Source organism: Pseudomonas sp. FP2300 (assembly GCF_030687595.1).
GTDB classification, from domain to species: Bacteria; Pseudomonadota; Gammaproteobacteria; order Pseudomonadales; family Pseudomonadaceae; genus Aquipseudomonas; species Aquipseudomonas bijieensis.
This window is the reverse complement of record NZ_CP117440.1, coordinates 5098545-5154894: the sequence shown is the minus strand read 5'-3', so window position 1 is coordinate 5154894 and position 56350 is coordinate 5098545. Positions and strand designations below refer to the sequence as shown.

At 60.0% G+C, this 56350-nt stretch carries 53 protein-coding genes and 1 pseudogene (2 of these 54 only partly in view); 20 read left to right on the top strand and 34 right to left on the bottom strand.

Annotated features, from left to right (window positions below):
* The 5 genes and pseudogenes from PSH86_RS22770 to PSH86_RS22750 form a co-directional block, all read left to right on the top strand.
* A protein-coding gene (locus PSH86_RS22770; RefSeq protein ID WP_305485100.1) for an RHS repeat-associated core domain-containing protein crosses the window boundary here: on the top strand, positions 1 to 4153 show its 3' portion. Its footprint begins 602 nt before the window's first position; the window shows 4153 of its 4755 coding nt (coding positions 603–4755); its start codon lies beyond the left edge, outside the window; its stop codon occupies positions 4151 to 4153.
* A gap of 11 nt (positions 4154 to 4164) precedes the next feature.
* Positions 4165 to 4587 carry a hypothetical protein gene (locus PSH86_RS22765; protein WP_176689272.1) on the top strand — a complete coding sequence of 141 codons (423 nt, stop codon included), beginning with the start codon at positions 4165 to 4167 and terminating at the stop codon, positions 4585 to 4587.
* A 179-nt stretch (positions 4588 to 4766) separates the two neighbouring features.
* A complete protein-coding gene (locus tag PSH86_RS22760) occupies positions 4767 to 5126 on the top strand; it encodes a hypothetical protein (RefSeq protein WP_305485098.1) in 360 nt (119 codons plus the stop codon).
* Between the two features lie 395 nt (positions 5127 to 5521).
* Complete coding sequence (locus PSH86_RS22755; protein WP_176689274.1) at positions 5522 to 5938, top strand: hypothetical protein; 417 nt, start codon at positions 5522 to 5524, stop codon at positions 5936 to 5938.
* A gap of 246 nt (positions 5939 to 6184) precedes the next feature.
* Positions 6185 to 6403 (top strand): annotated as a pseudogene (locus PSH86_RS22750) (hypothetical protein); the annotation flags it as partial.
* A gap of 222 nt (positions 6404 to 6625) precedes the next feature.
* Here PSH86_RS22750 and PSH86_RS22745 read toward each other — a convergent pair.
* Together PSH86_RS22745 and PSH86_RS22740 are read right to left on the bottom strand one after the other, a co-directional pair.
* Entirely contained in the window at positions 6626 to 8413 is a 1788-nt protein-coding gene (locus tag PSH86_RS22745) for a bifunctional diguanylate cyclase/phosphodiesterase (RefSeq protein WP_305485093.1), read from the bottom strand.
* A gap of 118 nt (positions 8414 to 8531) precedes the next feature.
* Entirely contained in the window at positions 8532 to 10610 is a 2079-nt protein-coding gene (locus PSH86_RS22740) for a carboxy terminal-processing peptidase (protein ID WP_162893917.1), read from the bottom strand.
* Positions 10611 to 10749: 139 nt separating this feature from the next.
* On the opposite strand from PSH86_RS22740, the gene PSH86_RS22735 reads away from it, so the two are divergent.
* The 5 genes from PSH86_RS22735 (at position 10750) to PSH86_RS22715 (ending at position 14612) form a co-directional block, all read left to right on the top strand.
* Positions 10750 to 11712 (top strand): zinc-binding dehydrogenase, encoded by a 963-nt coding sequence (locus PSH86_RS22735; protein ID WP_109754518.1) that lies wholly within the window; start codon positions 10750 to 10752, stop codon positions 11710 to 11712.
* Between the two features lie 278 nt (positions 11713 to 11990).
* Positions 11991 to 12233, top strand: coding sequence for a hypothetical protein (locus PSH86_RS22730; protein ID WP_109754517.1), 243 nt, complete (start codon positions 11991 to 11993; stop codon positions 12231 to 12233).
* Between the two features lie 9 nt (positions 12234 to 12242).
* Entirely contained in the window at positions 12243 to 12845 is a 603-nt protein-coding gene (locus PSH86_RS22725) for a hypothetical protein (RefSeq protein ID WP_116833211.1), read from the top strand.
* Between the two features lie 340 nt (positions 12846 to 13185).
* Positions 13186 to 13821, top strand: a complete 636-nt coding sequence (locus PSH86_RS22720) for a DUF1326 domain-containing protein (protein ID WP_116833210.1) — start codon at positions 13186 to 13188, stop codon at positions 13819 to 13821.
* A 2-nt stretch (positions 13822 to 13823) separates the two neighbouring features.
* Positions 13824 to 14612 carry a DUF2182 domain-containing protein gene (locus PSH86_RS22715; RefSeq protein ID WP_305485083.1) on the top strand — a complete coding sequence of 263 codons (789 nt, stop codon included), beginning with the start codon at positions 13824 to 13826 and terminating at the stop codon, positions 14610 to 14612.
* 110 nt (positions 14613 to 14722) lie between these two features.
* Here the strand turns inward: PSH86_RS22715 and PSH86_RS22710 are convergent, their stop codons facing one another.
* From PSH86_RS22710 to PSH86_RS22685, 6 genes are all read right to left on the bottom strand, one after another.
* Positions 14723 to 15376, bottom strand: coding sequence for an HAD family phosphatase (locus PSH86_RS22710; protein ID WP_109754513.1), 654 nt, complete (start codon positions 15374 to 15376; stop codon positions 14723 to 14725).
* 34 nt (positions 15377 to 15410) lie between these two features.
* Positions 15411 to 16400, bottom strand: a complete 990-nt coding sequence (locus PSH86_RS22705; protein WP_109754512.1) for an ABC transporter ATP-binding protein — start codon at positions 16398 to 16400, stop codon at positions 15411 to 15413.
* Complete coding sequence (locus PSH86_RS22700; protein WP_116833208.1) at positions 16397 to 17197, bottom strand: ABC transporter permease; 801 nt, start codon at positions 17195 to 17197, stop codon at positions 16397 to 16399. The genes PSH86_RS22705 and PSH86_RS22700 overlap by 4 nt, the downstream gene beginning before the upstream one ends.
* Positions 17184 to 18020 (bottom strand): ABC transporter permease subunit, encoded by an 837-nt coding sequence (locus PSH86_RS22695; protein ID WP_162893916.1) that lies wholly within the window; start codon positions 18018 to 18020, stop codon positions 17184 to 17186. The genes PSH86_RS22700 and PSH86_RS22695 overlap by 14 nt, the downstream gene beginning before the upstream one ends.
* A gap of 5 nt (positions 18021 to 18025) precedes the next feature.
* On the bottom strand, positions 18026 to 18832 hold the full coding sequence (locus PSH86_RS22690; RefSeq protein WP_176689278.1) for an alkaline phosphatase family protein: 807 nt from the start codon (positions 18830 to 18832) through the stop codon (positions 18026 to 18028).
* Between the two features lie 211 nt (positions 18833 to 19043).
* Complete coding sequence (locus PSH86_RS22685) at positions 19044 to 20111, bottom strand: ABC transporter substrate-binding protein (protein WP_109754508.1); 1068 nt, start codon at positions 20109 to 20111, stop codon at positions 19044 to 19046.
* Between the two features lie 349 nt (positions 20112 to 20460).
* Between PSH86_RS22685 and PSH86_RS22680 the strand changes: the two genes are divergently transcribed.
* Positions 20461 to 21207 carry a UTRA domain-containing protein gene (locus PSH86_RS22680; RefSeq protein ID WP_109754507.1) on the top strand — a complete coding sequence of 249 codons (747 nt, stop codon included), beginning with the start codon at positions 20461 to 20463 and terminating at the stop codon, positions 21205 to 21207.
* 7 nt (positions 21208 to 21214) lie between these two features.
* Here PSH86_RS22680 and PSH86_RS22675 read toward each other — a convergent pair whose 3' ends face one another.
* From PSH86_RS22675 to minC, 7 genes are all read right to left on the bottom strand, one after another.
* A complete protein-coding gene (locus PSH86_RS22675) occupies positions 21215 to 21397 on the bottom strand; it encodes a hypothetical protein (protein WP_057452462.1) in 183 nt (60 codons plus the stop codon).
* Positions 21398 to 21634: 237 nt separating this feature from the next.
* A complete protein-coding gene (locus PSH86_RS22670; protein ID WP_109754506.1) occupies positions 21635 to 22924 on the bottom strand; it encodes a M18 family aminopeptidase in 1290 nt (429 codons plus the stop codon).
* 100 nt (positions 22925 to 23024) lie between these two features.
* Positions 23025 to 24128, bottom strand: a complete 1104-nt coding sequence (locus tag PSH86_RS22665) for a hypothetical protein (RefSeq protein WP_305485068.1) — start codon at positions 24126 to 24128, stop codon at positions 23025 to 23027.
* An 18-nt stretch (positions 24129 to 24146) separates the two neighbouring features.
* Complete coding sequence (locus PSH86_RS22660) at positions 24147 to 24782, bottom strand: RluA family pseudouridine synthase (RefSeq protein ID WP_109754504.1); 636 nt, start codon at positions 24780 to 24782, stop codon at positions 24147 to 24149.
* 183 nt (positions 24783 to 24965) lie between these two features.
* Positions 24966 to 25220 carry a cell division topological specificity factor MinE gene (gene minE, locus PSH86_RS22655; RefSeq protein ID WP_003179111.1) on the bottom strand — a complete coding sequence of 85 codons (255 nt, stop codon included), beginning with the start codon at positions 25218 to 25220 and terminating at the stop codon, positions 24966 to 24968.
* A complete protein-coding gene (gene minD, locus PSH86_RS22650; protein ID WP_003179114.1) occupies positions 25220 to 26032 on the bottom strand; it encodes a septum site-determining protein MinD in 813 nt (270 codons plus the stop codon). The genes minE and minD overlap by 1 nt, the downstream gene beginning before the upstream one ends.
* Positions 26033 to 26232: 200 nt before the next feature.
* Entirely contained in the window at positions 26233 to 26970 is a 738-nt protein-coding gene (gene minC / locus PSH86_RS22645; RefSeq protein WP_109754502.1) for a septum site-determining protein MinC, read from the bottom strand.
* 118 nt (positions 26971 to 27088) lie between these two features.
* Between minC and PSH86_RS22640 the strand changes: the two genes are divergently transcribed.
* Both PSH86_RS22640 and PSH86_RS22635 read left to right on the top strand, forming a co-directional pair.
* Positions 27089 to 28021: a lipid A biosynthesis lauroyl acyltransferase gene (locus PSH86_RS22640; protein ID WP_109754501.1), complete on the top strand. Its 933-nt coding sequence runs from the start codon at positions 27089 to 27091 to the stop codon at positions 28019 to 28021.
* A 49-nt stretch (positions 28022 to 28070) separates the two neighbouring features.
* Positions 28071 to 29225 carry a patatin-like phospholipase family protein gene (locus tag PSH86_RS22635; RefSeq protein ID WP_109754500.1) on the top strand — a complete coding sequence of 385 codons (1155 nt, stop codon included), beginning with the start codon at positions 28071 to 28073 and terminating at the stop codon, positions 29223 to 29225.
* Between the two features lie 221 nt (positions 29226 to 29446).
* On the opposite strand, the gene PSH86_RS22630 is transcribed toward PSH86_RS22635, so the two are convergent.
* The 6 genes from PSH86_RS22630 to puuE all read right to left on the bottom strand — a co-directional run bounded on the left by PSH86_RS22630 (position 29447) and on the right by puuE (position 35082).
* Entirely contained in the window at positions 29447 to 30232 is a 786-nt protein-coding gene (locus tag PSH86_RS22630) for an outer membrane protein OmpK (RefSeq protein WP_109754499.1), read from the bottom strand.
* Positions 30233 to 30590: 358 nt separating this feature from the next.
* Positions 30591 to 31892, bottom strand: coding sequence for a urate hydroxylase PuuD (locus tag PSH86_RS22625; RefSeq protein ID WP_109754498.1), 1302 nt, complete (start codon positions 31890 to 31892; stop codon positions 30591 to 30593).
* Between the two features lie 51 nt (positions 31893 to 31943).
* Complete coding sequence (locus tag PSH86_RS22620; protein WP_018612495.1) at positions 31944 to 32447, bottom strand: ureidoglycolate lyase; 504 nt, start codon at positions 32445 to 32447, stop codon at positions 31944 to 31946.
* A 120-nt stretch (positions 32448 to 32567) separates the two neighbouring features.
* Positions 32568 to 33563, bottom strand: a complete 996-nt coding sequence (alc, locus tag PSH86_RS22615; protein WP_003204527.1) for an allantoicase — start codon at positions 33561 to 33563, stop codon at positions 32568 to 32570.
* Between the two features lie 65 nt (positions 33564 to 33628).
* Positions 33629 to 34144, bottom strand: a complete 516-nt coding sequence (gene uraD / locus PSH86_RS22610; protein ID WP_116833203.1) for a 2-oxo-4-hydroxy-4-carboxy-5-ureidoimidazoline decarboxylase — start codon at positions 34142 to 34144, stop codon at positions 33629 to 33631.
* Complete coding sequence (gene puuE / locus PSH86_RS22605; RefSeq protein ID WP_109754495.1) at positions 34141 to 35082, bottom strand: allantoinase PuuE; 942 nt, start codon at positions 35080 to 35082, stop codon at positions 34141 to 34143. The genes uraD and puuE overlap by 4 nt, the downstream gene beginning before the upstream one ends.
* A 414-nt stretch (positions 35083 to 35496) precedes the next feature.
* Between puuE and uraH the strand changes: the two genes are divergently transcribed.
* Positions 35497 to 35850: a hydroxyisourate hydrolase gene (gene uraH / locus PSH86_RS22600; protein WP_109754493.1), complete on the top strand. Its 354-nt coding sequence runs from the start codon at positions 35497 to 35499 to the stop codon at positions 35848 to 35850.
* Positions 35851 to 35943: 93 nt separating this feature from the next.
* On the opposite strand, the gene PSH86_RS22595 is transcribed toward uraH, so the two are convergent.
* The 5 genes from PSH86_RS22595 to PSH86_RS22575 all read right to left on the bottom strand — a co-directional run bounded on the left by PSH86_RS22595 (position 35944) and on the right by PSH86_RS22575 (position 44341).
* Positions 35944 to 37551, bottom strand: a complete 1608-nt coding sequence (locus PSH86_RS22595; protein ID WP_146206865.1) for a hypothetical protein — start codon at positions 37549 to 37551, stop codon at positions 35944 to 35946.
* 49 nt (positions 37552 to 37600) lie between these two features.
* On the bottom strand, positions 37601 to 41377 hold the full coding sequence (locus tag PSH86_RS22590; protein ID WP_305485047.1) for a calcium-binding protein: 3777 nt from the start codon (positions 41375 to 41377) through the stop codon (positions 37601 to 37603).
* Between the two features lie 140 nt (positions 41378 to 41517).
* Positions 41518 to 42147, bottom strand: coding sequence for a LysE family translocator (locus tag PSH86_RS22585; protein WP_109754490.1), 630 nt, complete (start codon positions 42145 to 42147; stop codon positions 41518 to 41520).
* A gap of 61 nt (positions 42148 to 42208) precedes the next feature.
* A complete protein-coding gene (locus tag PSH86_RS22580; RefSeq protein ID WP_305485043.1) occupies positions 42209 to 43558 on the bottom strand; it encodes an NCS2 family permease in 1350 nt (449 codons plus the stop codon).
* Between the two features lie 336 nt (positions 43559 to 43894).
* Positions 43895 to 44341, bottom strand: a complete 447-nt coding sequence (locus PSH86_RS22575; RefSeq protein WP_109754488.1) for a MarR family winged helix-turn-helix transcriptional regulator — start codon at positions 44339 to 44341, stop codon at positions 43895 to 43897.
* Positions 44342 to 44422: 81 nt separating this feature from the next.
* Between PSH86_RS22575 and PSH86_RS22570 the strand changes: the two genes are divergently transcribed.
* Entirely contained in the window at positions 44423 to 45589 is a 1167-nt protein-coding gene (locus PSH86_RS22570) for a PLP-dependent aminotransferase family protein (RefSeq protein ID WP_305485040.1), read from the top strand.
* Positions 45590 to 45715: 126 nt separating this feature from the next.
* Here the strand turns inward: PSH86_RS22570 and PSH86_RS22565 are convergent, their stop codons facing one another.
* From PSH86_RS22565 to PSH86_RS22545, 5 genes are all read right to left on the bottom strand, one after another.
* Positions 45716 to 46087, bottom strand: coding sequence for a glutathione S-transferase N-terminal domain-containing protein (locus tag PSH86_RS22565; protein ID WP_109754533.1), 372 nt, complete (start codon positions 46085 to 46087; stop codon positions 45716 to 45718).
* 104 nt (positions 46088 to 46191) lie between these two features.
* Entirely contained in the window at positions 46192 to 46737 is a 546-nt protein-coding gene (folE, locus tag PSH86_RS22560) for a GTP cyclohydrolase I FolE (RefSeq protein WP_003204506.1), read from the bottom strand.
* A 77-nt stretch (positions 46738 to 46814) separates the two neighbouring features.
* Positions 46815 to 47372, bottom strand: coding sequence for a Smr/MutS family protein (locus tag PSH86_RS22555; protein WP_053146321.1), 558 nt, complete (start codon positions 47370 to 47372; stop codon positions 46815 to 46817).
* A gap of 74 nt (positions 47373 to 47446) precedes the next feature.
* Positions 47447 to 47767 carry a hypothetical protein gene (locus tag PSH86_RS22550; protein ID WP_109754486.1) on the bottom strand — a complete coding sequence of 107 codons (321 nt, stop codon included), beginning with the start codon at positions 47765 to 47767 and terminating at the stop codon, positions 47447 to 47449.
* Positions 47768 to 47897: 130 nt separating this feature from the next.
* Positions 47898 to 48488 carry a cysteine hydrolase family protein gene (locus tag PSH86_RS22545; RefSeq protein ID WP_014339619.1) on the bottom strand — a complete coding sequence of 197 codons (591 nt, stop codon included), beginning with the start codon at positions 48486 to 48488 and terminating at the stop codon, positions 47898 to 47900.
* Positions 48489 to 48742: 254 nt separating this feature from the next.
* On the opposite strand from PSH86_RS22545, the gene prmB reads away from it, so the two are divergent.
* Positions 48743 to 49651, top strand: a complete 909-nt coding sequence (gene prmB, locus PSH86_RS22540; protein WP_109754485.1) for a 50S ribosomal protein L3 N(5)-glutamine methyltransferase — start codon at positions 48743 to 48745, stop codon at positions 49649 to 49651.
* A 136-nt stretch (positions 49652 to 49787) separates the two neighbouring features.
* Here prmB and PSH86_RS22535 read toward each other — a convergent pair whose 3' ends face one another.
* Both PSH86_RS22535 and PSH86_RS22530 read right to left on the bottom strand, forming a co-directional pair.
* Positions 49788 to 50576 carry a hypothetical protein gene (locus PSH86_RS22535; RefSeq protein WP_109754484.1) on the bottom strand — a complete coding sequence of 263 codons (789 nt, stop codon included), beginning with the start codon at positions 50574 to 50576 and terminating at the stop codon, positions 49788 to 49790.
* Between the two features lie 109 nt (positions 50577 to 50685).
* Positions 50686 to 51651, bottom strand: coding sequence for an alpha/beta hydrolase (locus tag PSH86_RS22530; RefSeq protein ID WP_305485034.1), 966 nt, complete (start codon positions 51649 to 51651; stop codon positions 50686 to 50688).
* 143 nt (positions 51652 to 51794) lie between these two features.
* On the opposite strand from PSH86_RS22530, the gene aroC reads away from it, so the two are divergent.
* From aroC to PSH86_RS22515, 3 genes are read left to right on the top strand one after another with little or no spacing between them, the layout of a single operon-like run.
* The gene (gene aroC, locus PSH86_RS22525) at positions 51795 to 52886 is read left to right on the top strand and encodes a chorismate synthase (RefSeq protein WP_109754482.1); all 1092 of its coding nucleotides are present in this window, start codon (positions 51795 to 51797) and stop codon (positions 52884 to 52886) included.
* A gap of 34 nt (positions 52887 to 52920) precedes the next feature.
* Positions 52921 to 54066, top strand: a complete 1146-nt coding sequence (locus tag PSH86_RS22520; RefSeq protein WP_116834265.1) for an MFS transporter — start codon at positions 52921 to 52923, stop codon at positions 54064 to 54066.
* A gap of 34 nt (positions 54067 to 54100) precedes the next feature.
* A complete protein-coding gene (locus PSH86_RS22515; RefSeq protein WP_176689290.1) occupies positions 54101 to 54634 on the top strand; it encodes an acireductone dioxygenase in 534 nt (177 codons plus the stop codon).
* Between the two features lie 105 nt (positions 54635 to 54739).
* Here the strand turns inward: PSH86_RS22515 and PSH86_RS22510 are convergent, their stop codons facing one another.
* Positions 54740 to 55018: a DUF3509 domain-containing protein gene (locus tag PSH86_RS22510; protein ID WP_003204481.1), complete on the bottom strand. Its 279-nt coding sequence runs from the start codon at positions 55016 to 55018 to the stop codon at positions 54740 to 54742.
* Positions 55019 to 55373: 355 nt separating this feature from the next.
* Between PSH86_RS22510 and PSH86_RS22505 the strand changes: the two genes are divergently transcribed.
* Positions 55374 to 56350, top strand: the 5' portion of a protein-coding gene (locus PSH86_RS22505) for a long-chain-acyl-CoA synthetase (RefSeq protein ID WP_163857280.1). The gene runs 850 nt beyond the window's last position; the window shows 977 of its 1827 coding nt (coding positions 1–977); it begins with the start codon at positions 55374 to 55376; its stop codon lies off the right edge, out of view.

Here is a 56350-nt window from a genome sequence, read left to right as displayed (position 1 = left end):
GGACAGCATCAGCTTGCTCTCGGACATCCTCAAGGACCCTGGTCAGTTCGTTGAGCGGTTGGGCGAAAGCGCCAGGCAGCTAGAAGAGCTGGCGGAAAAAACGCCGCAGGTGATGGCCAAGCTGCAACTGCTGGCCAGCGACGAAGCGGCTTTATGCCTGTTGGTGCGTACCGCCAGTCTCTGGCTGGACATGCTGCCGCCCAGTGAGGTCGCGGGCGAAACGGCCGAAGCCTTGTCGAGGGTGACGGTGCAGTTGTTGATCGATCTGTTGATCGGCGTAGTCCTGACCTTCACCGGGGCGGGGGCTGGTATCGCTTATCTGTCGATGCGCCTGGGAAATGTGGGCGTGCACCTGCTGGGTGCCATGCAGCGTTTCATCCGTGGGATCTTCGCGGTGGTCAACGGCTTCATGACCTACGTGGATCGCTACAAAACGGTGGCGGCCCGAGGTATTGCGGCGGGGGTCAAGAAAGGTCGGATGCAGTTGCGCTGGGATGCACAACGCAACACCACTTTGAAAAAACACGAACCCCACGACGACGCCCCAACCCAATCGAAAAACCCCAATGGCGACAGCGCCGACACCGCGGCCCAGACCCAGACCAGCGGCTGCCCGGTGTCGATGGTCACCGGCGAAGAACTGCTGACCCTCGACGACGGCACCCTCGATGGCCGCTTGCCGTTTGTCTTCACCCGTTTGTACCGCACCAGCGCCGCCGACCTGGACGTCGGGCTCGGGCGTGGCTGGAGCCATGCCCTGGCCCATCGCCTGGAGCTCGACGGCGAGCAGGTCATCTGGGTCGACCAGGAGAACCGGCGCACCACCTTTCCACTGCCCAACGCCCAGCGTCCGGCGATCCACAACAGCCTGGCCCGGGCGGCGATCTACCTCGGTACCGAGTCGGACGAACTGATCGTTGCCCAAGCCGGTGCGGACGCCGCGTTCCTGCACTTTCGCGACGGCCACCTGGTGGCCCTCAGCGATCGCCACGACAACCGCCTGACGGTCCAGCGCAACATCCATGGCGACATCAGCCGCCTGGACAACGGCGCCGGCCGCGCCCTGCGCCTGCGCTACGAGCAGCGTCACCTGATCGCCGTCGACTACCAGAGCTTCCACCCGGCCATCACCCTCGACGAAGCCTGGCGGACCGAGCAGACGCTGGTGTCCTACCGCTACGACGGACGTTTCCGACTGATCGAAGCGACCAATGCCGCCGGCGAAAGCGAACGCTACGACTACGACGACCGACACGTCATCCTCCAGCGGCAATTGGCCGGCGGGGCGAGTTTCTACTGGGAATGGCAAGGCCTCGGGCCGGCCTCCCGCTGCGTCCGGCATTGGGCCTCGTTTGCGCAGATGGACAGCCGCTACACCTGGGGCAAGGACGGCAGCGTCACGGTCCGGCACCTGGATGGCAGCCAGGAAGTTTACGTCCACGACGACCGGGCGCGGCTGGTGCGCAAGGTCGAGCCCGACGGCGGCGAGCACCTCAAGGCCTATGACGAACAGGGCCGGCTGATCGCCGAGCAGGATCCGCTGGGAGCGGTCTGCGAGTACCGCTACGACGACGTCGGACGGCTGGTGGCGCTGATGCCAGCGGACGAAGCGCCGACGTCCTACGAATACCGCAACGGTTTCCTGCATACCCGTTCCCGTGGCCAGGCCGTGTGGACCTACCGGCGCAATGCCCGGGGCGATGTGATCGTGAGCATCGATCCGGATGGCCGGCGCACGGAATATGCCTACGACGGCCACGGGCAACTGCTGGCGAGGTATGACCCGGACGGCGGCGAACATCGGTTCGCCTGGAGTCGCCTGGGCCAACTGACCGAAGAGATCCTGCCCGATGGCGGGCGTCGGTGTTTTTCCTACGACGCCCTGGGGCGTTTGCTCAGCCGCAAGGACGAACACGGCGCCCTCACGCATTACCGATGGGACGCTGTCGGCCGACTGCTGCAAGTGACCTTGCCCAGCGGCGCCACCCGGACCTGGAGCTACAACGCCTACGGCAAGGTCACCGCCGAGCGCGATGAACAGGGCCGCCTCACTCGCTACGAATACGCCGACGACCTGCACCTGGTCAGCCGTCGCCTGAACCCCGATGGCAGCGAACTGAAATACCGCTACGACTCGGCGCGGCTGCTGCTGACCGAGATCGAAAACGAATCCGGCGAAAAATATCAGTTGGACTACACGCCCAACGGCTTGATCCGACAGCAAGTCGGCTTCGACGGCCAACGCACCACCTACACCTACGACCTCAACGGCCACTTGCGGGAGAAAACCGAACACGGCGAGGACGGTTCGCAATGGGTCACCCGCTACCAGCGTGACGCGGCCGGGCGGCTGCGGGTCAAGACCTTGCCCGACGGCCAGGCCATCGAGTACCGCTACGACGAACTGGGCCGGTTGGTCCACGTCAACGACGGCAGCGATCGTCCGCTGGCCTTCGAGTACGACGCCCAGGACCGGCTGGTCTGCGAGCATCAGGGCTGGGGCACCCTGCGTTATCGCTACGACGCCTGCGGGCGCCTCAACCACCTGCGCTTGCCGGACGACAGCCAGCTCGACTACCACCATGCCCCCGGTGGCGCGCTGACCGCCATCGACCTCAACGGTTCGCGCTTGACCGAACACCGATTTGACGGCGGTCGCGAACGGCAACGCCAGCAGGGCCGGCTGCTCAGCGACTACACGTACGACGAACAGGGCCGCCTCAAGGCCCAGACCGTGTGGCAGAGCCAACAGCAGCAACTGTTCTGGCGCGATTATGCCTACAGCCCCCGGGGCAACCTGCAGACCCTTTCCGACAACCGCAGCCGGCGCCGCTACCAGTACGACCCGCTGGATCGCCTGACCCGCATCGACTTTTCCCACAGCGAGCCGCCGGAACACTTCTGCCATGACCCGGCCGGCAACCTGATGATGCAGGACCGCCCCGGCCCGACCACCCTCAAGGGCAACCGCCTGCTCAAGGAGGGCGACCGCCACTACGACTACGACGCCTTCGGCAACCTGATTCGCGAGCGCCGCGGCCAGGCCCTGGTCAGCGCCTACCGCTACGACAGCCAACACCGCCTGATCGGCGTCACCACGGCGGACGGCCGCGAAACGTCCTACCGCTACGACGCCTTCGGCCGACGCATCAGCAAAACCGTGGACGGCCTGACCACGGAGTTTTTCTGGCAGGGCGATCAATTGGTCGCCGAAAACAGCCCGCGCCACCACCGCAGCTACGTCTACGAACCAGGCACCTTCCGCCCACTGGCGATGCTCGACGGCGAAGGCCTGAACGCCTGCCCGTTCTACTACCACCTCGACCACCTGGGCACGCCCCAGGAACTGACCAGTTACAGCGGACAGATCGTCTGGTCGGCGCGCTACAACGGCTACGGCAAACTCACCGAACTCAAGCACGGTGGCGGCGAACAGCTTGAGCAACCTTTGCGTTTCCAGGGCCAGTACTTCGACCCGGAAAGCGGCCTGCACTACAACCGCCACCGCTACTACAATCCCGAGACCGGCCGCTACCTCACACCCGACCCGAGCAAACTGGCGGGTGGGCTCAATGGGTATCGGTACACCCTGAACCCGACGGGGTGGGTGGATCCGTTGGGGTTGGTGGATTGTCCGGGGACGGGTGGGTGTCGGCCGACGGTTGGGGATCAGGATCCGGCGGCTAAGGTTGGGGTGGATGAGGGGGAGCCTGCGCTGCCCAAGCCGACCGCCGCTGAGTTGGCCGAAAAAGAAGTCAGGCGTCTAGATCGGGAGCAAGGCATGCATATGGTCAGTAAACATAGCCTTGCGGTTTCAGATCAGGTGTGGAAGCGGCGGGCAATTGACGGTACAGATCCCTTAACTGGTAGAACCCCCTCGCATAGGAAGGGGAATCCAAGTTCAAGGTTTAATAGTTGGGAACTACAGCTAAAGGCCTATGAATTAGCAATTGCGAAGAAGAATAGCGGGCATGAACTACTGGTGGACAAGAGCGGAAACAAATATCTACGGGCAGATTTGCCGGGCGCGGGGAAAGGATATATTCCAAATTCTAGAAATCCAAGCGATCCAAAATTGATCAACATGAATCGCATAGAAATGAAGTTTGATCGGGATACCGAAGTTCCATTTACATTGTATCCAATAAAATAGGAAGCTATAAAATGATCGATCCAAGCACCGGTCAACCGTATGTACCCACACCTGCGTATTTTTTGGGTTGTTTTGACATATATGATCGAGAAGAAACGCTGGGGGAGGAGCTTGAAAAATATGACCCCAACAGCCCAACAGATCGAGAGGCGCTAATCTTAAAATACTCGCTATCTAAAAATTGGAAAATAACGTACAGGCAAAAATTTGCATTGCATAAAAGTTTAGAAGAAGCGCTGCGAGACAGCGGTTATGATTTTCAGGCTTTACTAGAACATGATTGTCAGGAGTGCTCATCGCTACCCAACGGGTGGGACACAATGGACAATCCAAGAACTTTTTTTGAAGATATATACAGACTGGCGAGTGAGCTATGGGCGGATGATCTCCGGAGGGCTGAGTCTGAGGATAAGTCTACTTGGGATTATGTATAGCTGAATTACCGAAAAGGAGTTCTGTCACAAAAGACGGAATTATACGCTCTGCGTGGGAACGCATCCCGTTACGCTCTGCGTCACCTTTCAGAAGCAGAACGCGGAGCGTCCCTGGCGGCGCTCTCAGTAATATTGAATCAAAATGATGATCCAATAGCTGTTTATACAGGGTCGAAAAAATGAAACCCAAACCAAGCATGATGCCGCTGATCGGGTTGTTGTTTGTGTTTAATATTGAGAATGTTTGCGACGAGAAACGGGAAGAGGTGATAGTTTCAAAAAACATAAATATCGATTCTGAACTCTCTGAGTTGTTTGATGTTTTGCTTAAGTCGGAATTTTTGCGTTATCCGCCCGGTGCGCAGGATAAATATATTGAAATAATCAACTATTATCTGAAGGTTGGCGGCAGTTTTGATGATTTGTTTGAAGATATGGATACATATTTTGATCAAAGCATTCATGATCAGCGACACTTTATGGAAGTATTGCTGAGCTGCCTCAAGTGCTATCAGTCAGAGAATGCTCCAGAATCCTAAACTCATAGAGAAATTGCATTTGAGAAAGTCCAGAAGATACGGCTCGTATACACCTAATGGAAGTTCAACAGAAATCCACGCCGGAAATGTAAAGTCCCCCAAACCGAGGCAGTGGTACGCTAACTGTAGCACCAAGTTCAATAGTTTTCGAATACAGCATCAAGCCATAAATGAAGCGCTGACCCGAGAAGCAAGAGGTCTTCCTCGTTTTACCGGCGAAGACAAAAGAGGGAATCCAGTCGTGCGCATGTATATGCCCAAGGTGGGGCAGGGATACATACCCAACGTAAATGACAAGGAGAATCCAATATTTCAAAGCGAAATTAATGTATTCGAAGTCAGATTCGATTATGAAACGCTACGTCCGGTCACTGCTTATCCTGTAGGAGGTTTTGATGCTGATGCATCCGTTTCTTGATCGTCCTTATGATCCTCAAATTAGTCATTTTCTCGGTGGCTTCGAGATATATGGTTGTGAAGAGACTCTGGGTGAGGAACTGTCGCAGTTCGACCTTAATAGTGCTGAAGATCGGAAAAAGTTGATCTATAAGTACATAGTTCATCGCTTTAGAAAGCTGAGCTATCGACACAAGTTCTTATTTTTTTGTGTGCTTGCAATTGCGATCGACGATCCGGAGTATGATTTTAATGAGATGTTCGATCACGAAGTGGTCTCGCATTCAGCCCTTCCGCCGGAGTGGGATGAAATGGAGGATTTCAGAGTTTTCTTTGAGGATGTCTATAAGTATTTAGCAGAAGCGTGGGGCGAGGATCTTCATAAGGCCAACCAGGAAGACCCAACAACCTGGTAGTTCAGGTTTATCATTCCCACACTCTGCGTGGAATCATCCCGTGACGCTCTGCGTCACCCTCCAGAAGCGGAGCGTCCCTGGCGACATTCCCACGCAGGAGCGTGGGAGCGATCAACAAATTCAATAGAGGTTTTTTGCTAACAGAATTCCCGGAAACATGAATAAAGAATTTCCTGAACTACATGATTTTTTTGGGCTTATTTCCACCAAGATTGGTCAGCCGAGCATGAGTCCGCCGAGCAAGTCCTTGAGGCCTTTCTAGCAGAGTCGGACGTCGAGATGCTGAAAGTCGTTCAGCAAGAACTTAGTGTACTTGGCAAAAATAAAAATGAATTGGAGTTGAGAGAGTATTTATTGAAAGAGTTAAGTTGCTATTACAGTTATTGGAATACATGGGAAGTCGGCGAGGTGTGGTTACGGCATATTGCTAGCAGGCTGAGCTCTAGAATTGATAGTCTTTGCTGACCTATGGCTGATCAATACATCACCAAACCGCTTTTCGTGGCGAGGGAGTTTGCTCCCGCTGGGCTGCGAAGCAGCCCTAAAAACAACTAACTCGTTCAGTCAGACACACCGAGGCGTTGGTCAGAAGAGGGGGCTGCTGCGCAGCCCAGCGGGAGCAAGCTCCCTCGCCACAGGGTTAGCGCCAGGCATTCGGGCCGTGGCGAGGCGCTAACGCGAACCGACTCACACCGACACCCCCAACTCCACCACAACCTCCCGCTCAGCCACCCCATCCACCAAATACACACTCCCCCCCAAAATATCCTTGGCATGGTGCTTGGCCTGCGAAGCCAGTTCCGCCAACTGGCTGGCATCCAACTCCCCGCAGGCCTCGGAACGCAGATGCACCACCCCAATCGACAGCGACAACAACGCAAATTCCTGCCGAATGCCCTGTCGATTCAACGCCGTGAAGCACCCCGCCTCCAGATGCTCGGGGCGGTAGAAGCGGCGGCAGTGGGTCTGGAAGTCGCTGAGTAGCTGGTCCAGCCGCTTGCGCCAGTCTTCCGGGCCGAGGACCAGGAGGAAGTCGTCGCCGCCGATGTGGCCGACGAAGTCGCGGCTGGGGTCGATGCGTTCGTTCAGGCATTGGGCCAGGCACAGCAGGACTTCGTCGCCGCGGCCGTAGCCGTAGATGTCGTTGAAGGGTTTGAAGCTGTCGATGTCCACGTAGCAGATCACCGATTCCTGCCGTTGTTGCAGCAGCCGCGTGAGGCATTGCTGGATCGGGACGTTGCCCGGTAGCAGGGTCAGTGGGTTGGCGTAGCGGGCTTGTTGGATTTTCAGTTCGGTGATGAGCTTTAGCACATCGATTACCCGGCCCAGGCCCAGGTAGCCGCCGTTGAGGGTGATGATGAAGTCTTCTTCGATGCGTTGTCGGGCGCGGCTGGTGATCAGGCGGCTGACTTGTTGCAGCGACTGGTTCAGTTCCACCGCCAGGAAGTCATCGCTCATCAGCCGACTGATGGGTTTGCGGGCGAACAGGTCGGTGGCGAAGGGCTTGAGCAAGGCGTCCGAGAGTGAATGGCGATGGACGATGCCGCAGGGCTGGTTCTGATTGTCCAGCACCGCCAGGGAGTTGAGGTTGGCCTGGCGCCGGAACGCGTCCAGCACGGTGGCTGTCGGCGTGTTATGGGCCACTGCGGGCTGTTCGTTGAGTAGCGCGCTGAGGTCGTTGAGCTCATCGTTCAGCGACGCCACACCGCTGTCCTGCTTGGGCATCAGCGCCCTGGCATCGCGCGAAGGGTGTTCCTGGGGGCGGGCCAGTAGATACCCCTGGACCAGGTCGACGCCCATTTCGATCAGCACCGTCAGTTCCTCCGGCAGTTCTATGCCCTCGGCGATCACCTGGGCCCGGGAGGCCCGGGCGATTTTCAGGATCGAGCCCACGAATTCGCGCTTGAGGGCATCCTGATGGATGCCGTCGATGAAATGCCGGTCGATCTTCACATAATCGGGCCGCAATTCAGACCATAGCCGCAGGCTCGAATAACCGGCGCCAAGGTCGTCCAGGGCAATCGAGAAGCCCATGGCTCGGTAGTGGTGCAGGGCGGTTTGCAGGAGTTGGAAGTCATCGATGGGGGTTTGTTCGGTCAGTTCGATCACGACCTGATTGGGCGCAATGCCAAAGTCCTGCAGCAGTTGCAGCGTACGCCCCGTTTGGTGCGCGGACTCCAGCAGGGACTCGGGCGAGACGTTGAGGAACAGCTTGCCCGGCAGCTTTTGTTCATTGAAGCGCTGGCAAGCACTGCGACGGCAGGCCAGTTCCAGTTCGCTGAGGCGACCGGCCTGACGCGCCACCGAGAGCAGTGCGATGGGGGAGTGCAATGGGCTGTTGGAGGGGCCGCGGGTCAAGGCTTCATAGCCCACGATGCGCCGTTCGGAAAGGCAGATGATCGGTTGGAACAGGCTGTGCAAACCGCTTTGAGCCAGGATCGAACTCAAGGCACTCAGCTGTTCTGTCGTGGTCATGGCAATCTCTGGCGATAAAAAAAGGACCGGGTGCGCCGCACCCAGTCCTGTATTTCACGACAGACTGATGTCAGTTTGATGACACTCCGACGAGCATCACCATTAAATGGCCATCACCTTAGTGCTTGGCGATCGCCGTGTTGAGTTTCAGGTAATCCAGCAGGATCCGCCCGGTCTCGCTCAGGTAGGCATCGTCTTCCGGCTTGGTTTTCTCCGGCTCGGTGATCAGGTCTTCGTCCTCTTTCTTCAGCTCTTTGAGCGGTTCTTCGCCCTTGGCCTTGCGACGCAGGTTTTCCATCGCCAGTTGCTTGGCTTCGATGTCGGCATGCTGCGCGCGACGGTCGGCTTCGTTGAGGGTGACGGTTTTCTCCATCATCAACTTCTGCGCCAGGGCCAGCTTGTCGCGGATGAACACGAATTCCGCGTCCTGGGACGAGCGCGCGTCATGGTCGGACTTGAGTTGCGCCAGGAACGGTTTGAACGGGTCTACGGCTGGTTTGATCGCCGGCCGGATGGTGTCCCACGGCATGGCTTCGGGCAGGGCGCTTTCACCGATTTCCTTGGTGTCGATGATCGACGGGTAATCGATATCAGGCAGCACGCCCTGGTGCTGGGTGCTCTGGCCGGAAACCCGGTAGAACTTCGCCAGGGTCAATTTCAGCTCGCCATGGTTGAGCGGCTGGATGGTCTGCACGGTGCCTTTGCCGAAGGTCTGGCCGCCGATGATCAACGCACGGTGGTAGTCCTGCATGGCGCCGGCGAAAATCTCCGAGGCCGAAGCCGAGAGGCGATTGACCAGCAAGGCCATCGGCCCCTTGTAGAACGCGCCCGGGTTTTCATCTTCCAGCACATCCACCCGGCCATCGGCGTTACGCACGAGCACGGTCGGGCCCTTGTCGATGAACAGGCTGGTCAGCTCGGTGGCTTCCTGCAGGGAGCCGCCGCCGTTGTTGCGCAAGTCGATGACCACGCCGTCGACCTTTTCCTTCTGCAGTTCGGTCAGCAGTTTCTTGACGTCGCGGGTGGTGCTCTTGTAGTCCGGATCGCCAGCGCGGAAGGCCTTGAAGTCCAGGTAGAAAGCCGGGATCTCAATGATGCCGAGCTTGTAGTCCTTGCCGTCCTGCTTGAGGTTGAGGACCGATTTCTTCGCCGCCTGTTCTTCCAGCTTCACCGCTTCACGGGTGATGGACACGACCTTGCTGGTCTGGTCGTTCGGCGCATTGCTGGCCGGGATGACTTCCAGGCGCACCACCGAGCCTTTCGGGCCACGGATCAGCTTGACCACTTCGTCCAGGCGCCAGCCGACCACATCGACCATCTCCTTGTTGCCTTGGGCGACGCCGATGATCTTGTCCGCCGGGCTGACCTGTTTGGTCTTGTCCGCAGGGCCCGCCGGGACCAGGCGCACGATCTTCACCTGGTCGTTGTCGCTCTGCAGCACCGCACCGATGCCTTCCAGGGACAGGCTCATGTTGATGTCGAAGTTTTCCGCGTTATCCGGCGACAGATAATTGGTGTGCGGGTCGTAGGACATGGCGAAGGTGTTGATGTACGCCTGGAAGATGTCTTCGGCGCGGGTCTGGTCCAGGCGCGCCAATTGGTTCTTGTAGCGCTTGGTCAGGGTTTCCTGGATCTGCTTGGGATCCTTGCCGGCGATCTTCATGCGCAGCACCTCGTCCTTGACGCGTTTGCGCCACAGGTCATCGAGTTCGGCGGTGCTTTTGAGCCAAGGGGCGTCCTTGCGATCGACCAGCAAGGTTTCCTTGGTATTGAAGTCGATTTTGTCGACGCCTTTGTTCAGCTCGGCAATGGCGTAGTCCAGACGCGCCTTCACGCGGTCCAGGTAGCGCTTGTAGATGGTGAACCCGGCGTTGAGGTCGCCGCTCTTGAGGAAGTCGTCGAACTGGGTCTTCCACTTGTCGAATTCAGCGATGTCGCTGGCCAGGAAGTAACTGCGCGACGGATCGAGCAGCTTCAGGTAGCTGTCATAGATGATGACCGAACGCGCGTCATCGAGCGGCGGCTTGCTGTAGTGATGGCGCTTGAGCAACTCGACGACGTTAAGGCTGGCAATCACCTCGTCCCGATCGGGCTGAAGCTTGTCCCAGCTGTTGGCTGCGAACGTATCGCTCGACAGCGGCAACAGGCCAAGGCCAATGACAAGCGCGAGGGCGGTGCTGGGGAACAGGTGCTTCATGCTGATTCGACGCAGGGACAATTGATAACGCATATTAGGCCGTCTTTGAAGTCGCCGGTTCCATGTGGCCCGGGCGCATAATGCAAGAAAGCCCGGCGTTGAAGCAGCGGGCCCAGTCGAGACTCACTATGGAGGCACCGTGAAAGCATTGCAAGGCGTTGAAGGCCAAGTGGTATGGGCAGATGAGCCAAGTCCGGCGTGTGATGTCGGGCAAGTTCGCATTCGTGTGGCGGCCGCCGGCCTGAATCGGGCCGATTTGTTGCAAAAAGCCGGGCTTTATCCGCCGCCACCCGGTGCCAGCCAGGTGCTGGGGCTGGAATGTTCCGGGGTGATCAGCGAGGTTGGGCCGGGTTCGTCCTGGCAGGTGGGCGACCGCGTTTGCGCCTTGCTCGCTGGCGGTGGGATGGCTGAGGAAGTGGTGGTCGATGGCCGGCATGTGCTGCCAGTCCCGGAGGGCCTGTCATTGGCTGAAGCCGCCGCGCTGCCTGAGGTCTACAGCACCGCGTGGTTGAACCTGTTCCAGCTGGCTGCGCTCAAGCCGGGTGAGAAAGTGCTGCTGCACGCCGGGGCCAGCGGCGTCGGCTCGGCTGCCATCCAGCTATGCAAGGCGTTCGGTAACCCATGTTGGGTCAGTGTCGGCTCAGCTGATCGCCTGAGTTATTGCCAAGCGCTGGGGGCCCAGGGCGGCGTGGTGCGCACCGATGGCCTGGAGAGTTTGAACGACCTCGGCCCCTTCGACGTGATCCTCGATCCTGTAGGCGCCAACTACGCCCCACTCAACGTGAAACTTTTGTCAGTTGACGGGCGCTGGGTTCTCATTGGCCTGATGGGCGGGCGCGAGGCACAACTGGATCTGGCGCAGGTGCTGGGCAAACGTATCCAATTGCTCGGCTCGACCTTGCGCAGTCGTAACGATCAGTTCAAGGCCGACCTGATCAGCGAGCTGGGGCAACAGGTGTGGCCGTTGTTTGCCGACAAACGCCTGAGCCCGCAACTGGCGAAGGTCTTCGCGATCAAGGATGCCGAAGCGGCGTTCGCGGAACTGGCGACCAACAAGGTATCGGGGAAGTTGGTACTGGTGATCGATGAGAGCCTGAGCTAATCCGGGCGTCGCGCAAGAACCTGTGTGCGAGCTTGCTCGCGTTGGCAGTGTGTCAGCTAAATCAATGCTGGCTGATCCAACGCTATCGCGAGCAAGCTCGCTCCCACAGGGGTTGTGGTGTCTCCTGGCCCGCACCCTGCGTCAATTTTCAAAGGGCTAGATAGGCATACACCCTGTCAAGTCTGACAGTAGACACCACGAAGAAAGGCACCCTAGAGTGGGTTCGAGAGTAATAGATGTCTCTCTGATTAGTGTCCGCTAACAGAAGAGGTGTTGTGATGGCTACGAAAGAACTGCGCATGTCCCAAGAGTACATTGACGGCGATCGATCGCCCGAAGTGGTCTTGGAAATCTATAAGGGCAAAAAACTGCAGTTTGCGACCTTTGTCTCTGCTTCAAAAAAGAACGGCCCCTACGATACCGTCAATGTCAAAACCGACGTCGATGGTGACGGTGATATGGACAGGCAAGACGAAAAGGCCATTCTGGATCTGGCAAAAGCCTTTTCAAAATTCAAGTAGGGCGCTGTTATGTTTGATCACGTCATCCTGCATGCGCTGGTTTTTGCACTTTTATTAACAGTTGTTGAGGCTGCTCAAGCACAAGTACCTTCAGACACTTCCGAACAGGGACAATGGGGTATTTGGGGGGCGGCTGCTTCCTGCCCTGCGGGCCAGTATGTCTGGGGCTTTCGGCTCAAAAGTGAGCCCTATCAGGGCAATGGTGACGACACTGCCTTGAATGCGATCCAGCTTATCTGCAAGAGCGGCGCCACGGGACAGGCAACGTACATTCAAAGCCTTGAAGGGAAGTGGGGAAGCTGGGGTAAGGACCATGTTTGTCGCGAGCATCCCGTCATAGGATTTGCCATCCAGGTGGAACGGTTTCAAGGTAGGGACAAGGAAAAGGGCTCGAAGGACGATACCGCGGCCGGCAATATCAAAATGAATTGCGGTTCGCAGATTTTGGTTGGCGACCCACCCAACGCGTGGGGGGAATGGACCGGGTTCTATAGCTGCCTCGATGGCACCGGGGCCAAGAAAGTGAAGGGATTTCGGACCCGGGTGGAGCCCGATCAAGGCAGTGGGGATGATACGGCCCTGAACGCGATGCAGGTGTATTGCGGGTTCTAGTGAGAGGCGTTGACGATCTCGGAAACGCCGAATCTGTGGGAGCGAGCCTGCTCGCGATGGCGTCGGATGCGGTCAGCATTGATGTTGGCTGACATACCGCCATCGCGAGCAAGCTCGCTCCCACAGGTTTGTTTATTTGCAGGAATACTTGCATGTCGGCGCCGACATGACTGGTCCCCTCATCCTACGACGGTGGCTTGAACCTTTGACCGGCGCCCGCGGGCAAGCTGACCTTCGGTCGGCAGCCCGTATCCGATGCGCGCGCCCTGCTAGCGTTAATTAATGGAGGGGATGGGGTAACCGCAACTTTCATTTCACCAGCCAGGTGAAGAGGTCGATCATGGCCATCGCCGAATGGCGCATGCAGGGCGTCGAATTCGTTGCCTGCAACTGCAATTGGGGCTGCCCCTGTCAATTCGATGCGCCGCCGACCCATGGCCACTGCCAGGCGGTGGCGTCGATGCGAGTGGAACACGGGTATTTCAATAAGGTGACACTGGGAGGCTTGTGCTGGGCCGCCACTTTCGCTTGGCCGGGCGCTATCCATGAGGGTAACGGCAGTTGTCAGGTGTTCATCGATGAACGCGCCGACGAGGCGCAACGCCAGGCCCTGCTGACCATCCTCTCCGGTTTGGAAAGCGACCCCGGGGCCAACGTGTTCCAGGTGTTCAGCAGCACCATGACTGAAGCATTCGAGCCGCTGTTCGTGCCCATCACTTTATCCATCGATGTCGACCAGCGCTTGGCGCACCTGGACATTCCTGGCGTGCTGCAGGCCAGCGGCGAGCCGATCCGCAGCCCGATCGACGGTTCACCTCATCGAGTACGCCTGTCCCTGCCCAATGGCTTCGAGTTCCTTGAGGCTGAAGTCGCCAGCGGCAGTTACCAGACGCATTCAGCCCTCAAGCTGCAATCCCAGGACAGTCATAGCCACCTCGCCCACGTGCACTTCACCGGCCATGGCATAGAGCCGTAAAGATGGCAGCCCCTCAGGTGGCGGCCCAGAGCAGGCGACTGACAGGCGAGCAGTGGCTGTTTCTGTTCTGCCTGCTTGGGCTGATCGCCCTGGCTTGGCTGGTGCTGCTGCACATGGCCCGTGACATGACTGCGCCGGGCGGCATGGCCGATGCGGCAATGGCCGGCATGCTCATGCCCTGGAGCCTGACCGATGCGCTGCTGATGTTCGCCATGTGGTTGGTGATGATGATCGGCATGATGCTGCCCAGTGCCCTGCCCATGCTGCTGATCTACCAGCAGATGCTGCGCAAGCGCATGCCGGCACCACAGCGACACCTGGCTCTGCTGCTGTTCTGCGGCGCTTATGGCTTGGTCTGGGCTGGCTTCGCCCTGGGCGCCACGGCGCTGCAATGGGCGCTTGAGCAGCTCACTCTGCTCAGTCCGGGGATGCGCGTCAGCAGTACCGCGTTGGGCGCCGGCCTGCTGCTGGTCGCAGGCGTCTATCAGTGGCTGCCGAGCAAGGCGGTCTGCCTTGAGCATTGTCGCGGGCCGCTGCATTTTCTTCTCAGCTACTGGCGCCCCGACGTACGCGGCGGCTGGCGCATGGGCCTGGCCCATGGCGCTTACTGCCTGGGCTGCTGCTGGGCCCTGATGGGCCTGTTGTTCGTGGTCGGCGTGATGAATCTGCTTTGGGTTGCCGTGATCGGTGCCTTCATCCTGCTGGAGAAAAACCTGCCGCAGGGACTCTGGCTCAGCCGTATCTGCGGTTTGTTGTTGCTTGGCTGGAGTCTGTGGCTGTTGCTGGGCTAGGGGCTGAACCTGTGGGAGCTGAGCTTGCTCGCGATTGCGGTGTGTCAGCTAGATCAATGCCGGTTGATCCACCGCCATCGCGAGCAGGCTCGCTCCCACAGGGTCGGGTTTTATTTCCAGGTATGGATTGGCCACCCGGCCAGTTCGGCATGGGCCTTCAACACCGGGTCCGGGTTGACCACGTGGGGGAAGTCCACCCGTTGCAACAGCGGCAGGTCATTGCGTGAGTCGGAATAGAAACTCGCGCCTTCCAGGTTCTCTTCCTCGGCATCCAGCCAATCCAGCAGCCGCGCGATCTTGCCTTCGCGGTAGGTCAGGGTGCCGACGGTCTTGCCGCTGTACACCCCATGGGTCACTTCAAGGTTGATCGCCAGGATTTCGTCGATGCCCAGGCGTTCGGCAATCGGCTTGACCAGGTGCGTGCCCGAGGCCGAGATCACCAGGATCCGGTCGCCGGCCTTGCGGTGTTCGGCGATGGTCTTGGTGGCGTCGCTGAAGATGATCGGTTCGATGAAGTCTTCCACCCAAGGCTCTACCAGGTGCTCGATTTCCTCCGGGGTACGGCCGATCATCGGTTCCAGGCTGAAGTCCATGTACTCTTCCATGCTCAGCTTGCCGTGGCTGTAGGCGTCCATCAGCGCGTTGTTGCGCTGCATGAACGACTCGGGATCGACCCATCCCAGGCGTCCCATCTGTTCGCTCCAGAGGGTGGCGCAGTCGCCGTGGATCAGGGTTTCGTCCAGATCAAAAATTGCCAGGGCCATCAGAATGTTTCTCTCTTCAAAATCAACGAAGCCATCAGGCTACCTCACACAACGCTGACGGATCGATGGAAAGTGACAGGCGTGCGCCATCGGGGTGCAGGTCGGCGGCCGAGCGATTGAGCACATCCACCACCAGCTCCACGCCACGGGCCTCGACCCGGTAGCGAATCACGTTGCCCAGCAGGCTGTGGCTGCGGATCAGCGCATCGGCCTGGCCGTCGCGGCTCAGCTCGATGGCTTCCGGGCGGATGGCGATCCGACTGTTCACCGGGCGCTGCAGCAACCGGCTGGCGCTGTCGGCGTCCAGCAGGTTGTAGTTGCCGATGAAGCCGGCGGCAAAGACATCGACTGGCGCAGTGTAAAGGGTTTCGGCATCGCCGCTCTGTACGATCTTTCCCTGGTTCATCAGGAAAATCCGGTCAGACATGGTCAGGGCTTCTTCTTGGTCGTGCGTGACGAAGATCGTGGTCAGGCCCAACTCACGCTGGATCTGTCGGATCTGTTCGCGCAGGTGCTTGCGAATCCGCGCATCCAGGGCCGACAGCGGCTCGTCCAGCAGCAACAGACGCGGACGGGTGACCAGGGAGCGGGCCAGGGCCACGCGCTGGCATTGGCCGCCGGAGAGCTGATGGGGATAGCGGGCGGCAAAATCATGCAGCTCCACCAGGCGCAGGATCTCCAGCACCCGTTTGTGGCTGTCCGAGGCGTCGACTTTTTGCATGCGCAGGCCGAAGGCGACGTTCTGCTCCACGGTCATGTTGGGGAACAAGGCATAGCTCTGGAAGACCATGCCGATCCCGCGTTTCTGCGGGCTCAATGGGACGATGTCTTGCCCGTCCAGGATGATCTGGCCGGCATCCACCGCAGTCAGGCCGGCAATGCAGCGCAACAGCGTGGACTTGCCGCAACCGGAAGGGCCGAGGAGGGTGACGAATTCGCCCTTGCCGATTTCGCAGTTGATGTCGCTGAACACCGGGGTGCCGGCGTAGCTTTTTTGCAGGTGTTGGACGCTGACGTAGCTCATTGGCTTTTGTCCTTGTTCAAGATGTTGGCCGCCCAGGTCAGGACCAGTACGAAGAAGAAGTAGGAAATCACCAGGGCACTGGTGAAGTGGCCGCTGCTGTTGCGCATGTTGTTCAGGTACACCTGCAGGGTTTCATAGCGGGTGCCGACGAGGATGTTGGCAAACACGAACTCACCGAACAGGAACGAGAAGGACAGCAGCAACGCCACCATCAGGCCCTTGCGCAGGTTGGGCAGCACCACCAGGAATGCCGCCTGGAAGGTGCTGGCGCCAAGCAGTTGGGCGGCGTCCATCAGGTCGCGCAGGTTGATCGCTTGCAGGTTGTTGGTGATCGCCCGGTACATGAACGGCAGGGCGACGGTGAAGTAGCAGCCGATCAGGATCCACGGCGTGCCCACCATCGCCAATGGCCCGGAGCCATAGAGTTGCAGCAGCCCCACCGACGACACCACCGGCGGCACTGCGAAGGGCAGCAGGATGAGGATGTTCATCAGCGCGTCGAGTTTGGGGAAGTGGTAATGCACCACGAACAGCAGCGGCAGGATCAACACCACCGAGAGCACCAGCGCACCGACGCAGACGATCAGCGATTGACCGAAGGCGTGGAGAAAGCGCGGATCGCTCCACAACTGCACATACCATTTGAAGGTGAAACCGCTGGGCAGCACGGTGGCCGACCAACTGCTGGCGATGGAGTAGACGAGCGTGCCGGCCAGGGGCAGCAGCAGGATGGCGAACAGCAGGTACACCACCACTCGATGATAGAGCCCGACGGAGCCCGGTTCAGCGCGAGACATGGTAGCTCCTCTTGAGCAGCAACTGATGGACGATGGTCACCAGGGTCATCAGCGCCACCAGCACCACGGCCAGGGCACTGGCCAGGTTCGGGTCGAGGGAGATGTCACCGGAGACCATGGCGGCGATGCGAATCGGCAAGACGTTGAAGTTACCCGTGGTCAGCGCATAGACCGTGGCATAGGCGCCGAGGGCGTTGGCCAGCAGGATCACGAATGTGCCCAGCAGCGCCGGGGTCAGCACCGGCAAGCCGATGTGCCGCCAGAACTGCCAGCCGCTGGCACCCAGCAGTTCGGCGGATTCGCGCCAGTCTTCGCGCAATGCGTCGAAGGCCGGATAGAGCAACAGCACGCCCAGGGGGATCTGGAAGTAGGTGTAGAGAATGATCAGCCCGGTTTTCGAGTACAGGTTGAAATCCTCGATGATTCCCGCCTGCTTGAGCATGATGGTGATGCTGCCGTTGAAGCCCAGCAAGATGATGAAGGCGAAGGCCAGGGGCACGCCGGCGAAGTTGCTGGTCATGTTGGCGAAGGCGTTGACGAAGTTGCGCAACCGCGAATCCACCCGGCGCAGGGAATAGCTGCCGAGCACCGCGATGACGATACCGAACACGCTGGACCAGAAGCTGATCTCCAGGCTGTGCTGGATTGCCTGCAGGTAGAACTTGGAACTGAAGATCTTGCTGAAGTTGGCCAGCCCCCAACCGAACTCTTCCGATTCCAGGCTGTTGACCAGCACCCAGAGCAACGGAGCGATCTGGAATACGATGAAGAAAATCGCGAAGGGCACCAGGCACAACGCTGCCAGCCATTTGCCGCGCGTCATGGCGTTCACTTGAGTAACTCCTGGCAATAGGGTTTGTCGTGGGCAACGCCGAGCAACTGGCAGATGGTGCCGCACAGTTCGGTCTGCCGGGGCGCGGCTGCGAGGTCGAGGCTGAAGCCGTCACCGAGGACAAACAGCGGCACTTCCCGTTCTTCGGCCAGCAGGCCGTTGTGGGAGCGGTCGTTGTTCATGCCGTGGTCGGAGGTCACCAGCACCTGGTAGCCGGCGTCGAGCCAGGCCTGCAGGTAGACCGCCAGGTTGATGTCGGCCGAGCGCGCGCTGTTGCGGTATTGCGGGGTGTCGAGGCCGTGCTTGTGGCCGGCATCGTCGATGTTCATCGGGTGCACCAGCAAAAAGTTCGGCAGGTAGCGCTGGCGCAGGTGATCAGCATCGGCGAACAAGTGGGAATCGGGGTAGTGGTCATTCCAATAGAAATGTCCGTATTGAATCGGCAAGTCGGGATTGTCGGTGTGACGATCACGTCCGGCCACGAAGGGCGAAACGTTGTAGAGCTCGCTGACCCAGTGATACGCCGCGGCCGCCGTGCTCAGGCCGGCCTGGGTGGCGTAGTGGAAAATGCTGCGCTGGTTCGACAGGCGCGAGACGTTGTTGTGCACGATCCCGCTGTCGATGGGCACGACGCCGGTGAGGATGCATTCGTAGAGCGGGCGGGACAGGGCGGGCAACTCACATTCCAGTTTGTAGAGGGCCGCGCGTCCTGCGCCGACGTAAGCCTGCAAATGCCCCATGGCATGCCGGGCGACTTCGTAGTTGAGGCCGTCGAGCATCACCAGGATGACGTTGTGCTTCATGGGTAGCGGGACTCCGGACAGATACCAGGAAACTCGGATTCCCCTCGGTCAATGCGGGAGCAGGCCTGTGGGAGCAAAGCTTGCTCGCGATGCTGGCGACACGGTGCAACTGTGAGACCGTGTCATCGTTTATCGCGAGCAAGCTTTGCTCCCACAGTGCTTGCTCCCACTATTTGGATCCTCTGTGGATATCCGAGCGGGAGCTAGTGCCTCACTGCATATTGATGATCACTTCTTCCTGCCATTTCTGCGGCAGAGCCTTGGAGGTCTTCTCCCACGCATCCGCATCCTTGATCGGGGTCACGCCCTTGTACTGCTCGTTCGGCAGCAGCTTGGCCTGGACCTCTTCCGGCAGTTTCAGGTGCTCGGCGCGGATCGGACGGGCGTTGCCCTTGGCCAGGTTGATCTGGCCGGCGTCGCTGAAGATGTATTCGCGGGCCAGCTTCGCGGCGTTCGGGTGCTTGGCGTATTTGTTGATGATGGTGGTGTAGCCGGAGATGACCGAGCCGTCGGACGGGATCAACACGACGTAATCATCCGGGTTGGCCATCTTGGCCTTGTAGCTCAGGCCGTTGAAGTCCCAGACCACGCCGACTTCCACTTCACCTTTTTCCATGGTGGCGATGGTCGGGTTGGCCATGGACAGGCGCCCTTGCTTGGCGATCTCGGCAAACATCAACAGCGCCGGCTGGAGGTTCTTCTCATCGCCGCCGTTGGCCAGGGCCGCGGCCAGTACGCCGTTGGCGGCCTGGGCGGCGGTGCTCACGTCACCGATGGAGACTTTGTACTTGCCGGTTTTCAGGTCAGCCCATTTGGTCGGTGCTTCGGAACCGTGCAGCAGTTTCTTGTTGATGATGAAAGCGATGGTGCCGGTGTAGGCCAATGCCCAGTTGCCATCCTTGTCCTTGGCCCAGGCTGGAACCTGTTCCCAGGTGCTTGGCTTGTAGGGCTGGACCACGCCTTGCTTGACTGCGATCGGGCCGAAAGCCGCGCCGACGTCGCCGATGTCGGCGCTGGCGTTGTCTTTCTCGGCGGCGAACTTGGCGATTTCCTGGGCCGAGCTCATGTCGGTGTCGATGTGTTTCAAGCCATAGATCTTGGCCAGGTCGTCCCAGGTGCCTTTCCAGTTTGCCCAGTCATCGGGCATGCCGACGCTGTTCACGGCGCCTTCCGCTTTCGCAGCGGCTTCCAACGTTTTCAGATCGGTGTCAGCGGCCATGGCGGCGGTGCACATGGCAATGGTCGAGCCTAACAGTGATGCCAGGAAAAGCTGTTTCATCCGAAGCTCCTATGGGCGTTTTCAACGCTGCGATTGCGGTTGTGTTGGTCTAGGTCAGCAATACCTGAGCCAATGTAGGCGAGCCCTGTGACATTTTGATGTCGGTGCCGGATGTCCCGGGAAAGGCCAGGCTCGTGGAGGTTGGCTGCGAATTAAGCGTAGACCATGGATAAACAGCTGATCTGCAAGGACTTGGCCGTTAATTTGCACGCTTGCAGGACGACCGTTCGGCGGCTCTGTCATCTGTCAGTCATATGCAGTGCCTAGGCTTGCTGGACCAAGAAGCGGATCGATGGACAAGCGATCTCGCCCCGAAACAGTGCTGGTCTAGTCCAGATAGGTAACGTTGATGCGCATCGATGCAACCAAAGCGGTGACAGCCATCGGACAGGTCCTGCAGGAGCAGCTCGACCACGGGTTGCTGGCGCCCGGCAGCAAGTTGCCGGCCGAGCGCAAGCTCAGTGAATTGTTCGGGACCACACGGATTACCGTGCGCGAGGCGTTGTTGCAGCTCGAAGCCCAGGGACAGATTTATCGGGAGGAGCGCCGCGGCTGGTTCGTCTCACCACCCCGCCTGGCCTACAACCTGATGCAGCGCAGCCATTTCCACGCCATGGTCGCGGCCCAGGGGCGTGTGCCTTCTACCCAAGTGATTTCTGCGCGTCTGCAACCGGCCTCGGCGGCGGTGTGTGCCTGGTTGCAGTTGCCGGCGCTGTCCAGTGTGATCCAGATCTGCCGCGTGCGGCGTATCGACGAGCGGCTGGTGCTGTACGTCGAGCACTACCTCAACCCGCAGTACTTTCCGGACATCCTCGGGTTCGATCTCAACCAGTCCATCACCGAGCTGTATGCCCGTCATTACGACCTGCATTACGGCCGGGTGAAGTTTGAAATCGTGCCCACCTCTCTACAGCCGGAAGCGGCTGCGGCGTTGAAGGTTTCGGTGGGCAGCCCCGGGCTTCGGATTGCACGGGTCAACTATGACCAGCACCAGCGGCTGATCGATTGTGACCTGGAGTTCTGGCGACACGATGCGATCCATGTCGGTGTGGATGTGCCGGAGCAATCTGTGCCGGAACAATCGCCGGGCGCCTGAGGCAGGCTCAGAGTGACTCGTTGAGCTTGCTCAGGATCTTGATCACCACCGTGGCGAGGATCAGCAACATGCCGATCCACATGGCAAAGACCCCGACGCCTTTGTCACGGAAGTTGAAGCCAATGGCCAGCAGGATCATGCCGGCAATGATGGGCACCAGCATGGCGTTGAACGAAGACATCGAGATCATGGCGACAGCCTTGTCGGGGAGGATAAGGTCAGTCTAGTTGGGGTTTGGCCGGGGTGTGATGATGTATGTCACGGTCTCCTCGAGTTTTGAGGCGGACATCATTGTGGCGAGGGAGCTTGCTCCCGCTCCAGTGCGCAGCACTGGCAAATGTGCATTCAGTTGCAGATTTTTGGGGCTGCTGTGCAGCCCAGCGGGAGCAAGCTCCCTCGCCACGGGGGTTAGCTGTAACTATGGCGGTTACGGCAGCTCGCGAGACGCGTAGAACGCGCTCAGCACCTTCACCAGGTGCGCCAGGTCATGGCTGCCGCACAGTTCGCGGATCGAATGCATGGCGAAGGTCGGCAGGCCGATGTCCACGGTGCGCACGCCCAGCTGGCTGGCGGTGATCGGGCCGATGGTCGAGCCGCAGCCCATGTCGCTGCGCACCACGAAGCTCTGCACCGGCACTTCTTCGGCCATGCACAGGTGGCGGAAGAACCCGGCGGTTTCGCTGTTGGTGGCGTAGCGCTGGTTGCTGTTGACCTTGATCACCGGCCCGGCGTTGAGTTTGGGGCCGTGGTTGGCGTCGTGCTTGTCGGCATAGTTGGGGTGCACGCCGTGGGCGTTGTCCGCCGAAACCAGCAGGGATTTCTGAATGGCCCGTACGAACTCTTCACCTTCCGGCAGCAGGCGACGCAAGGTCTGCTCCAGCATCGGGCCATCGGCGCCACAGGCCGAGCACGAGCCGACCTCCTCGTGATCGTTGCACACCAGTACGCAGGTTTCTTCGGTTTCGGCGTTCAGCAAGGCTTGCAGGCCGGCGTAGCACGACAGCAGGTTGTCCAGGCGCGCACCGGCAATGAAATCGCCGTGCAGGCCAATGACCGCAGCGCTTTGCGTGTCGTAGAAGCTCAACTCGTAATCGAGTACCACATCGGCGTTCAGGCCGTGCTCGCGGGCCAGTTGGTCGGTGAGCACGGCACGGAAATCAACGCGCTCGTCCCCGGCGAATTGGGCGAGGATCGGTGGCAACTCATTCTGCGGGTTGATCGCCCAGCCCTGGTTGGCTTCGCGATTGAGGTGGATGGCCAGGTTCGGAATCGTGGCGATCGGTGCCTTGAAATCGATCAACTGGCTTTCGACCTTGCCGTCGCGGCGGAAGGTCACGCGCCCGGCCAGGGACAGGTCGCGGTCGAACCATGGCGCCAGCAGTGCACCGCCGTAGACCTCCACGCCCAGTTGCCAGAACCCGTGGCGTTGCAGTTCCGGCTGGGGCTTGACCCGCAGGCAGGGGCTGTCGGTGTGAGCGCCGACCAGACGGATACCGTCGTGCAGCGGTGAATGGCGGCCCAGCTTGAAGGCGATGATAGAGGAGTCGTTGCGGGTGACGTAATAACGACCGTTGGCTTCGGTGGCCCAGGTCTCGCGCTCGTCAAGACGCTGATAACCCGCCGCTTCCAGGCGCTGGGCAAGGGTGGCAGTGGCATGGAACGGGGTGGGGGAGGCCTTGAGGAAGTCGATCAGGCCCTGGTTCAACTCTGCGCGCATAAGTAACTCCAGACAGCAATGGGCGGCAGTTTACCCCATCGCCAGCCTGCATTGCAGACCCAATCCCCCGTCGCGGATCGTTCTACGACCTCGGTATCGATCAGCCCGAGGTCATGATCCGCTTGCGCAAATGCGCCATGATCAGGGACTTGTCCTGCGCCTTGGACGGTTCTGGCAGGTGCTGCGGCCAGTGTTCCAGTTGGCCGAACAGTTGTTGCCGGCTCTGCGGGTCCAGGCGAAGAATCTCCCGCGAGGCCGAGTCCCACCAATGGTGTCGACACAGCTTGTAGTAAGGATGTTCCGGCGCCGCGCTGCCATACAGCAGGTCGCGACCGATCCTGTGCAAGGCGCCGCGCTGGTGGCGCAATTTCCATTTGATCTTCAGCCGCCGCCAGGCCGACGGAAAAGGCCGGGTACGCGGAACGTCATGGCAGCGCTCGAGCAACTGCGCGCTGAACGCCTCGCCGTGCTGGGCAAAGAAATGTGCCTGCATGGTGTGGAAGAAGCGTTTCTCGGCGAAGTAGTGATAGACGTGTTGGTTGGTTTCGTTAATGGTCTGGTTGCGCATGGCGAACGAAATCGCGATCTGTTCGATAGTGTGGATGTCGAAGCCGCCTTCGGTCCATTCATCGATCAGCCCGATGGCCTCGGCCAGCAACGAAGCATCGCGATCAGTCACCCCGCACAGCCCGCTGTTATAGAGCTTGAAACTGTTTTCCCGAGTCACGCCGTGGGCGCCCAGGCAAGCCCCCAGCCTGCGGTAATCCTCGCGCTCACACACGTAGTCCCAGTTGTATTCGAAGCTGTCCATCAGGTACTGCCCTGGCTGGATTTGCTTGAACAGCAGTTCGGGATCGGCGAGGAACAGCGTGTCGGTGTCGACGAACAGGGTTTTTTCCGCCAGCGTCAGGCCGGCCGCGATGGCGCAGGCCTTGCGCCGGTGAATGTAACCATTATTGCCTTGCCACTCGGTCAGCAATTGCGGGCGCAGCGCGAGGGTCTCGACCGGCCAGCCCTGATAATCCTCAGGCCGGTCGGTCAGGATCCTGATGCTGGGCAGGGTCGACGGATTGCCGCGGGCCAGGGCGGTCAGGATGCTGAATTTAGCCTCGTGGCGATAAGCGTCCTTGTCGCCGTAGATCAGGTACAGCAGTTGGTGACGAACTTTTTTGACGGGTGTTTCCTGAAAATCAATAACCTGCATGCCAAGCCTTTATCGGAATTAGAACGGTGCCGGGCACTCGAAGCGCAGGCGCTCGCCGCTTTGCGGATGGGTGAAGCTCAGCATGCTGGCGTGCAGGCACAGGCGTGGCCAGGCGGCGAGGGCCTGCGGGTGGGCGTAGAGCCCGTCACCCAGCAGCGGGTGACCGATGGACAGCATGTGCACGCGCAATTGGTGCGAGCGTCCGGTAATCGGCGTGAGTTCGACCCGGCACCAGTCGCCGCAACGTTCCAGCACGCGCCAGAAGGTCAGGGCGTGTTTGCCGTGCTCATGGTCCACCACATGTCGCGGTTTGGTCGGCGGGTCGTAGCGCAAGGGCAGGTCGATGGTGCCGCTGTCCAGTTCCGGTTGGCCCCAGCACAACGCCGTGTAGGCCTTTTCGGTTTCGCGATCATGAAACTGACGGGACAGTTCGCGATGAGTATCCGGGTCACGAGCCAACAGGATGATGCCGGAGGTTTCCCAGTCCAGTCGGTGCACTATTCGCGCTTCCGGATAGCCGTTTTCCTGCAGGCGGGTGATCAGGCAGTCTTTGTTGTCGTCGGCCCGGCCGGGCACGGAGAGGAGCAGGGTCGGCTTGTCGACCACCAGGACAGCGGCGTCCTGATGAATGATGCGGATGTTGGACAGGGGCATTGAAAACAGTCTCGTTACAAACGCCAACGGCGGCTCGGGCCCTGCCCTTGTGAGAGCGGGCTTGCTCGCGAAAGCGGTGTCTCAGACACATTGATATTGAATGTGCCACCGTCTTCGCGAGCAAGCCCGCTCCCACAAAAAGGGCTGTGGGGACCCGAGCCGCCGTGGCTCCAGCCGGAGCGATCAGCGATCCGGCAGGGTGATGTTGAGTTCCAGGATCGAGCAGCTGCCCTGGCTTTCCAGTGCCACATGCACGTCATCGCTGCCGATGTTGACGTACTTGCGGATCACTTCCACCAGTTCCTTCTGCAAGGCCGGCAGGTAGTCAGGGGTACTGCGTTGGCCGCGTTCGTGCGCCACGATGATCTGTAGACGCTCTTTCGCGACCGAGGCGGTACTGGGCTTTTTGTTGGCACGAAAGAAGTCAAAAAGGTTCATTACCTACCTCCAAACAGGCGCTCGAAGAAACCTTTCTTCGTTACATCGAGGAAACGATGCTCCACGGTCTTGCCCAGCAGGCGATCGACGGCATCGCTGTACGCCTGGCCGGCATCGCTCTGGTCGTCGAGAATCACCGGCACGCCGGAGTTGGAAGCCTTGAGTACCGCTTGGGATTCCGGAATGACACCCAGCAGGGTAACGGCGAGGATTTCCTTGACGTCTTCGACGCCGAGCATTTCGCCATCGCTGACCCGTTGTGGGTTGTAGCGGGTCAACAGCAAGTGTTCCTTGATCGGCTCTTCGCCCTTCTCGGCGCGCCGGGATTTGCTCGCCAGCAGGCCCAGCATGCGGTCGGAGTCACGGACCGACGAGACTTCCGGGTTGGTCACGACAATCGCTTCGTCGGCGAAGTACATGGCCAGGTGGGCACCTTTCTCGATACCGGCCGGGGAGTCGCAGACCACGAACTCGAAGTCTTCCTTGAGCTGCATCAGCACCTTTTCCACGCCTTCCTGGGTCAGCGCGTCTTTGTCGCGGGTCTGACTGGCGGCCAGCACGTAGAGGTTCTCAAGGCGCTTGTCCTTGATCAGGGCTTGTTGCAGGTTCGCCTCACCGTTGACCACGTTGACGAAGTCATAGACCACGCGACGCTCGCAACCCATGATCAGGTCGAGGTTACGCAAGCCGACGTCGAAGTCGACGATGACTGTCTTGTGGCCGCGCAGAGCGAGGCCGGTACCGATAGCGGCGCTGGTGGTGGTCTTACCCACACCACCCTTGCCGGATGTAACCACGAGAATCTTGGCCAAGGTGTTTCACCCCTAAGGAAAAAGGACTTTGTCAGCCCCTGAAAAACATCTCTGGAAAACTGCTGCAATTGGACAGGCTTGGCTGGAATCGGATGTCGGGTAGGGTCTACCTCCGGTAAACACTGCCTGATCCTTTTTCCTACGTCGTTTAAGCCGTTTTCGCTCGTTTTAGAGATGCTTGGAAAATGCGGCAGTATCCGTTAAAGCCGAATGATGTTCAACACGTCGCCCGACAGGCTGATCTGCACGCCGGCTCCCCACAACGGGTCGCGACGCAAATCCTCGGAAACCTTGTACTGCCCGGCGATGGAAACCAGCTCAGCGCTCAATTGCTGACAGAAAATCCTGGCTTTGGTATCACCCTTGACGCCGGCCAGCGCACGACCGCGCATCGGGCCGTATACATGGATGTTGCCATCGGCCAGAAGTTCCGCCCCCGGGCTGACCGAGGACACTACGACCAGATCGCCACCCTGGGCATAAATCTGCTGCCCGCCGCGCACTGGCGAGGTGATGACACGCGTTGGCTTGATGGTGGGCTCGGGTGGTTTTTCCGGGGTTTTCTTCGCTTCGACCGGGTTCAGTTCCAGGACACGCTCCCTGGCGCCGGACGGCGGCAGCACCGGAATGTCCACGGCGATGGCGGCGGCAATGTCTTCGATGCGACTGGCGCGGATCGCCAGGGTACGCAGGCCGTGCTGGCGGCAAACGCGCATCAGGCCCGGCAGGTCCACCGAGCCTTCGCCAGCCGGCAACTTGTCCAGGGCCAGTACCAGCGGGGCGTTGCTGAAGAAATTCGGGGCCTGGGCGACTTTCGCCGCCAGTTGCCGGTCAAGGCTTTCCAGGTCGTTGCGGGCCAGCTCCAGCACCGTAATGGCGAGCATGCTGCCCTTCAGCTGGAACACGGGATCTTGGTCTAGCGGTTCGGTTTGGCTCATGGTCGGCGTACAACGGCTTGTCACTAAAAGTGCCGAGACTTATAACGAGATCGTCCGCCAGCCGCAACCCGGGTCGAACAATGTAGAATGCGCGGCCCATGTCCTAATGGAAGCTGTAATGGATCGCCCGCGTTTTCGAGCTGCTTTTTTTCATCCACGTTTCTGGCTGCTGTGGTGCGGCCTGGGGCTATTGTGGTTGATCGTTCAGTTGCCTTATCCGTTGCTGCTGCGCATCGGTCGTGCGCTGGGCGCGCTGATGTACCGGGTGGCCGGCGACCGACGGCGCATCGCCCGTCGCAACCTGGAACTGTGTTTCCCGCAAAAGTCCGCCGCCGAGCGCAAGCGTCTGCTCAAGGAAAACTTTGCCTCCACCGGCATCGCCTTTTTCGAAATGGCCATGAGCTGGTGGTGGTCGCGTTCGCGCCTGGCGAAACTGGCCCATGTCGAGGGGTTGGAGCATCTCAAGCAGGCCCAGCGCGAGGGCTCGGGCGTGATCCTGATGGCGCTGCATTTCACCACGCTGGAAATCGGCGCGGCCTTGCTCGGCCAGCAGCACACCATCGATGGCATGTACCGCGAGCACAAGAACCCACTGTTCGACTACATTCAGCGCCGGGGCCGCGAGCGGCATAACCTCGATTCCCTGGCGGTGGAGCGTGACGACGTGCGCGGTATGCTCAAGCTGCTGCGGGCCGGCCGGGCGATCTGGTATGCGCCGGACCAGGATTACGGCGCCAAGCAAAGCGTGTTCGTGCCGCTGTTCGGCATCCAGGCCGCAACGGTCACCGCCACCAGCAAGTTTGCTCGCCTGGGCAAGGCGCTGGTGGTGCCCTTCGTTCAGGAGCGCCTGGCCGATGGCAGCGGTTATCGTCTGGTGATCCAGGCACCGCTGGACAATTTCCCGGGCGAGACCGAGGAAGCCGATTGCATCCGCATCAATCAATGGGTGGAGCGCTCGGTGAGTGATTGCCCCGAGCAATACCTCTGGGCCCACCGGCGCTTCAAGAGCCGTCCGCCGGGTGAGCCGAAGCTGTACGACAAGCGCGGTTGACCCGGCAGTCCGCCATTTTTTTGCAGCACCTTGAGCACGGAGCATTGCGATGACCCCAGCTGAACCGGTTACAGGTTTGATTCTTTCCGGCGGCGGGGCTCGGGCGGCATATCAAGTGGGCGTGTTGGCGGCGATTGCCGAGTTGTTGCCAGACGGTGCGGACAACCCATTCCCGGTGATCGTCGGTACCTCGGCCGGGGCGATCAACGCAGTCAGCCTGGCGAGCGGGGCGATGGACTTCAAGAGCGCCATCGAGCGACTGACGGCGTTCTGGCAAGCGGTGCGCAGCCATCAGGTGATGCGCAGCGACTGGCGCGGCGTGCTGGCCCAGTCAATGCGTTTCATCACCCACAGCCTGCTGGGCCTGGGGGCCAAGTTGCCGGTGGCGCTGATCGACAGTTCGCCGCTGCGCGAACTGCTCCAGGCCCAATTCCACGCCTCGGGCATCGAGCAGGCCATCGTCGAACGGCAATTGCGAGCGGTGGCGGTGACGGCGTTCGGTTATGAGTCCGGCCAGGCCGTCACGTTCTACCAGGGACGCGGGACCATCGATGCCTGGCTACGCCACCGGCGTATCGGTGTGCCGACGCAGTTGTCGGTGGAGCACCTGCTGGCCAGCTCGGCGATCCCTTTGTTGTTCGCGCCGGTCAGGATCGGCCCGCAATACTTCGGTGATGGCGCGGTGCGGCAATCGGCGCCCATCAGCCCGGCCTTGCACCTGGGGGCCAATCGCGTGCTGGTGATCGGTGTCAGTGGCAACCCCCGTGGTGCCGGCGGGCAGGATCCCACAGAGCGCAGCTACACCGGCCTGCAACCGACCCTGGCGCAGATCGGTGGCCATATGCTCAACAGCACGTTCATTGATAGCCTGGAAAGCGACATCGAGTTGCTCGAGCGCCTGAACGGGTTCAGTCACCTGCTGCCCGATGATGTGCCGGCCCATGCCCTCGGCGCGGCACCGGTGGAGGTGCTGGTGATTTCACCCAGCCAGCCGATCGATGAAATCGCTGCTCGCCATCGTCAGGAGCTGCCCCGCGCGTTGCGGGTATTCTTGCGCGGGCCGGGCGCGACCAAGACCAGCGGCGCGGGAGTGCTGAGTTATCTGTTGTTCGAGGCGGGGTATTGCAGCGAGCTGATCGAGCTGGGGCGTCAGGATGCGTTGGCGCAGCGTGAGGAACTGAGTCGGTTCTTGGGGTTGTCCTGAAGCGATGCAAGCAGGTCCGCCGCTATCGCGAGCAGGCTCGCTCCCACAGGGGGCTTGCGGTGGACGCTGAACTGAGCCCAACACACAAACCAGTGTGGGAGCGGGCTTGCTCGCGAAGGCGACTGAACATTCAACATCGATGTTGGCTGACAGTCCGCTTTCGCGAGCAAGCCCGCTCCCACAAAAGCTGTGCGGACGCTTTTAAATCCCAATGAAACAGATCAGAAGTGATACTTCAGCAAGAAGCTGGTATTGCTCTGGTTGGTCTTGAAGCCATCGCTGTCTTCGATCCCGTACTTGTTCTTCCAATAGTCATACTCCACGCCCACATACAACTGCTTGGCGCCGAGCTTCAACGCCTTGCCCAGGTCATACTTGATCTGCGGGTTGATGTGCAGGTTGGCGTGGTAGGTGCCTTTGGAGTTGCTGTCGTTGTCCACCACCCAGTCGATGAAACCGTCGATCAGGATGTCCGATGAACCCACCGGTACGGTGTAGGCCCAGACCGGGGTGATCTGCCAGACGTTGTCGCCGGCGCGTGGGCCTTCGGTCTGGCGGTTGTAGAAGTTCAGCTGGAAGTAGTCGAAGCCGGGGATCGCCAGGTCGAAGCCCGGGCCGATCAGGTAGGACTCGTTGTCGCCTTCGCCGAACTCATAAGTCATGGCCAGCAGCACATCCTTGATCGGGCCCAGTTCCAGCTTCTGGTCGAAGATCTTGCCGAACGACAGGCGCGGGCTGAACTCACCGTAGTAGGTGTTCGGACCGGACTGGCTGTCGTCCTGGCCGTTGTAGAAGATCCGATCGAGGAAGAAGAAATTGTCCCCGTACTTCCAGGCGTCGGCGTGTTCGAAGGTCACGGTCTGCTGGATGCGCGGGTTGACCTGGAAATCCTTGCCATACAGGTAGGTCAGGCTGTTGTTCTGCCACTGGAACAGGTCGTCGGCCATCGCTTGGCCCGCGACCAACAAGGATCCTGCGAGTATCAGGCTGGTACACGTGTGGTTCATTCGGTTGCTCCCAAAGGTAAGTGATACCGCTTTTTTTTTTCAGGTCAGCGCTCTGGTGTGGCGCTTTTTTCCACGGATAAAAACATCCGTTCGGTCAGCTTTTCGCTTGTGGCAGGTGCTGATAGCAAGAGCTGAGCCAAGGCCGTAAAAAGCTCGTCCAGCTATTTGGAAAAGTCGAAAAGGTGTTTTCCAGGGACGCCCGATATCCCCCGCGATGCCGGGATAAGTTGGCGTGTCGGTCAGGATCCGATGATTTTTCTACGGCACCCGGATGCGAACGGCCGCGCAGGATACGGGCTTGCCCTGATGGGCTCAAGTGCCCTGCAACGGCGCATTCGCGGCGAATTTGGGGCGCGGCTCAGTTGGTCCGCGCGCCTTGGTTGATCCACGCGCCGATCAGATCGCGTTCCTGCTGGGTCATCTGGGTGATGTTACCCAGCGGCATGATCTGGCTGGTCACGGCCTGGGCCTGGATGCGCGCGGCTTGCTGCTGGATCTGCTGCGGGGTATCGAACATCACCCCACCCGGCGCCGCACTGAACAACGGGCTGGTGGGCTTGGCCGAGTGGCAGACCGAACAGCGTTCCTGGATCACACTGTGGACCTTCTCGAACGAAGGGCCCTGGGCGTTGGCGGCCTGAGCGGGCGCCGATACCGGTGCGGCGGGTGCCGTCGCCGGTTTAGCGCCGCCACCCACTGCCGTTTCCGGTAGCGGTTGGTACTCGATCACGCCGGGGGCCTTGGCCACCTCCGGTGTGCTGGGCATGGGCTTGGGACCGGTGACATACGCCAGGCAGATCATCGCCAGGGCACCGACCGGCAGCGTCCAGGCAAACCGGTTGCTGTCATGGCGGGTGTTGAAGTAATGGCGCACCAACACCGCCGCCACGGCGATCCCGGCCAGGATCAGCCAGTTGTACTGGCTGCCGTAGGTGCTCGGGAAGTGGTTGCTGATCATGATGAACAGCACCGGCAAGGTGAAGTAGTTGTTGTGGCGCGAACGCAACAAGCCCTTGGCCGGCAATGCAGGATCGGGCGTGCGGTTCTCGGCGATGGCGGCTACCAGTGCGCGCTGGGCCGGCATGATGATGCGGAACACGTTGCCGACCATGATTGTGCCGATGACCGCACCCACGTGCAGGTAGGCACCGCGACCGCTGAACACTTTGCTGAACCCATAGGCCGCGGCGATCAGCAGCACGAACAGGATCAGGCCGAGCAGGGCAGGGCGCTTGCCCAGGGCCGAGTCGCAGAGAAAGGAATAGACGAACCAGCCGACGAACAACGAGCCGATGCCCAGGGCAACGCCCTCGGGGCCGCTCAAGCCGCTGCCGGGGGCCAGCAGGTAGACGGTCGGGTTCCAGTAGAACACCACGCACAGCAGCGCGATGCCCGACATCCAGGTGAAGTAGGCTTCCCACTTGAACCAGTGCAGGTTGTCCGGCATGGACGGTGGTGCGAGTTTGTATTTTTCCAGGTGGTAGATACCGCCACCGTGGATGGCCCACAGGTCGCCGGCCAGGCCGCTCCTGGGATTGACGCGATTGAGGTTGTTTTCCAGCCAGACGAAGTAGAACGACGCGCCGATCCAGGCCACGCCAGTGATCATATGAACCCAGCGCACGCTCAGGTTCAGCCATTCCAGCATATGTGCTTCCACAGTCTTTACCTCTCGCCCGTCACGCTTGTATTCGCGTGATCGGACCTTCTCTTATTGGTGGGGGGCGAGGATCAATAGCTCATCCTCTTTGAAGAAATGCTCATCGCAGTTATTGCCTGTGCCACTGCGATCAACCACCAGGAAGTCATCCCGCTTTTCGATCGTCAGCACCGGGTGGTGCCAGACGCCGCGATGGTAATTAATGCCCTGCCTGCCGTTGGTGACGAAGGCGCGGACCAAGCCTGATACAGGTGCATCGCCAAGTGGCGCGACCACGATCAGAAAGGGGTTGCCGAGCAGCGGAATGAAGGCCTGGCTGCCCAGCGGATGGCGCTCCAGCATGCGCACGGTCAGCGGCATGTCCAGCGCGTCGGCGCGGAAGATGCTGATGATCGCCTTGTCGTCCGGCGTGGCGGTTTCCACCGTCGCCAGGCGATGGAAACGCATGGTCGAACCGTTGTTGATCATGAAGTGATCGCTGCCGTCGGTTTCGATCACGTCACCGAACGGGGCGAAGGCTTCTTTGGTCAACGGTTCGATCTTGAGTGTGCGCATGCTGGTCTTCTTATCCAAAATTCTGAGTTGTTTGTTCGATTGCTATCGCGAGCAGGCTCGCTCCCACATTTGACCGCGTACTCCTGTGGGAGCGAGCCTGCTCGCGATTGGCCTCACTGCTTATTTTGAGACCTTGCCGAGCACCCGCAGGCGACTCACCCCGCCATCCGGAAACACATTCAAGCGGATGTGGGTGATCGGCCCCAGGGCTTTGATCTGCTCGGCGAAGGTGTGTTCGGCGTGCATCTCCAGTTTCTGGCTCGGCAGCAGTTCGCGCCAGAACAGCGACTGGGTTTCGATCTGGCTGTCGGTGCCGCCCTTGACGAACGCGCCCTGGATCGAGCAGCTGTCGGGGTAGTTGCCCTTGAAGTGCAGGGTGTCGACGATGACTTTCTCGACCTCGCCGGCATGACCCAGGGCGACGATCACCCAATCATTGCCCGGGGTGCGACGCCGGGCGGTTTCCCAGCCGTCGCCCATGTTCACGCCACGACCCGGGTTGAGGATGTTGCTCATGCGGCCGAAGTGCTCGTCGGAGCAGGCCAGTGCACGACCACCGTTAAGGGCCGCAGCCAGGTCGATCTGTTCGTTGTCGCCCACGGCCGACCAGTCGCGGTACGGAATGCCGTAGACCCGCAGCCGGGCCACGCCGCCATCGGGGTAGATGTTGAAGCGCAGGTGACTGAAGGCCTGGTCGTTGCTGATCTCATGGTAGTGGTGGCTGTTGCCTTGCAGCTCTACCGCCGACAGCACTTCAGTCCACTGGGTGTTTTCGTCCGGCTCGCCCTCGGTCAGGAAGCAGGCTTCCAGGGAGGCCGACGGTGGGTAGTTGCCGGTGAAGAATGAGGTGTCGATGTCCACGCCTTTGATCGACCCCGCCACGCCCAGGCGGATCACCGCGCTGTCGTAGCCTTCGAAGCGCTTGCGGCGCGACTCCCAGCCGTCCATCCATTTGCCGTTGTCATCGAACACGCCCTCCTTCCATACGGCCGGGGTCGGTTGGAACAAACGGTTGGCGTCGGCGAACCAGTCATCGGTGACCGAAATGATCTTGGTGCCGAGGCGGGCGTCAGCCAGGTTGACGAACTTCTCGAAAGGTACGGCGTAAGCTTTCATTCTTCTTGTCTGCCTTTAATGAGTGGCTGGGGATGCTTGCAGAGCCTGGGTCTCAGGGCTGCTCGCTAAAGGGTCAGTAGTCGGAACAACGCGATCTTGTTGATCTCTGCCAGCGCGCATTTGAATTCGGTGTCTACCGAGTGATGGATGCGCGTTTCGAACGCCGCGAGGATCTGATGCCGGTTGCTGCCTTTTACCGCCATGATGAAGGGAAACTTGAACTTGGCCTTATAGGCCTCGTTCAGCTCGGTGAAGCGTTGAAACTCATCGCTCGAGCATTGGTGGATACCGGCGCCAGCCTGTTCGTTCGTGCTGGCTTCGGTCAGTTGGCCCTGGACGGCGGCTTTGCCGGCCAGGTCCGGGTGAGCGTTGATCAGCGCCAGTTGGCTGGCGTGATCGGCGCTCAACAGGATGTCGCTCATGCGCTGGTGCAGGGTTTCGATCTGGTCAATGGACGAGTCCTGGCCCAGGTCGAAGGCCTTTTCGGCCACCCATGGCGAATGTTCGTAGATATCGGCGAAGGCTTTGACGAACGCTTCGCGGCTCAAGGTGGACGGCTTGAGGGTCTGGAAGGCGGTCATTTCGAAGCTCCTGGGTTTGAAGCTCCCGGATACGGATGGGTCTTTTGCCAGTGTCGGGCGATGTCGACGCGACGACTGAACCAGACCTGCTCATGGCTCTTGGCGTATTCGAGGAAACGCTTGAGGGCGGCAAGGCGCGCAGGACGGCCGATCAGGCGGCAGTGCAGGCCGATGGAGAGCATCTTCGGCGCCTCGGTACCTTCGGCATACAGTACGTCGAAGGCATCCTTGAGGTATTGGAAGAAGTCGTCGCCCTTGTTGAAACCCTGCACCTGGGTGAAGCGCATGTCGTTGGTGTCCAGGGTGTAGGGAATCACCAGGTGCGGCTTGCCGTTGGGGGTGTTCGGTTCCCAGTAGGGCAGGTCGTCGTCGTAGGTGTCGCTGTCATAGAGAAAACCGCCTTCCTCCATCACCAGCCGACGGGTGTTGGGGCCGGTGCGGCCGGTGTACCAGCCCAGCGGACGTTCGCCGCTGATCTCGGTGAGGATGCGGATCGCTTCGAGCATGTGCTCGCGTTCCTGGGCCTCATCCATGTATTGATAGTCGATCCAGCGATAGCCGTGACTGCAGATTTCGTGACCGGCGGCGACCATGGCGCGAATCACGTCCGGATGGCGCTGGGCGGCCATGGCCACGGCGAAAATGGTCAGCGGAATGTCGAACTCCTTGAACAGCTTGAGGATCCGCCAGACCCCAGCGCGGCTGCCATACTCATACAGCGATTCCATGCTCATGTTGCGCTCGCCTTGCAACGGTTGCGCCGCGACCATCTCCGAAAGGAATGCTTCGGACTCCTTGTCGCCATGCAGGATGTTGCGCTCGCCGCCTTCTTCATAGTTGAGCACGAAGGACAGGGCGATGCGGGCATTGCCCGGCCACTGGGGATGGGGAGGGTTACTGCCGTAACCGATCAGGTCGCGTGGGTAGTCAGCGCTCACTGCAGTCTTCCTTCTTGTTCGAACCATGTGGGTGGCGCTCCTGGCGATGGGGCACAGGCTGGCGTCACGACGATGGGGTGATTGTATACAACTTTATGTGCGATTTGTAAGCCCGGTTTTTTGCATTTTTCACTGCTGTCCCTGGTTTGTCTACACTGCAAGAAACCTGCCCATTTGGTCAATTAATAGGGGTAAGAATAGCGTATTCGTTGGTTCGACTTGAGATTGGGCAGGAACCAGGGTCGGAACAGGCACAGGCAAAATATCGGTTTTTTATTGTGTACAATTTTCTTTTAAAGTGTCTTAATTCGTTCATCGCCGTGGCGTTTCGTGCTCCGAAACGGTGCGGCCTGTCTTTCAACTGATTCAGGAGGCGTCGTGTCGGACTGCACTGCAGCGAGGCGCGCACAATCAATGGGACGTTTGACTACTCACGTTTTGGATGCCGCACATGGCTGCCCGGGCAGCTCGATCAAGGTCGAGTTGTACCGTGTGGAAGGTTCGCAACTGCAACTGGTCGCCAGCGCGCTGACCAACAGCGACGGCCGTTGCGACGCGCCGCTGTTGCAAGGGGATGACTACCGTTCGGGAGTCTATCAATTGCAATTCCACGCCGGCGATTACTACCGCGCCCGTGGCGTGCAACTGCCCGATCCGGCGTTCCTGGACGTGGTGGTGCTGCGCTTCGGCATTTCAGCCGAGCAGGAGCACTACCATGTGCCCTTGTTGATTTCGCCTTACGCCTATTCCACCTATCGAGGCAGTTGACCCCCAAGCAGCTGCCTTGTCCTGGAAGCGACTGCGCATGGCGCTTCTTTGGTTTTTCGCCCGCTCACACTGCGGGCTTTTTTATCTCGCCGCTCACAGCCTGGAATTGTTATCCCGGATGATGAAAACCGTGTCCGGGTAGCCGGCCCGGATCTGGCAGCCGCCTTTGAGCCAGATGATCTCGCCCCTTTCATGGGCCCTCCTGACGGCTTTCGCGGCAGTTGCTCCGACCTGCAGGTCCAGGCTGACGCTGGCCGTGTTCGGATCGGTGTGCGATGGCAGATAAATCTTCTGACCCTTGGTGCGATGCAGGCTAATGAAAAACAGATAATCATGGCCTCTTCGACTGAATACCAGGGCGGCAAAACTGTTGAAGGTACTGGGTTCGAGGACGGTATAGCCATTACGAGTCAGGACGTCGGCCATGAAACGCTTGATGTCTGTGGGCGAGTAAGACGAGGCTACGTAGTCCCATTGCTGCTGGAACTGCTGGGGATCGAAGTCCAGGCGATCCAGGGATCTCATCGACACCGTACTCGGCAGTTGGATCGAGCGGGAGTTGCCTGTGGTGGGAGGTAATGTCGGGGTAATGGGTAGCATCAACAACGGATCGGACCATTGTGGATGCAATGACGGCGTGCCCGTTTGCCAACTGCTATAAATCTGCCGGAGCGCAGTCAACCCCGCGGCGTCGGCAACCGACGAATCGTTCGCGAGTTCGAATTGCTTCCTGGCGATGTTCTCCGCCGTCCTGGCAGATAATTCAGGAAAGGCTGCCTTGACGTAATCCGTCAATGGTTTGTCGAAGGGAAGCCTGGGATCGATTTCCCAGCGATTGTCGGGCGACAGGCGCATGGCGCCTCGGGGTTGCTCGTCGGGGGTACTCTTGAGCACTATCTCCAGCGTCTCGAATTCATAGTGTGGATGGTCCGGGGCCTGGATATAGGTGATCGGATATTCCCGTGCGTCGCTGCGTGTCAGCACCTTGTAGTGGGTACCCTCTACCGTGATGAAGGCGGTCCCTGCCGGTGGATACGGCAGCAGTTCCCAGTGTTGCTTGAAGGGGGCGGTTGCGGTGTTCGCGCGCTTGGGGGCAACCTCCTGCGCAGGCTCATCGTCCGACGGCCTTCGGCGCGAAGAGGTGGGTTGGGGATCGTTGCCTTGCGCCGTGGCATCGTCCGGAACGCGTCGCCACAGGAGACTGCCTTCCACTTGTTCGAGGCGTGGTCCGGAGGCGATGAGTTCAGTGCCTAGCCGGGCCCGGTAATTCTGGTCGGCATCGCGACCCAATAGCACCGTGCCGCCTTCCGACAATTGCACATAGGTGCGTGTCCTGAACGTGCGGATGCCGGAGGTTGCGTCGGGCTCCGATAACAGGGGGACCAGTTCGGGTGAAAGATGATAATGGTCCAGCGACACTGCCGTGGTGAACTCCTGGATGGGCGTCTGCGAGGTGATTTCGGCGAACTGGATGGTGGGAGACTGGGGTTCGGTGGCTTCAGGTTGTCGTCCGGGCGACGTGACGGGCGCCTGGTCGGTTCCTTCTCCTCGGGAGGGGCTTCTGGGCACTGTTTCCAGTGACGCATCGCGACTGCTGTGGGGCGTGTCGGGGGACGAAGTTGGAAGGTTGGGGCGGGTGTTTCGTCTTGGGCTCATTGGGATTCCTGTTCCTTCAGGTTTGGAGAGTGATGAATGACTCATTCATTCATCGTGAAGCAATGCCCTGCCTTGCGTTCTACGCATCGACAGGTCACCGGCTTGAGGATGTTCCTTGAAACTGCTCAAGCCCGTGCACTACATATGTATAGGGGGGGCTTGTAAACAGGGTTGGGAGGGACCCATACAACGAAAGAAGTCTGCTTAATTGAGGGGCGGTCATCCCGAACGCCAGGCTGAGCGTCAGGGTTTGCGAGAGGAATTTCGAATTGCCCAGCGTGAGGCTTTCCGCCAGTGCCACGCACTTTTCCCGCAGCACGCGAAGTGCGCCATCGTCCGTCGGTGGGTTTTGACCAAGGCCTTCGCTCGCCAGATCCCGGTAGAAGTTGAGGTGGTGATCGCAAAGATTTGTTTTTCGAAGATCCTGGCTTTCGATGAGGCGAGTCTTATCGGTCTCCAGGGTCCATTTGCGTGTTTCAAGGCTGTAGCTCAGACCGCCGCGAGCGCCATCCTTGAGCGCGATATTCAGTACTTTCAAATCTCTGGTGGCAAGAGCGGACAGTTCGCTGGGCCATGCCGCCGAGGGATCGAGGGGGAAAGTGAAATACCGAGCGTCGAGCGCCTCTACATAAACCCGTTCGAATAAGGTATCGACCGCATACACGATGCCTTGGGCAGTGATGACCCGTATCTTGTCGACAAGGTCTTCAGCCTCATAGGTGGGGAGATGAATAATCGTTGTGCCTATCTGCAACAGGTTGGCAGAAAGATTGATCTCGACCGTCCCCAAGTGCGTGGCGTCGAGCTCCCATATCGAGGCATTCGGCAATCGGGGCTTGGCCCCGGCCAGGGCACCGGGTGTGGATAGTCGTAGCGTCATGTCCGGGCTTAGATGCACGAGGTAGGTCGCGCCTTCGCCGATCAAAACTTCAATACCGGTTTGTTCCGAGGGGGAGGTGAGCTGCGCGCAGGTGGCTCGATTGCGCATGTAATAAGGGCTCTTGTCCGAGGGGGCAAGATGCATATATTTCTTTCTGGTCGCCGTGAGGGGCAATGACACGTCGGTTTTCCAGCCCACCGACGATTGGCTAATGAATGTCTCGTCCAGTAGAAGGCCATAGTCGGGTGTCGGTTGGACGAGGCGGTAGGACACACCGTCATTCATGATGAGCGTAACGAGGTGGTTCGAACCCAGGGCGGAAAATGCACGTCGCTTGGTGCGGGTATTCTGTGCGGTGTAACGCTCATCGGAGCTGGCCAGGTTCTTCAGGGCAACTTGATGCGCGCCGAAGTATAAGGTCAGGCCGCATTCCCCATACTTTACGGTGTTCCAATCATCATCGTCGTGGGTGACTTGGACATTGTAATGGGCTTCGATCCGCGTCAGTTCGGCGCTGGCATAATCCAGGTGCACCGTGGTGGTGAAGTCGCTGCGTTGTATTACCTGAAGCGTCGTCGACGCGGTAAGGCGTGACAGGTAATAACTGGTGTCCTTGTCATGTGCGACCCGGTGCGTTTTCTGGTTGTTCAAGATAACCGGGCTGCGCGGTGTTCCTTGCTGGGTGATGACCGCTTCGATGTCGAGGGGCAGGCTCTGTTCGATCGTATCGGGCAGGTCGGGCACCAAGTGATAGCCATCCTTTGTCACGAAGGTCAGTTTGTTGTTTCGAATGTGCCGTTTGTTGTCGACGGGTCGGTAGGCCTTCTTGATGATCACTTCCCGCAGTTGCCAGTCATCTGCGTCAAAGCCCGAGGTCACGACGAGGTTGTCCCCTTCGATCTTCCAGCCTTCGATCAGGTCGGCCCTCCAGTCCAGGGCAATCACGCTATTGCCGATGCCGTCCTCGCTGATCGATACGCTGCCCGGTTTATGGGCGATGGCATAGACATCATTGCCCGGCCCACCGTCTGCGTCGCGGTTGTCGGCACCTAGAAGGAAAATCTGGTCATCGCCTGCCCCGGCCTCGATTGAATCATTGCCGCGGGATTTAATGATGTTCGAGCCGGCGGTGCCCCTGATGACGTTGGTCCTGCCCTCCTGTATCTCTACATGCTCGATGCTTTCCAGGACTGCATGGGGATAGTGCACCTTCGCTTGCTCTTGAATGATGATGGACAGGTGCCCGGCTTCCAGATCGACGTGGTAGCCGAGTTGTTCCTGGGGACCTTTGGTTCGGCCGGATAAAATAATCGTGTCATTGCCTTTTCCGCCCACTAACCGATTGGGTGGCAAGGGCGGGTTTGTGCGGAGCGTCTGCGGCGAACCTTCGAAAATGAAAACATCATCTTTCTCACCTCCAGTCAGTTTTTTAACGCCTGCGCCGTAATGGAAGACGTTCGGTTTTTTTTCAACGCCCGAGATGGTGTCGTTTCCTCCACCGATATGCCAATGGATACCCTTGTGTTCCGCCGAGGTGCCAAGGACTGCACCGGGCGTATCGACAGTGACACCGTCGCGCGCGTCAATAGTGTCGTCGCTGTCTTTGATCGTGGGACGGACTCGAGTCGCTTGGTATCGTTCACCGGTCCACCAATTCCAGGTGTTGTACGTCACCGCTTCCAGTTCGACATTGAACTTGCCGTTTACGATGGCTTCGGTGCTGTCTCTTAATGTGCCTTGCAGTAATTTCAAGGCAGTGGCCCGAAGTTGCCGGGTATGTTCAGCGGTGGTCTTGGCGGTGGTGTAGCGCTGCTGAATATCGTCATCAGGGCTGATCATCCAGAAGGCGAACCACCCTGTACGCAGGCGCTCATGGACGGTGAGTTCTATGTAGTCGTCGATCTCGTCGACTTCACGAATCGCGCCCCAGATCTGCGAACCCACCGCCAGGATGAGTCCTGCGGCAAGGCCCACCGGACCGGCTGAAGTAAACCCTGCCAGCGCCGCTACGCCGATGGTCACGGTCATGGCCGCGCTGGTCATACTCAATGCCGCGTTGACGTAATGGTCCGTGGCGTCACGGCCATTGGCGGCGGCCTTGAGCGAATCAACGGCGGCGATGATATCGAAGGGAAGCGTCAGCACGCTGGCGATCAAGCCACTTGCGCGCCCTAGCCTCAAGGCGAATGAGGTCTTGGCGAAACTCCCGAGGGCGCTCTGGCCGGCCGTGAGCATCTGCATGGCTTGCCTGGTTATCGCGGCCTCGAGGCCAATTGAAGCCAGCTCGGCCGTTACGCTGGCCCCGTTGAAGACGGACTGATAGGCGTCCTTGTTCCGGATGGCGTCTTGCAAACCGCGTAAGCCGCTGTAGATGCCGAAGGCCTGGAGTCCGAGGCCCGTTGGGATGAGGAGATTACTCTTGGTTTTATTCACCCAACTCAAGGTTCGTTGTGTGAGCACAGAGGTATTCAGTTTTTGAGCGGCGTTTAAAAGCCTTTCAAGCGAGCCACGATAATCGCCGGGTTCAGCCGGTATATCTGGAATCTCCCGCAACAAAGGGCGCGCGGTGGGTGGGCGCTGGCTGGCGATTTCGAACAGTAGCGTTGGCAGCCGATAGTCGTTCGCGTCAACGGTGCGGTTTATACAGGCTTGGATATCAACCGGGTTGAACTGCAAGGTGTCCACGAAAACGCGATGGGGGCTGCGGAAAAAAGTATTGTCGCCATTCAGAGGCTGTCCATCGGTGATTGCACCCAAGGCGTCCAAGGCTGAACGGGTCACTGTCACGGAACCGATGTGTAGCGGGCCATAAAGTTTATCTACAACTTCGAGTTGGGCCTGTCTTTGTCTGTGTTGCGGGTCGATCGGCGTTTCATCGCCGGCCCGGAAGTCGAGCGTCTCGACGTCATGTTCATTGGCCTGCAAGCCTAGATCGGTAATAACTACGCCAGTGTCGTGAGAAACGGAGTCGAGGTGAAACACCTTGGCCATTGTGAACTTCCTTGTTCAACGATAATGAATGGCCTTCTATGTAAAGTATTTTTCTGAGAGGTGTATATCAATTGGTTGTTGCGACGTTTTGCGAGGGCCTTGAACCTTAAGAGATGAAGTGATTAAAAAAATAACGCGCCTCAATGGGTCGACAGTAAGGAGGCTGCGCCAGCACCGCCAAATAATCCTGCACTGATGCGGTTGAACCAACTCTGGCCTTTGCCCGTACGCAAATACCGCGCCGCACCGTGGGCGCCGAGGCCGTAGGCCAGCTTGCAGAGCAGGTCGAGTACAGTCCAGGTGGCGATCATGATCAACAGTTGTGGCAGGAACGCTTGCTCGGCGCTCAAGAACTGCGGCAGGAAAGCGGCGAAGAACAGGATGTCCTTCGGGTTGCTGGCGCCCAGCACGAATGCCCGGCCGAACAAGGCGCGAAAACGTGGAACGGCGGCGGCCTGGGGCACTTCAGCGCCTTGGGCAGGTTGGCGCGATTGCTGCCAGCTCTGCCAGGCCAGGTAGAACAGGTACAGCGCACCGACGATCTTCAGGGCGCTGAACAACTGCTCCGACGCCAGCAACAACGCACCGAGCCCCAGCGCCGAGGCACTCAGCAGGCAAATCGAGGCGATCACTCCGCCGAGGAACGCCGGGTACGAGCGGCGCAGGCCGTAGTTCAGGCTGTTGCCGATCATCAACAGCGACAACGGGCCGGGGATAAGGATCACCACCAAGGCGGCGCCGCTGAACAACAGCCAGGTTTCCAGATTCATTGCTTTGCTCCTGATGGACAAAAGCCTCACCCAATGGGTGAGGCGGGGGTTACGGTATCGCTTACAAGAAGATGAACTTGGCGATGAAGATCGCGCAGAGCACCCACAGGCTGACGGAGATTTCCTTGCGTTTGCCAGTGCCGGCCTTGAGCACCACATAGGTGATGAAACCCAGGGCAATGCCGTCGGCGACCGAGAACGTCAGGGGCATCATGATGGCCGTGACGATGGCCGGGATGCTGTCGGTCGCCTCGTCCCATTCGATGTGGGCCATGCCGCCCATCATCAGCATGGCGACGTAGATCAAGGCCCCGGCGGTGGCGTAGGCCGGGATCATCCCGGCCAGCGGCGCGAAGAACATCGCGGCAATAAATAGCACACCAACCGTCACGGCGGTAAGCCCTGTGCGGCCACCGGCGGCCACACCGGCGGCGCTTTCCACGTAGCTGGTCACTGGCGGCACGCCAACCATGGCACCGAAAACGCTGGAGGCGCTGTCGGCTTTCAAGGCACGGGAGAGATTCTCGATCCTGCCATCGGCTTTCACCAGGCCCGCGCGCTGGGCGACGCCCATCAGCGTGCCGGCGGTGTCGAACATGTGCACGAACAGGAAGGCCAGCACCACGCTGATCATGCTGACGTTGAACACGCCAGCGACGTCCATCGCCATCCAGGTCGGTGCCAGGCTCGGCGGTGTGGACATGATACCGTTGTACTGCACCAGCCCCAGGCCCCAACCGGCCAGGGTCACGGCGATGATGCTGATGAGGATCGCGCCGAACACCCGGTGATAACTGAGCACGGCGATCATCAGGAAGCACACGGCGGCGAGCAGCGGACCGGGTTCGCGCAACGAGCCGAGCTTGATCAGCGTGGCGGGGCTGTCGACGATGATCCCGGCGGTTTTCAGGCCGATCAGCCCGAGGAACAACCCGACCCCTGCGCCCATGGCGAACCGCAGGCTCACCGGAATGCTGTTGAGCAGCCACTCCCGCACCCGGGACAAGGTCAGGATCATGAACAGCACACCGGAAATAAACACTGCACCCAATGCGGTTTCCCAGTTGTAGCCCATGGTGCCGACCACGGTGTAGGTGAAGAAGGCGTTCAGGCCCATGCCCGGCGCCAGGCCCACCGGCCAGTTGGCGTACAGGCCCATCAACAGGCAACCCAGGGCGGCGGCGATGCAAGTGGCGACGAATGCCGCGCCGTGATCGATGCCGGCGTCGGCCATGATGTTGGGGTTGACGAAGATGATGTAGGCCATGGTGATGAAGGTCGTCAGGCCGGCAATCAGCTCGGTCTTCACCGTGGTGCCGTGCAAGCTGAGTTTGAAGAGGCGTTCCAGCCAGCCACTGCGTAGTGGCGGCGAAAGGTCCAGCGTCTGGGCTTCGGGTTTGCGGCTTTCCACAGCGAGTACTCCTCAAGAGTCTTATTGTTATTTCCAGCACCGCACACACCCTGGGGTGGCTGCGATGCGCTGAGGCAGGTAAGGCTGGCGAAGTATGTTGACCTTTTGGTCAGGAACTCGCACGAAGCGAATTATGCTTTTGTATACAAATAAAGCAAATAATGTTTTCTGTGTTGTCGACGAAATGTCTGGCGATAGGGATATATCGCCCATGCGGACGCTATCGCGAGCAAGCTTTGCTCCCACAGAGGGATGCGGTGCCCAATGAGTTCGATTGTGGGAGCAAGGCTTGCCCGCGATAGCAATAGCCCTGGCGCCACAAATCTTGCGGAAAACTCAGTCAATAGGCACAGGACTCTTCCCCAGAGCCAGGTTCACCGCCAACCACCCATCCACCGCCGCCTCCCCAGCCTCGGCAAACACCCGCTCCAGCAATTTCACCTGCTCACGCCGCAACGCCTGCTCGAAGCGCTCGCCTTCGGCCGTCAGTTCCAACAGGCGCTTACGCTTGTCAGTCTCGGACGCGACGCTGTTCACCAGGTGCATTTCCATCAACTGCCGCAACGGCATGTTCAGCGCCTGTTTGCTCACTCCGAGCAGGGCCAGCAACTCCTTTACGCTCAACGAGGGATAGCGGGCGATGAAAAAAACGATGCGCTGGTGGACCCGACTCAACCCACGACGCTCGAGCATTTCATCGGCCTTGGCGGTGAACGCCTGGTAACCGAAGAAAAACGCTTCCATGGCCATTTGTTGGGAAGTCGGGTTTTTAAGGTCAATCATGTTGACGTATCCAGAGAGGTCGGAGTAATTTCGGTCAACAAGTTTGACTCATTTTTCCAGTGACCCGCTACAGGTGATCCCATGGCTTTTTCCGAACGTGTCTCGCGCCTCAAAAGTTCTTTGATTCGAGAAATCCTTGCGGCGGCGCAGCGCCCGGAAGTGATGTCGTTCGCCGGCGGCCTGCCGGCCGAGGCCATGCTGCCGAAAGTGGAGTGGGCGGCCATGCCATTGTCCATGGGCCAGTACGGCATGAGTGAAGGTGAACCGGCCCTGCGCGAAGCCTTGGCGGCTCAGGCACGTTCCTTGGGCCTGGCCTGCGAGGCGAGCCAGGTGCTGGTGGTCAGCGGTTCCCAGCAAACCCTCGACCTGGCGGCCAAGCTGCACATCGACGTGGGTACCGAAGTGATGCTCGAAGCGCCGACTTATCTGGCGGCGTTGCAGATTTTCCAGCTGTTCGGCGCCGACTGCATCACCGTGCCTCTGGAAGCCGACGGCCCAGACCTGAAGCAATTGCGGGCTCGCCTGGAGCGGCATCGGCCGGCGTTCATTTACCTGATTCCGACCTTCCAGAACCCCTCGGCGGTGCGCTACAGCGAGGCCAAGCGCGACGCGGTGGCGGCCTTGCTGGATGAGTTTGGCGTGACCCTGATCGAGGACGAACCCTACCGCGAACTGACCTTCGACGGCGGCAGCGCCACGCCGATTGCCAGTCGCTTGAAGAAGGCCAGTTGGATCTACACCGGCACGGTGTCGAAAACCCTGTTGCCGGGGCTGCGGGTAGGTTATTTGATCGCCAGTGCGGATCTGTTCCCGCACCTGTTGCGGCTCAAGCAGTCGGCGGACCTGCACACCAATCGCATCGGTCAATGGCAGGCGCTGCAGTGGATCGGCACCGAGCAGTACCGTCTTCATTTGAGTGAGCTGCGGGATTTCTACCGCGACCGTCGCGACCGCTTCCAGGCTGCGCTGCAAAAGCATTTTTCCGACATCGCGGATTGGAACGTGCCCCAGGGCGGATTGTTTTTCTGGCTGACTCTCAAACAACCGCTGGACACCCGCACCTTGCTCGCCGCCGCGCTGGCGGCCGATGTTGCGTTCATGCCGGGGGAGCCGTTCTTTCCGGAGCCGGACAAGCATCCGGGGCACTTGCGCTTGAATTTCAGCCACATTGATCCGGCGCGGTTGGATGAAGGGCTCAAGCGGTTGGCGGGGGTAGTGCGGGGGGCTTTGGCGGTGAAAGCAGCTTGAGTCATGCGGTGACTGGGCGGGCCCCATCGCGAGCAGGCTCGCTCCCACAGGGCTCTCCAGTTACCTACAGTTTCATTGTGGGAGCGAGCCTGCTCGCGATAGGGGTCCGCAAACACACCACAATTATCAGACCGCAGAAAACCGCTTATCCAGATAATCAATGATCACCTTGGACTCATACATCCAGGAGGTCTGGCCATTCTCTTCGATACGTAGGCATGGCACCTTGATCCTGCCGCCTTGTTCCAGCAGTGTCTGACGATCCTGCTCGTTGTTTTTCGCATCGCGCAGGGCCACCGGCACGTTGAGGCGGCGCAGGGTGCGGCGGGTCTTCACGCAGAACGGGCAGGCGTGGAATTGATAGAGCGTCAGGCTGCGGGCGGCCTGGTCGACCTGCGCCTGGGCCTCGGCCGGGCGCTGTTTCTTGCCGGGGCGGGTGATGAAGTCGATGAAGATGATGAGCTGGCCCAGGCCAACTCGAAGCGCTTTGACAATCACGGTATTAAGCCTCGCGGCAGGGAAGAAGAGGGCGCGCAGCTTACCTGATTTTTCCCGGGCGAAAAAAAACCGGCGATGCATGCCGGTTTTTTAAACGCCACGGATTACTTGATGAGGCTGAGGAATTCGCTGCGGGTCGCGGCGTTTTCCCGGAACTCGCCGAGCATCACCGAGGTGATCATCGAGGAATTCTGCTTTTCCACACCGCGCATCATCATGCACATGTGCTTGGCCTCGATCACCACCGCCACGCCCAGGGCGCCGGTCACTTGCTGGACCGCGTCGGCGATCTGGCGGCTGAGGTTTTCCTGGATCTGCAGGCGACGGGCATACATATCGACGATGCGCGCGACTTTCGACAGCCCCAGCACCTTGCCGCTCGGGATATAGGCCACATGGGCCTTGCCGATGAAAGGCAACAGATGATGCTCGCACAGCGAGTACAACTCGATGTCCTTGACCAGCACCATCTCGCTGTTGTCGGAGCTGAACAAGGCACCGTTGGTGACTTCTTCCAGGGTCTGTTCATAACCGCGGCAGAGGTACTGCATGGCCTTGGCAGCACGCTTGGGCGTGTCGAGCAGGCCCTCGCGGGAAACGTCCTCGCCCAGTTGGCCGAGAATCGCGGTGTAATTCTGTTCCAGAGACATGAAACTACCTGTGGGATTTTACGCAAAGGGCAAGGGTACGGTGGCGGACACGGCGCTGCAAGCTCGGCAATCGCGGGCTACTCGTCGCGACCTTCCATCATGGTGCGCTTGAGCATCACGTACACCGCCCCGGCACCGCCGTGTTTCGCCTGGCAGGAGGTGAAGCCCAGCACTTGCGGGTGCTGGCGCAACCAGGTATTGACGTGGCTCTTGATCATGGGCCGCTTGCCGTCCAGGCGCACGGCTTTGCCGTGGGTGACGCGCACGCAGCGGATTTCGAATCTGGTGGCTTCGGCCAGGAATGCCCAGAGGGTTTCCCGGGCTTTTTCGACGCTCATGCCGTGCAGGTCGAGGCTGCCTTCGAAGGGGATCTGGCCGACCTTCAGCTTGCGCATCTGGCTTTCCTGGACGCCGTCGCGCGCCCACATCAACTCGTCTTCCGGGCCGACGTCGATCACGAACTGATCGGACAAACCGTCCACGGTCGTGGCGTCGGTGCGTACGGTGGCGGCCTGGCGCAGCTTGGCGATCTGTGCGCGATCAGCCTTGGGCTTGCCGGTCTCGGCACGGTCGTGCTTGATCGGTTTTACGCCCTGGATCGCACTTTTGAACAGGGAAAAGTCGTCGTCTTGCATGTCAGCCTCCGCGAAGGCCGGCCAGTTTACCCAACTCTGGCGGGATCAGGCGCGACAAAACGTCGGATGGTGGGTCAGTCGTGCTTTTTCATCAGGTGCGGAGCCATGGCCAGCTCCAGGGATTGGCGGGCGCGACGGCGGCAACGGCGCCAGAGCCAGACGCCCAACAGCAATACGACAAGACCGACAGCCAGGATGATCGCCGAACCCAGCGGGGTGGCATTCAACTCGCCCAGTGCGGGGGGACGGCCCAGCAGGCTGGCCGCACCGGCCATGGCCAGTAATACACCGAGTGTTGCCAGGAGCGCAGCGATCGCCGCGCCGAAACGAAACCGCCAGTTGCTCGGGCCTTTGGGCCGCAAGCGACGTGCGTCAAAACCATCGGATAACTTCATTCCGACCTTCCTCAATGGGTATCGGCCCTTCGACCGGAAGATATTCGGGTTGTTCCTGAAGGTAGGGCAATTGCGGCAAATGAGAGGCTTTTGCGGATGAGCGGCAGGGCGGGCCGCTCATCAAGGCGCATCAGATGAAGTCGCGGGTCAGGGCCAGGGTGGCGAAGTTGTCGGCCATGATCGCCATTTCGGTCTGTTGTACGTGCTCGGCGCTGAGGACTCCGCCCTTGTATGGCAGGTCGCGGGTGGCGCAGGCGTCTTCCACCAGGGTGCAGCGAAAGCCCAGGTTCTTGGCGGCGCGCACAGTGGTGCTGACGCTGGAATGGCTCATGAACCCGCACACGATCAGGTCCAGGGGGCCGAAGTCTTCCAGGCGCTTTTTCAGTTCGGTGCCGTGGAAGGCGCTGGGCAGCAACTTTTCGACCACGGTTTCGTCACCCTGGGGTTCGAGGCCGGGAATGAACTCCCCGCGTTCGCCTTGTGGATCGAACAGCCCGCCATGGGTGCCCAGGTGGCGCACATGCACGATCGGTCGACCGGCTGCACGGGCCGCACCGAGCAATTGCTTGATGTTCGCGACGGCTGCATCCATGCCGCTCAGGGCCAGGGGACCTGCGAGGTATTCTTTCTGGGCATCGATGATGATCAGGGTCGCTTGACTCAGATTGGCCGCCGCATAACCACGGCCGCTGAGTTGAAACATCGTTTTTGGAACGGACATTCTGGGGCTCCTTCGAGTGGGGCTTTTGCGACATTGTCCTCTGGCTGAGCGGTTCTGTGAATCGCTTCCATCGCAAGGGCCGCCGTTGCTGGCCTACAGCCTTGTCAAGATGCCCGTCTTGTTCAATAGGTGAATCAAAAAACGGATAATTCCTACGATTGCTTCGGGTATTTTCGTTCGTCATCGGCGCGTGTTTGGGCAGCACCGCGTTTGGCTGATAGACTCGCCCGTCGATTTTTCTGGAGTTTGCCGCCGTGATCACTTCCCGTCTCCGTACCCTGCGCGACCATATCCGTTGGGCCGTCAGTCGTTTCCATGGGGAGGATCTGTTTTTCGGTCATGGCACCGATAACGCGTGGGACGAAGCCCGGCAACTGGTGTTGGGCGCATTGCACCTGCCATGGGAAATTGCCGACAGCTACCTGGACTGCCGCCTTGAAGACGAAGAGCTGGTCCATGTGCAGCGTCTGTTGCGCCGACGCATTGCCGAGCGCATCCCGGCGGCCTACCTGCTGGGTGAGGCCTGGTTCTGCGGGATGTCTTTTATCGTCGACGAACGGGTGCTGATTCCGCGCTCGCCTATCGGCGAACTGATCGAAAAGCGTTTCGAGCCTTGGTTGGGCCAGGAGCCTGCACGGATTCTCGACCTGTGCACCGGTTCCGGTTGCATCGGCATTGCCTGTGCCTATGAGTTCCCGGAGGCCGAAGTGGTGCTGGCCGACCTGTCGTTCGAAGCGCTGGAAGTGGCCAACCAGAACATCGAGCGGCATGGTGTCGACGAGCGCGTGTTCACCGTCCAGGGCGATGGTTTCGAGGGATTGCCGGGGCAACGTTTCGACCTGATCGTGTCGAACCCGCCCTACGTCGACGCGGAAGATTTCGCCGACATGCCGCCGGAGTACCAGCATGAGCCGGAGCTGGGCCTGGCCTGTGGCGATGACGGCTTGAACCTGGTTCGCCGGATGCTGGCCGAGGCGGCCGATCATCTGACCGAGAAGGGGCTGTTGATCGTCGAGGTGGGCAACAGCCAGGTGCACGTCGAGGCGTTGTACCCGGAAGTCGATTTCGCCTGGCTCGACTTCGAGCGCGGTGGTCATGGTGTGTTCATGCTCAGCGCCGAGCAGTGCCGCCAGCATCAGGCGGTGTTTGCTTCGCGAGTGTGATCCGATTGATTTCGGGGAGCCAACCTGTGGGAGCGAGCCTGCTCGCGATGACGGTGTGTCAGTCACTTAAGTGCCGCTGACACGACGCTATCGCGAGCAGGCTCGCTCCCACAGAGCTCACTTGCAGTGTGCAGTCTTAGTGCCGCGTCGCAATCCAGATCAGCAACCCCGCCTGGAACATGGCGAAAGCCACCAGGCAGGTGATGGTGAAGCGCAGGCCGGTGTCTTCACGCTTGAACTTGTTGACCTTTTCTTCTTGCTGCTTGAGTTTGACTTCTTGTTCCGCCAGGTTCTGCTCGGCTTGTTGCAGCATCTGCGCGGCTTCAAGGATTTCCACGAACTGCAGCTTCTCGGTGTTCCAGTCCCCCAGCAGATCGCCAACGTGGGTTGGCTTGACGCTGCCCTTGAGGTGCTGGGCGTCGGCGTAGGCCACTTCGAAGCCTTGGGCCTTGAGAAAACGGTCGCGGCGCAGGCGAGTGTCTTCGTTCAGGGCGTCCTTGTTATCCAGGTCGGTACCGTCTACCTGGTAGGCCGACCAGCGTTTCTTGGCCCAGGTAATGCCCTGGGCCGCGAGGAAGCGGCCGATGCCACGGTTAAACGGCTCGACTTGCAGATTGTCCGGGGAAAAAAACAAACGTTTTTCGACGTGGTCGGCCCAGACGTCCAGGTGATTCTGTTCCTTGCGCACGCGCTGGTTCGGCAGCTGGATGCTCATGCGCAGCAGGCTGCGCTCCTTGCTGTGGCGCTCGACATAGCTGAACTCGACAAACCGCAGCGGCCGCACACCGGTGGCGCGGTCGGTCTTGAGCGGGGCCAGGCGGAGCATCTTGTGATGCTCGGTGTGCACGTCGGCCCACGGCAACTCCACCGCAGACGAGGCGGGGGCTTCGGCGGCGGTGTCGGGGGAAGTTTGAGTTTCAGTCATAACGGCAAAGTCCTGTCCAGGCCGGCTGGTCGGTAGCCATTGCGCTATCCGACACAGTGCTATCGGCCGTTTTTTAAAGGACTGGAGGGCTAGTTGCCACTAAAACCGCTCAACGGGCGGCTAACGCGTCAATAAAACGCAGAATCCGTGCACCGAGCTCGGCCGCCAGGGGCAGGTTCGGGTCCTTGTAGGAAGCCAGTTGCCGCTTCACGTCGTTGGGCACGATGCGCATCACGTGGTTCATGCCCTCGATCAGCGCCAGTTCGGCGTCGGGCTTGGCGGCTTTCAACTGTTTGGCGTCATCGATGCTGACCTGGATGTCATTGCTGCCCTGGATGATCAAGGCCGGCATCTTCAGCGCCGCGAAGGCACGGGCCGGGTCCTGGCGGAACAGCGAGATCAGGTACGGCTGCACACTGGGGCGGAAAATGACCTGCAGTTGCGCCGGCACGTTGTCGTCGACTCGACCGGCCTTGAGGCTGTCGAGTAGTTCGTTGCTGCGCAGCATCAGGGGCGGTGGCAGGCGGTTGCTCAGTTGTTGACGCAGCACCTGGTCGATTGGCCGGGCGCTGCCGGACAGCGAAATCACCGCCGCTGCGTTGGCCTGGGGCGCGGCAAGGCTGGCGATCAACGCGCCTTCACTGTGGCCCAGCAAAATCACCGGGCCCAGGCGCGGATCGGCGGCGAGCTTGTGGCTCCAGGCTACGGCGTCGGCCACATAGGCCTCGACGCTCAGGTTGCGCTCGTCCGGTGTCGCCGCGAGGCTGGCGGCCACACCGCGTTTGTCGTAGCGCACACTGGCAATGTTATGCCTGGCCAGGACCCAGGCCAGGCGCTTGAGGCTGTCGTTGCGCCCGCCCTCGGGGTTGTTGCCGTCGCGATCCGTAGGGCCGGACCCGGAAATGATCAGCACGACCGGCACTGGCGTGTCGGACTTTGGCAGCAACAACGAGCCGAAAAGTTCACCACTGCCCGTGTCGAGGCTGATCGGGCGTTGCAGCACCGTGGCCTGGGTCAGGCCGCAAAACAGGCCGGTTAACAAGGTAAGGCTTAAGGCAAGCAGCTTTAACATCATCACGCCATTAGTTGCGAAGGTGCCGGTTGGACTGGCGGCCGCCGATAAGGTTCGAGGATGAACTACGCGGGGAGCCTGCGTATACTGGCGCCCACTACGAATCCAAGGTTGAGTCTCTCAGCGTTTTTCATGGAGCACCCTGCATGTCCGGCAATACCTACGGCAAGCTGTTCACTGTCACCACCGCGGGCGAAAGCCATGGCCCGGCGTTGGTCGCCATTGTCGACGGCTGCCCGCCGGGCCTGGAGATTTCCCTGGACGACCTGCAACGCGACCTGGACCGGCGCAAGCCCGGCACCAGCCGCCATACCACCCAGCGCCAGGAAGCCGATGAAGTCGAAATCCTGTCTGGTGTGTTCGAAGGGCGCACCACCGGCTGCGCCATCGGCCTGTTGATCCGCAACACCGACCAGAAGTCCAAGGACTACTCGGCCATCAAGGACCTGTTCCGCCCGGCCCACGCCGACTACACCTACCACCACAAATACGGTGAGCGCGACTACCGTGGCGGCGGTCGCAGCTCGGCCCGGGAAACCGCCATGCGCGTGGCGGCCGGGGCGATTGCCAAGAAGTACCTGGCCAGCCAGGGCATCGTCATTCGTGGCTACATGAGCCAGTTGGGGCCCATCGAAATCCCGTTCAAGACCTGGGACTCGGTAGAACAGAACGCCTTTTTCTGCCCTGATCCAGACAAGGTCCCGGAGCTCGAGGCCTACATGGACCAGTTGCGCCGGGACCAGGACTCGGTCGGCGCGAAGATTACTGTGGTCGCCGAAGGCGTGATGCCTGGCCTCGGCGAGCCGATCTTCGACCGTCTCGACGCCGAACTGGCCCATGCGCTGATGAGCATCAACGCGGTGAAGGGCGTGGAGATCGGCGCCGGTTTCGCCTGTGTCGCCCAGCGCGGCACCGAGCACCGTGACGAACTGACTCCGCAAGGTTTCCTGAGCAACAATGCCGGCGGCATCCTCGGTGGCATTTCCTCGGGCCAGCCAATCGTTGCTCACCTGGCCCTGAAGCCGACCTCCAGCATCACCACGCCGGGCCGCTCCATCGATATTCATGGCAACCCGGTGGACGTCATCACCAAGGGCCGTCACGACCCGTGCGTCGGCATCCGTGCCACGCCCATCGCCGAGGCGATGATGGCGATCGTGCTGATGGATCACCTGCTGCGTCATCGCGGCCAGAACGCCGATGTGCGGGTCGGCACCCCGGTGCTGGGTCAGCTTTGATGGCTGGCCTGCCGACCGCCGTGGCCTGACGACCATGGCGGCACTGCCGTACTGGCGGCTCTCCAGTTTTTATCTGTTCTATTTCGCCCTGCTCGGTTCGACGGCGCCATTCCTGGCGCTGTATTTCGATCACCTGGGGTTCAACGCAGCGCGCATCGGCGAGTTGGTGGCGATCCCGATGCTGATGCGTTGCGTGGCGCCGAACATCTGGGGCTGGCTGGGGGATTACACCGGCCGACGCCTGGCGATCGTGCGCTTTGGTGCGATCTGTACGCTGTTGACCTTCTCGCTGATCTTCATCGATAAAAGCTACGCCTGGCTGGCGATGGTCATGGCGCTGCATGCATTCTTCTGGCACGCGGTGTTGCCGCAGTTCGAAGTCATTACCCTGGCCCATTTGAGCGGCCAGGCGTCGCGCTACAGCCAGATCCGCCTGTGGGGCTCCATCGGTTTCATCATCACCGTGGTCCTGCTTGGTCGCCTGTTCGAATGGCTGAGCCTGGACATCTACCCGGTGGCGCTGGTGTTGATCATGGCCGGCATCATCCTCGCCAGCTTCTGGGTGCCCAACGCCCAGCCATTGCAGGGGGCGCGAGTCGCGGGGGAAGGCTTCCTGCGGCAACTGCGCAACCCTGGCGTACTGGCGTTCTACATCTGTGTGGGCCTGATGCAGGTGAGCCACGGGCCGTATTACACCTTTCTGACGTTGCACCTCGAACGCCTGGGCTACAGTCGCGGCTTGATCGGCATGCTGTGGGCGGTCGGTGTGGTGGCGGAAGTTCTGGTCTTCCTGCTGATGAGTCGGATCCTGGCGCGATTTTCCGTGCGCAGGGTATTGCTGGCGAGTTTCCTGCTGGCGGCGTTGCGCTGGCTGTTGTTGGGCTCGCTGGCCGAATTCCTCTGGGTGTTGTTATTCGCGCAAGTGCTGCACGCGGCGACCTTCGGCAGCTTTCACGCCGCCGCCATCCATTTCGTGCAACGCAGCTTTGGCCCTCGCCAGCAAGGCCAGGGGCAGGCGCTGTACGCGGCGCTGGCGGGCACGGGCGGGGCCTTGGGCGCGTTGTACTCCGGCTACAGTTGGAACGCCCTGGGCGCCAGTTGGACCTTCAGCCTCGCCAGCCTCGCCGCCTTCGCCGCAGCCGTTATCATTGCGACACGTATGCAAGAGGATCGGCCATGAGCCTTCGAACCGTTAATTTGCTGGAGCCATTGTCATGAGCAGCCTCGCCGTCTATCACGTTTCGAGCCCCGATATCCCGAACAAGGTGTTGACCCACTTCGAAGACATCACTGCGACACTGATCGAACAAGGCATTCACTTTGCCCGTTGGGAAGCGGCGGCGAAAATCCAGCCTGGTGCCCGCGAGGAAGACCTCATTGCGGCTTACCAGATTCAGATCGATGGGTTGATGACTGAGCGGGGGTACGTAGCGGTCGATGTAGTCAGTGTCAGCAGCGATCATCCGGAATCGGACGGGGGGCTTGATGAGTACCGCCATAGCCAGGACGAAGTACGGTTTTTCGTCACCGGTCGTGGTTTGTTTAACCTGCACATCGGCGATTATGTCTACGCGGTTTTGTGTGAGAGGAACGACCTGATAACGGTGCCTGCTGGTACGCGGCATTGGTTTGACGGAGGGGAGCGGCCGCATTTCGTTACGATCCGTTTGTCTGGTGATCCGCAGGGGGTGGTTGCTGAGCTCACCGGGGATGATATTGCTCGCCGGTTTCCTCGATTGGAGGATTGATCCGCGTTTGGCCCCAAAAGAAACCCCCCAAAAAAACGGCGCTTCCTATTTCTGAGAGAAGCGCCGTTTTTCTATGTGAACAGCAAAGCGGATTTTCCAGCAGACTCAAGCGCTGTGGTAAGTCGGCAGCGCAAACCGATGCTGGCTCTGCAACAGTGTGATCTGTGGCAACTCGCTGGCCTGTTCAGCCAGGTCACGACGAATCGCGCTGATCGCCCAGGACAACTGATCCCCGGCATGCAATTGAGCATAGGAAATCGTGCGTTTGAACAGCTTGCCGTCGCTATTACGCAAGGTCAGCAGAATGCCGCCATCCGGGCGGGGCTGAGTGGTCACTTCGTAGTTGGAAAACAGGGATGCAAACTTTTCTTGAATCATGTTCATAGTTGACTGCTCCATGGTATGGCAAACCGTGGAGGGATGGTTGCACTGTCTATGCCAGCATTTTATTCTCTAAAAAACCATTTAAAAACAATAAGTTACGTTTTTGTTGGATTTTCGCTTTCGTGCAACTTGCATGAATAGCCATCGTGCATCCTGCATTTTGCGTGGTCGGGCAAGGATTTTTGGAACCAAATCGTTTTCCGGCGCTCACGCTTCGCCTGTCTCGGCCAGCGGATACAAAACATTGCAAAAACCGCGTGTACAGCGTCGCAATCGCGGGCGTACTTTCGAGCCAAAATCACCGCCAGCCCATAACAAGAACCGAGACCCACGAGGTCGAACGGGGAAGATCACCATGAGTCGTACACCCAGCGACGCTATTACCTGGGGCATGATGCTGCGCAAGCTGCCAGTCATCGCCAAAGCCGTCCCCCGGATCGTCAAAGGCATGAAGCAGGCCAACGTCCAGGACCCGACCCAGCCTTGTGGCCTGGGCTGGTGTTTCGAACAGGCCACCCAACGCAATCCCCACGGCCCGGCGCTGCTGTGCGGCGATACAGTGTTGAGTTATGCACAGGTCAACGCGCAGGCCAATCGCATCGCTCATTACCTGTTGGCCCAGGGCATCGGCAAGGGCGACTGCGTGGCGATATTCATCGAGAACCGGCCACAGCTGTTGATCAGCGTGCTGGCGATGGCGAAGGTGGGCGCGGTCAGTGCCATGCTCAATACCTCGCAAACCGGCGATGCGCTGGTGCACAGCCTGGCCTTGGTCAATCCGGTCGCGATAGTGGTCGGGGATGAACGGGTTGCGGCTTTCAACGATGTGCGAGAGCGAACGGCGTTATCGAGCGCCAGGACCTGGTGGGTCGCGGATCAGGACAGTGCCGACGTCCCGTCCGGTTTTATCGACCTGATGGCTGGCTGCGAGGGTTACCCAGGTGATAACCCCGCGTGCAGCCGGCAGGTTTTCTGTAACGACCCGTGCTTTTATCTCTACACCTCGGGCACCACCGGGCTGCCCAAGGCCGGGGTGTTTCGCCATGGCCGCTGGATGCGCACGGCCACCAGCTTCGGTCTGATCGCCCTGGACATGCAACCCGCCGATGTCGTGTATTGCACCTTGCCGCTGTATCACGCCACGGGCCTGTGCGTGTGCTGGGGCGCGGCGATCTGTGGTGCATCGGGATTTGCGATCCGGCGCAAGTTCAGCGCAAGCCAGTTCTGGAGCGACGTACGTCGTTACCGGGCGACCACGCTGGGTTATGTCGGTGAGTTGTGCCGCTACCTGATCGATCAGCCTGTCGCTGCCGATGACCGCCATCACGGTGT

What these genes read in the sequence shown, in the direction of transcription:
- PSH86_RS22660 (WP_109754504.1), bottom strand. Translation starts at nt 24,782, where the DNA reads ATGCCCCTGTCCAACATCCGCATCATTCATCAGGACGCCGCTGTCCTG.
- PSH86_RS22550 (WP_109754486.1), bottom strand. Translation starts at nt 47,767, where the DNA reads ATGAAGTTATCCGATGGTTTTGACGCACGTCGCTTGCGGCCCAAAGGC.
- PSH86_RS22685 (WP_109754508.1), bottom strand. Translation starts at nt 20,111, where the DNA reads ATGAAACAGCTTTTCCTGGCATCACTGTTAGGCTCGACCATTGCCATG.
- PSH86_RS22705 (WP_109754512.1), bottom strand. Translation starts at nt 16,400, where the DNA reads ATGAGCTACGTCAGCGTCCAACACCTGCAAAAAAGCTACGCCGGCACC.
- PSH86_RS22745 (WP_305485093.1), bottom strand. Translation starts at nt 8,413, where the DNA reads ATGACCACGACAGAACAGCTGAGTGCCTTGAGTTCGATCCTGGCTCAA.
- PSH86_RS22585 (WP_109754490.1), bottom strand. Translation starts at nt 42,147, where the DNA reads ATGAATCTGGAAACCTGGCTGTTGTTCAGCGGCGCCGCCTTGGTGGTG.
- PSH86_RS22700 (WP_116833208.1), bottom strand. Translation starts at nt 17,197, where the DNA reads ATGTCTCGCGCTGAACCGGGCTCCGTCGGGCTCTATCATCGAGTGGTG.
- PSH86_RS22730 (WP_109754517.1), top strand. Translation starts at nt 11,991, where the DNA reads ATGGCTACGAAAGAACTGCGCATGTCCCAAGAGTACATTGACGGCGAT.
- PSH86_RS22740 (WP_162893917.1), bottom strand. Translation starts at nt 10,610, where the DNA reads ATGAAGCACCTGTTCCCCAGCACCGCCCTCGCGCTTGTCATTGGCCTT.
- uraH (WP_109754493.1), top strand. Translation starts at nt 35,497, where the DNA reads ATGGGACGTTTGACTACTCACGTTTTGGATGCCGCACATGGCTGCCCG.
- PSH86_RS22665 (WP_305485068.1), bottom strand. Translation starts at nt 24,128, where the DNA reads ATGCAGGTTATTGATTTTCAGGAAACACCCGTCAAAAAAGTTCGTCAC.
- PSH86_RS22695 (WP_162893916.1), bottom strand. Translation starts at nt 18,020, where the DNA reads ATGACGCGCGGCAAATGGCTGGCAGCGTTGTGCCTGGTGCCCTTCGCG.
- PSH86_RS22725 (WP_116833211.1), top strand. Translation starts at nt 12,243, where the DNA reads ATGTTTGATCACGTCATCCTGCATGCGCTGGTTTTTGCACTTTTATTA.
- PSH86_RS22535 (WP_109754484.1), bottom strand. Translation starts at nt 50,576, where the DNA reads ATGACTGAAACTCAAACTTCCCCCGACACCGCCGCCGAAGCCCCCGCC.
- PSH86_RS22765 (WP_176689272.1), top strand. Translation starts at nt 4,165, where the DNA reads ATGATCGATCCAAGCACCGGTCAACCGTATGTACCCACACCTGCGTAT.
- alc (WP_003204527.1), bottom strand. Translation starts at nt 33,563, where the DNA reads ATGAAAGCTTACGCCGTACCTTTCGAGAAGTTCGTCAACCTGGCTGAC.
- PSH86_RS22630 (WP_109754499.1), bottom strand. Translation starts at nt 30,232, where the DNA reads ATGAACCACACGTGTACCAGCCTGATACTCGCAGGATCCTTGTTGGTC.
- PSH86_RS22635 (WP_109754500.1), top strand. Translation starts at nt 28,071, where the DNA reads ATGACCCCAGCTGAACCGGTTACAGGTTTGATTCTTTCCGGCGGCGGG.
- PSH86_RS22620 (WP_018612495.1), bottom strand. Translation starts at nt 32,447, where the DNA reads ATGCGCACACTCAAGATCGAACCGTTGACCAAAGAAGCCTTCGCCCCG.
- PSH86_RS22670 (WP_109754506.1), bottom strand. Translation starts at nt 22,924, where the DNA reads ATGCGCGCAGAGTTGAACCAGGGCCTGATCGACTTCCTCAAGGCCTCC.
- PSH86_RS22570 (WP_305485040.1), top strand. Translation starts at nt 44,423, where the DNA reads ATGGCTTTTTCCGAACGTGTCTCGCGCCTCAAAAGTTCTTTGATTCGA.
- folE (WP_003204506.1), bottom strand. Translation starts at nt 46,737, where the DNA reads ATGTCTCTGGAACAGAATTACACCGCGATTCTCGGCCAACTGGGCGAG.
- PSH86_RS22720 (WP_116833210.1), top strand. Translation starts at nt 13,186, where the DNA reads ATGGCCATCGCCGAATGGCGCATGCAGGGCGTCGAATTCGTTGCCTGC.
- PSH86_RS22595 (WP_146206865.1), bottom strand. Translation starts at nt 37,551, where the DNA reads ATGAGTCATTCATCACTCTCCAAACCTGAAGGAACAGGAATCCCAATG.
- PSH86_RS22715 (WP_305485083.1), top strand. Translation starts at nt 13,824, where the DNA reads ATGGCAGCCCCTCAGGTGGCGGCCCAGAGCAGGCGACTGACAGGCGAG.
- PSH86_RS22590 (WP_305485047.1), bottom strand. Translation starts at nt 41,377, where the DNA reads ATGGCCAAGGTGTTTCACCTCGACTCCGTTTCTCACGACACTGGCGTA.
- uraD (WP_116833203.1), bottom strand. Translation starts at nt 34,144, where the DNA reads ATGACCGCCTTCCAGACCCTCAAGCCGTCCACCTTGAGCCGCGAAGCG.
- PSH86_RS22510 (WP_003204481.1), bottom strand. Translation starts at nt 55,018, where the DNA reads ATGAACATGATTCAAGAAAAGTTTGCATCCCTGTTTTCCAACTACGAA.
- aroC (WP_109754482.1), top strand. Translation starts at nt 51,795, where the DNA reads ATGTCCGGCAATACCTACGGCAAGCTGTTCACTGTCACCACCGCGGGC.
- minC (WP_109754502.1), bottom strand. Translation starts at nt 26,970, where the DNA reads ATGAGCCAAACCGAACCGCTAGACCAAGATCCCGTGTTCCAGCTGAAG.
- PSH86_RS22675 (WP_057452462.1), bottom strand. Translation starts at nt 21,397, where the DNA reads ATGATCTCGATGTCTTCGTTCAACGCCATGCTGGTGCCCATCATTGCC.
- PSH86_RS22520 (WP_116834265.1), top strand. Translation starts at nt 52,921, where the DNA reads ATGGCGGCACTGCCGTACTGGCGGCTCTCCAGTTTTTATCTGTTCTAT.
- PSH86_RS22640 (WP_109754501.1), top strand. Translation starts at nt 27,089, where the DNA reads ATGGATCGCCCGCGTTTTCGAGCTGCTTTTTTTCATCCACGTTTCTGG.
- PSH86_RS22530 (WP_305485034.1), bottom strand. Translation starts at nt 51,651, where the DNA reads ATGATGTTAAAGCTGCTTGCCTTAAGCCTTACCTTGTTAACCGGCCTG.
- PSH86_RS22555 (WP_053146321.1), bottom strand. Translation starts at nt 47,372, where the DNA reads ATGCAAGACGACGACTTTTCCCTGTTCAAAAGTGCGATCCAGGGCGTA.
- PSH86_RS22690 (WP_176689278.1), bottom strand. Translation starts at nt 18,832, where the DNA reads ATGAAGCACAACGTCATCCTGGTGATGCTCGACGGCCTCAACTACGAA.
- PSH86_RS22710 (WP_109754513.1), bottom strand. Translation starts at nt 15,376, where the DNA reads ATGGCCCTGGCAATTTTTGATCTGGACGAAACCCTGATCCACGGCGAC.
- PSH86_RS22545 (WP_014339619.1), bottom strand. Translation starts at nt 48,488, where the DNA reads ATGTCCGTTCCAAAAACGATGTTTCAACTCAGCGGCCGTGGTTATGCG.
- PSH86_RS22755 (WP_176689274.1), top strand. Translation starts at nt 5,522, where the DNA reads ATGCTGATGCATCCGTTTCTTGATCGTCCTTATGATCCTCAAATTAGT.
- PSH86_RS22680 (WP_109754507.1), top strand. Translation starts at nt 20,461, where the DNA reads ATGCGCATCGATGCAACCAAAGCGGTGACAGCCATCGGACAGGTCCTG.
- PSH86_RS22575 (WP_109754488.1), bottom strand. Translation starts at nt 44,341, where the DNA reads ATGATTGACCTTAAAAACCCGACTTCCCAACAAATGGCCATGGAAGCG.
- minE (WP_003179111.1), bottom strand. Translation starts at nt 25,220, where the DNA reads ATGAACCTTTTTGACTTCTTTCGTGCCAACAAAAAGCCCAGTACCGCC.
- PSH86_RS22760 (WP_305485098.1), top strand. Translation starts at nt 4,767, where the DNA reads ATGAAACCCAAACCAAGCATGATGCCGCTGATCGGGTTGTTGTTTGTG.
- PSH86_RS22515 (WP_176689290.1), top strand. Translation starts at nt 54,101, where the DNA reads ATGAGCAGCCTCGCCGTCTATCACGTTTCGAGCCCCGATATCCCGAAC.